Source organism: Pseudomonas parakoreensis (assembly GCF_021602155.1).
GTDB classification, from domain to species: domain Bacteria; phylum Pseudomonadota; class Gammaproteobacteria; order Pseudomonadales; family Pseudomonadaceae; genus Aquipseudomonas; species Aquipseudomonas parakoreensis.
On record NZ_BQHY01000001.1, the window covers coordinates 115,344 to 172,721 of the forward strand.

A 57,378-nucleotide genomic window follows, 5' to 3' on the forward strand; every position below is an offset into this window, starting at 1 on the left:
CCTGTGACCCGCACGGCACGTACCGCCCGACCGCCCTCTACTACAAGATTCTGCAAGGAGCCCGGCCATGATTCCCGGCCAGTACCAGATCCAGCCCGGCGACATCGAACTGAATGTCGGCCGCCGCACCCTCAGCCTGAAAGTCGCCAACAGCGGCGACCGACCGATTCAGGTCGGTTCGCACTATCACTTTTTCGAAACCAACGATGCGCTGACCTTCGACCGCGCCGCCAGCCGTGGCATGCGCCTGAACATCCCCGCCGGCACCGCCGTGCGCTTCGAGCCGGGGCAAAGCCGCGAGGTCGAGCTGGTGGAGTACGCCGGGCATCGGCGGGTGTTCGGCTTTGCCGGGCGGGTCATGGGTGATCTCGACTGACGCTGATTCATCTGTGGTGAGGGAATTTATCTGTGGTGAGGGGATTCATCCCCGATCGACCGCGCAGCGGTCGCCAACCACCACCGGCCCACCACGAAAATCACTTTTGCTGAATGGCGGGTGCTACGCACCCGATCGGGGATAAATCCCCTCGCCACAATAAATTTGTGCAAGGAATTGAAATGAAGATTTCCCGGCAAGCCTACGCCGACATGTTCGGCCCCACCGTCGGCGACAAGGTGCGCCTGGCAGACACCGAGTTGTGGATCGAAGTCGAAAAAGACTTCACCACTTACGGCGAAGAGGTGAAATTCGGCGGCGGCAAAGTCATCCGCGATGGCCAGGGCCAGAGCCAGTTGCTCGCCGCCGAAGTGGTCGACACGTTGATCACCAATGCGCTGATCATCGACCACTGGGGCATCGTCAAAGCCGACGTCGGTCTCAAGGACGGGCGCATCGCCGCGATCGGCAAGGCCGGTAACCCGGACGTACAACCGAACGTGACCATCGCCATCGGCGCCAGCACCGAAGTGATCGCCGGTGAAGGCATGATCCTCACTGCCGGCGGCATCGACACGCACATCCACTTCATCTGCCCTCAGCAGATCGAAGAAGCGCTGATGAGCGGCGTCACCACCATGATCGGCGGCGGCACGGGGCCGGCGACCGGTACCAACGCCACCACCTGCACCTCCGGCCCGTGGCACCTGGCGCGCATGCTTCAGGCCGCCGACGCGTTCCCGATGAACATCGGCCTCACCGGCAAGGGCAACGCCAGCCTGCCGGAGCCGCTGATCGAGCAGGTCAAGGCCGGCGCCATCGGCCTCAAGCTGCACGAAGACTGGGGCACCACCCCGGCGAGCATCGACAATTGCCTGAGTGTCGCCGACCAGTACGACGTACAAGTGGCGATCCACACCGACACCCTCAACGAGTCCGGTTTCGTCGAAACCACCTTGGGCGCGTTCAAGGGCCGCACCATCCACACCTATCACACCGAAGGTGCCGGTGGCGGCCATGCACCGGACATCATCAAGGCCTGCGGTTTCCCTAACGTGCTACCGAGCTCGACCAACCCGACCCGGCCGTTCACCCGCAACACCATCGACGAACACCTCGACATGTTGATGGTCTGCCACCACCTCGACCCGAGCATCGCCGAAGACGTGGCGTTCGCCGAAAGCCGCATCCGCCGCGAGACGATTGCCGCCGAAGACATCCTCCACGACCTCGGCGCGTTCTCGATGATCAGTTCCGACAGCCAGGCCATGGGCCGTGTCGGCGAAGTCATCACGCGTACATGGCAGACCGCCGACAAGATGAAAAAGCAGCGCGGCCCGCTGCCCCAGGACGGCGCAGGCAACGACAACTTCCGCGCCAAGCGCTACATCGCCAAATACACGATCAACCCGGCGATCACCCACGGCATCAGCCATGAGGTGGGCTCGGTGGAGGTCGGCAAATGGGCCGACCTGGTGCTCTGGCGCCCGGCGTTCTTCGGCGTAAAACCGACGCTGATCCTCAAGGGCGGTGCCATTGCCGCCAGTCTGATGGGCGACGCCAACGCGTCGATCCCAACCCCGCAGCCGGTGCACTACCGCCCGATGTTCGCCAGCTACGGCGGCTCGCTGCACGCCACCAGCCTGACCTTCATCAGCCAGGCGGCGCAGGAATCGGGACTGCCCGACGCGTTGGGTTTGAAGAAAAAAATCGCCGTGGTCAAAGGCTGCCGCGATGTGCAGAAAACCGACCTGATCCACAACGATTACCTGCCGAACATCGACGTCGATCCACAGACCTATCAGGTCAAGGCCGACGGTGTGCTGCTGTGGTGTGAACCGGCGGAAACCTTGCCGATGGCTCAGCGTTACTTCCTGTTCTGACACACGGCAAAAGGCCCCCGACCCGCGTCTTGCGCACGGGCCGGGGGCCTTTTTCATGGGGCAGGAAAACCGATGTGCAAACGGTCGTGTATTTCCCGCCAAAGGGGCTAATATTCGATTCGCTCCGCCTATTTTCAGGAACTGCCCATGCGTCTTTCCGAGTTCATCCTGGCCAACATCGAGCCTATCGTCGATGAATGGGAACAGTTCGCCGCGACCATCACGCCGGCGGCCGACCATCTGGATTCCACTGCGCTGCGCGATCACGCCAGCGAGATTCTACGGGCCGCCGCCCGCGACATGAGCAAGCCACAGAGCCCCGCCGAACAGGCTGCCAAAGCCAAGGGCGAAGGCCCGGAAAAGACCCCAAGCCTGGACGAGGCCGGCGCCAGCCATGGCGAACTGCGCCACACCGTCGGTTTCGATCTGGTGCAGATGACCAGCGAATTCCGCCATTTGCGCGCCTGTGTGATCCGTCTGTGGGTCGACAGCCTTGAGTCGCCGGACGTGGCCTATTTCCAGGACATGATCCGCTTCAACGAAGCCATCGACGAAGCCCTCGCCGAATCTACCGCTGCCTACGCCGAGCAGGTCAACCGCTCGCGCGACATTTTCCTCGCCATCCTCGGCCATGACCTGCGCGCGCCGCTGCAGGCGGTGAGCATGTCCACCGAACTGCTGCTGCGTAAATCCAGCCTCGAGGGCGATGCGCTGGCCTGTGCCTTGCACATCAAGCGCGGTGCGCGGCACATGGCGGCGATGGTCAGCGACCTGCTGGAGCTGGTGCGCAGTCGCCTCGGCCGTAGCCTGCCGATCGAGCCGGCAGCGATGGACCTGGCCGTTGCGGCGCGGGCGGCGATTGCCGAAGCCTGCGCCGGTAATCCGCTATCCGATCCGAAGCTCACGGTGCACGGCGACACCCGTGGGGTGTGGGACGCCGGGCGAATCGACCAGCTCCTGCAAAACCTGATCGGCAACGCCTTGCAGCACGGCACCAGCCAACGCGACGTGACCCTTGATCTGCGTGGCGAGGGCGACAACGTGTGCCTGACGGTGCACAACTACGGCACACCGATTTCCGAAGAGGCGATCGGCACGATTTTCGACCCGCTGGTGCGCAGCGCCGACGAAGAACTCGGGCAGCCGTCGACCAGCCTCGGGTTGGGCTTGTTCATCGTCAAGGAAGTGGTGACCGCCCATGGCGGGACGATCGACGTCAGCTCGAGCGAGGCTGACGGGACGCTGTTCAGTGTGGTGTTGCCGAGAAAGGTTTAAGCAGGAAAATCTGCGGTGAATTCATCGCTGGCAAGCCAGCTCCCACAGATCCGGCGTCGAATACAAACTTTGTGTACGACATAGTTCCTTGTGGGAGCTGGCTTGCCAGCGATGAGGCCGGCCAATACCACGGAAAACCTATTCGACCACCAGCCGCCCCAAGCGCTGCCTGAGCATCCGGTTCTCCGCCCGCAACTCATGCACCTCCTCCAGCAGATTCAGGGCCAGCGCGACCCCATCCCACTCCAGCTCCAGCTCGCGCCGCAACTTCGCGGCGCGCTTGGCCAGGCTCAGCTCGTAGTCGGTGAACCGCCATTCCCGGGGCTGCGCGCCCTGAGGTTCGAGGATGCCGTGTTCGACGATTTCGATCACGTAGACGTCCGACAGATCGGCCGCCTCACAGAATTCTGCCATGTCCAGTTGAACGATCAGGGGGCTGCTCATGATGGGCTACTCCGTCGTCGGATTCAGAAGTTCTCGCGTGGGTTGAACGCGGCTTTCTTCGCCAGTTCCTGCCACAGCGCCTTGACCTCGTCGTCCGAGGTTTTCGGCATCACGGCCTTGAGCTGGACGAACAGATAACCGCGCTCACCGGCCTTGTTTTTCAGGCCATGGCCCTTGGCGCGCATGCGCTGGCCATTCTGGCTGCCGGCCGGAACCTTGAGGTTGATCTTGCCGGTCAGGGTCGGCACGGCCACCTCGGTGCCCAGCGCCAGCTCCCACGGTGCCAATGGCAAGGTGATGATCAGGTTTTCGCCTTCGACATCGAATTTCGGGTGCGGCGCAAAGCGAATGGTCAGGTACAGATCGCCATTGGCGCCGCCACCGATGCCCGGCGCGCCCTGCCCCTTGAGGCGGATGCGCTCGCCGTCGGTCACGCCCGCCGGGATCTTCACGTTCAGGCTTTTGCTGGTGTTGCTGACGTGCTGACCGTTGGCGTTGTATTGCGGGACCTGAAAGCTGACCTTCTTCGACTCGTTCGACAGCGTCTCCTCAAGGAAGATCGGCAGTTCCATTTCCACGTCTTGTCCCCGCCGTCCTGCACTGCGTTGTTGCCGACCTTCGCCGCCACCGAAACCGGCGCCGCGATTGCCGAAGATCGAACTGAAGAAGTCCGAGAAGTCGCCGGTGTCACCGCCGCCGCCAAAGCCACCACGGCTCTGCCAGCCCGGCGGGCCCTGGAACGGCTGACCATGCTGACCATAACGGCGCAGGTCGTCGTACTCGGCGCGCTTGTCGGCGCTCTTCAGCGCTTCATAGGCTTCCGAGGCGTCCTTGAACTTGGCCTCGGCGTCTTTTTCCTTGCTGACATCGGGGTGGTATTTGCGCGCCAGCTTGCGATAGGCAGCCTTGATCGCCTTGTCGTCCGCTGTCGGCTCCACGCCGAGTATCTTGTAATAGTCTTTGAAGTCCATCGAAGGAATCACCATCCGTTATCGATTTCGCGCCGAGACCAGCATGCGCTCATTCGCACGTGCCGGGTTGACCGATCTCAACTTTGTGACCGGGTGGCGCAGCAGAAGTTTATCGGCAGTGGACGACGGTTCTTGCGACCGCCGGTATGTCTGCCGGCCCATGCCAGCAAGTTTGGGGCGAAGCTGCGACTTTCAAGAAGCTTAGTCGTGAAATAGCAGATGACCGGCCTTCGAATCTGCCGCGCACTGACATACACTGCGCGGCCGTTTTTTGACCGGAACCCGAAAGACATGAAAAACGCCTCTCCAGCCCGTGCCTGCGGTATCGACTTCGGCACCTCCAACTCCACCGTCGGCTGGCTGCGCCCCGGCATGGAAACGATGATCGCGCTGGAAGACGACAAGATCACCCTGCCGTCGGTGGTCTTCTTCAACATCGAAGAACGCCGCCCTGTGTACGGTCGCCTGGCGCTGCACGAGTACCTCGAAGGCTACGAAGGCCGGCTGATGCGCTCGCTCAAGAGCCTGCTGGGTTCCAAGCTGATCAAGCACGACACCAGCGTGCTCGGCACCGCGATGCCGTTCAAGGATCTGTTGGGGCTGTTCATCGGCCAGCTCAAGAGCCGCGCCGAAACGGCCGCCGGTCGCGAGTTCGAACAAGTGGTGCTGGGGCGTCCGGTGTTTTTCGTCGATGACGACCCGCTGGCTGACCAGGAAGCCGAAGACACCCTGGTCGAAGTGGCACGCAAGCTCGGCTTCAAGGACGTGTCGTTCCAGTACGAACCGATTGCCGCCGCCTTCGACTACGAGTCGACCATCGAAAAAGAAGAGCTGGTGCTGATCGTCGACATCGGCGGTGGTACCTCCGACTTCTCACTGGTGCGCCTGTCGCCCGAGCGTCGCGGCATGGACAACCGTCACGATGACATCCTCGCCACCGGCGGCGTGCACATCGGCGGGACTGATTTCGACAAACAACTGAGCCTGCAAGGCCTGATGCCGCTGTTCGGTTACGGCAGCCGGATGAAGAGCGGCGCCTACATGCCGACCAGTCACCACATGAACCTGGCGACCTGGCACACCATCAACTCGGTGTACTCGCAGAAATCCACCCTGGCGCTGGGCAGCATGCGCTACGACATCGAGGACACTGGCGGCATTGATCGCCTGTTCAAGCTGATCGAACAGCGCGCCGGGCACTGGCTGGCGATGGAAGTGGAAGAAACCAAGATTCAGCTGACCCACACCGACAGCCGCCACGTACCGCTGGATCGCATCGAGCCGGGCCTGAGCGTGGAACTGAGCCGCGCCCTGTTCGAATCGTCGATCGACGCCTTGCTTGAGCGCGTGCGCGGCAGCGTTACGCAGCTGTTGAATGATGCCAACGTCTCGGTGGGTCAGGTCGATACGGTGTTCTTCACTGGCGGCTCCAGCGGCATTCCGGCGCTGCGCAACAGCGTCTCGGCAATGCTGCCGAACGCGCGACATGTGGAAGGGAACATCTTTGGCAGCATTGGCAGCGGTCTGGCGATCGAGGCGATGAAGCGTTACGGCGCCATGAACTGATCCAAGACCGCGTTGCGCCCATCGCTGGCAAGCCAGCTCCCACAGGTTCTGCGCCGCTTTCGAAAGCGGTATCAATCCTGTGGGAGCTGGCTTGCCAGCGATGGCGTCAGCTAAGGCAACACAGTTATCAAATCAAACCATCCCGCCCAGCTTCAACTCACTCTTCAGATACGCGTAATAAATCGGCCCCGCCACCACCCCCGGCAGGCCGAACGCGGCTTCGAACACCAGCATCGCCAGCAGCAGCTCCCACGACTTGGCACTGATCTGCCCGCCGACAATGCGCGCGTTGAGGAAGTATTCGAGCTTGTGGATAAAAATCAGGTAACCCAGCGCCGCCACCGCCACCCAGATCGACAGCGACAGGCCGACGATGGTGATCAGCGTGTTCGACATCAGGTTGCCGATCACCGGCAGCAGACCGAGCAGGAAGGTCAGGACGATCAGGGTTTTGGTCAGCGGCAGCTTGATGCCCAGAAGCGGCAGAATCACCGCAAGGAAAATCGCGGTGAAGAAGGTGTTCAGCAGGGAAATCTTGATCTGCGCGAAGACGATGTTGCGAAAGGCTTGCACCAGCAGGTGCAGGCGATCAAACAGGGCGGCGGCCAGCGGCTTGCGCTTGGTCACATCCGGTATCCGCTGCAGGGCAATGATCGCGCCGAGGACCATGCCGATCAGCAGGGTGACAAACATGTGCGCCGCGTCCTTGCCCACCAGTTGCAGCTCGGACAGGTGCTTGCTCGCCCATTCGCCGATGGCCACGCGAAACTCCGCAGCGCTGGCCGGCAGGTAGGCATCGAGGAACGGCGGCAGTTGCCCGCGCGCGCGATCGACCACGCCCATGAATTTGTCGAGCGAGGCGCCCGGGTTTTCCGCTTCGTGCAGCAGGAAACTGATAGCACCGGCAAAGATCAGCGCCAGCACGCTGACCACCAGGGTGCCCAGCAGCGCCACCGCCAGCCAGCGCGCACGCCGGCCTTCGATCAATCGTTGCAGCTGCGGGGTGAGCATGTTGACCAGCTCGAACACCAGCAGACCGGCCAGCAGGCTGGGCAACAAGCGCAGCGGCAATGCCAGCAGCAAACCGCCAAAAATAATGATGCAACTGACCCAAAACACAACATGACGCTCAGAAAACGTTGGCATACAGCCTCAAAACGAACGGCGTAAAAGGATTGGCAGTCTGCCAGCGATCCGGGGAGAGCACTAGGTATATGCGGTGCTTGAGATTGGCGGAGCCAAGACCGGCCTCTTCGCGAGCAGGCTCGCTTCCACAAGGGTACGCATTTCAATGTGGGAGCGAGCCTGCTCGCGAAGAGGCAAGCCCGCTCACCACCAGACTCGAGTGATTACTTTTTCTTCAGGCAATCACTCATGAAGGTCTTGCGCGCGTCGCCGGTCAGGGCCTTGGTTTTCGCGTCGGCGTTGCAGGTCTTCATTTTTTCCTGCTGCGGGGTCAGCACTTTGGCGTCATTGGCGGCCGGAGCGGCCTTGAGGCAAGTGCTCATGAAAGTCTTGCGCTCATCGCCCTTGAGGTTCTTGGCGGTAGCGTCGGCATTGCAGGTGGTCATTTTGTTCTGTTGCGCCGTGGCGGCGAAACCCTGGGAACACAGGAGCAGACCGATCATCAACAAAGGCACACGCAACATCTTCATGGAGTTTTCTCCTTGTCGCCGCATCGATGGATGCGGCCTCCGCTGAAGTGTAGCCAAATCTTGTTACACCTTCCTGCCTTCCAGGTGGCTGCGCCGATACTGTTCCGGGGTACATCCGGCCTGACGGGCAAACATGGCGATGAAGGCCGAGCCACTGCTGTAACCCAGATCGAAGGCGATCTCCTGCACGCTCTTCGTGCTTTCCAGTGCCTCGATGGCAGCCAGGTAACGCAGGCGCTGACGCCATTCGCCGAAACTCATGCCCAACTCGCGCACGAACTGCCGGGCCAACGTGCGCTCGCTGACGTGTACCTGCGCCGCCCAGTACGCCAGCGGCTGGTTATTGCCGGGATCGGCCTGCAATGCATCGAGAATCGCCAGCAACCCGGGATGGCTCGCGTACGGCAGATAACATTCATGGACCGGCGCCTGTTGCAGTTGATCGACCAGCACCTGGGCCAGACGCTGGTGGGCGTCGAGTTCGGGGATCTTCACGTCGCGGGCGGCGAAGTCCTTGAGTATCGCCTTGAGGATGTCGCTGATCGCCAGCGTGCAGGCGCGCTCCGGCAGATCCGTGCAGACCTTCGGATCGAGGCATACCGCGCGGTAGTTGACCGGTTGATGGCTGTAGAAACTGTGCTCGGTCTGCGGCGGCACCCACACCGCGTACTGCGGCGGCGACATGAAGCGGTTGCCGTCGACGTCCATGTGCAGCACGCCGTGGGCCGCGTACTCCAGCGTGCCCCACGGATGGCGGTGCGGCGCGGCGTATTCATGGGTGTTGAAGTCGGCGTAGCGGAAGTACACCGCTGACGGCAGTTCGCTGAAATCCAGCAGATCGATGTGTTTACTGTTCATGCTGTCCGGTTGCAGAGGCAGGTTGTCCGGTTCGCAGTATAGGGCTGCATCCAGACAGGGGATAATCACGGTTCATCAACGTTCTGGTTTTAACCCATGCAATACGCGTTTCCGCTGCTGGCGATTTTCATCTGGGCCGGCAATACCGTGATCAACAAACTGGCGGTCGGAGCAATCTTCCCCGCCGAGATCGGTTTCTACCGCTGGCTGCTCGCCGGCCTGCTGTTCACCCCGTTCATGCTCAAGGCGGTGATCGCGCACTGGCCGCAGATCCGCCCCAACCTGGGCAAGATCTTCATCCTCGGCGTGCTCGGAATGGCGGTCTATCAAAGCCTCGCCTACTTCGCCGCGACCCTGACCAGCGCGACCAACATGGGCATCATCCTGTCGCTGATGCCGCTGATGTCGCTGGCCATGGCGATCATCAGCCTCGGCCAGCGCCTGACTGCCGGCGCATTGTTCGGCGCGGTGCTGTCGTTCGTCGGCGTGCTGGTAGTGGTGTCGTCCGGCAGCCTCGGCGCCTTGCTGCAGCACGGGGTAAATCTGGGTGACGCGATGATGCTGATCGCCACCCTCGCCTACGCGATCTACAGCACCCTGCTGAAAAAATGGCAGTTACGCCTGCCGCCGCTGGTGTTGTTGTACTTGCAAGTGCTGGTGGCAATTGTGGTGCTGTTTCCGCTGTATGCCGCTTCACCGAAAACCGGCTTCACCGCGCAAAATATTCCGCTGGTGCTGTACGCGTGCCTGCTGGCCTCGATGCTTGCGCCGCTGGCGTGGATGCAGGCGGTGCAGCGTCTGGGGCCGAGCCGGACCACATTGTTCTTTAACTTGCTGCCGCTGATAACTGCGCTGATTGCGGCGGTGGTGTTGAAGGAAGAGTTGGCGATGTATCACCTGGTGGGTGGGGTGTTGACGTTGGGTGGGGTGATTCTGTCGGAGCGCTGGACCACCGTTCTAGGCCGCAAACTCAGCGTCGCCTGACTCGGCGCCATCGCTGGCAAGCCAGCTCCCACAGGGTCGGTGTCGAACGCAACTTTTGTATACGCCACGAAACACTGTGGGAGCTGGCTTGCCAGCGATAAACGAATACGCGGTGTATCTGCTAGACCCCCGCAGCCTTCAGCCGCGCCGCATGCTCGACAAACAACCGCACCGGATCCGCGCCCTTGCCCACCAGTCCCAGCGACTGGTTGACGATATCGAAGTGATCCAGCGGATAGTCGTCGCCAATCACCGTGCCCAGGTGCGAGCTGTAGCGCCCGACCATCCCGTCACACTGCCCTGGTTCGCGCACGAAGGTTTTCGCGAACAACCGGCAGCTGCGGTTGGTGCCGTCGAACAGGTTGCCACCGCGGTCAGTCTTGCCCGGTTGCAACGTGCCCGACCACGAGTAATAGCGCACGCCGTTGACCTCTTCCGGCCCCTGCCCGCCCCAGGTCCCAGGCAGGCCCTGTGGATAACGCTGATTGAACAGCGCCACGCCCTCGCGGGTCAGCGACTGGTGCGAGGCGTGGATATCCACCGGCAGTTTCGGCCCGTGATAACCGGTTTCCAGCCGCGCCATCAACCAGCCGATCAAACGCAGCAGCGCTTCGAGCAGACTGCCCTTGGCAGTGTTCGCCGGGTAGTGTTTCTGCAGATAGTCGGCCAGTTCCGAACCGTGATTGGGCCCGGCCACCGACGTCACCGAGGCGACCAGATCCGGCCGTTTGGCGGCGGCATAACGGGCTGTCAACGAGCCCTGGCTGTGGCCGATCAGATTGACCCTGGCCGCGCCGGTCTCGCGCAAAATCTCGTCGATCCGCGCCAGCAACTGCTCACCGCGCACCTCGGTGGAGTTGAGCGGCGACACCTGTACCGCAATCACTGTGGCCCCGCCACGGCGCAACGCCTTGATGATCCCGTACCAGTACGGATACAGCAGCAACCGGATAAACCCGAGCATGCCCGGCACCAGCACCAGTGGATAACGTGTCGCCGTACTTTGTGACATGGGCAAACATCCTTGTGGTCGTGAGTGGAGGCCTGACGTGCAAAACACCCGCCAAGCCTCCTCCTTGATGATGACAACTGCACCCTCAGCCTACTTCAGGCCCACCACCCCCGCCACAATCAGCCCCACCGACAGCAGCTTGATCAGGGTCAGGCTCTCGCCGAGCAAGACAAAACCGAGAAACACCGTGCCCAGCGAGCCGATCGCCGTCCAGATCGGGTAGGCGATGCTCACCGGCAACTCGCGCAGCGCCAGCGTCAGGAAGTAAACCCCGCCAATCGCCGCGAGCACCGTGATCAGCGACGGCCACAACCGGGTGAAGCCTTCGGCGTACTTCATGCCCATGGCGAACGTCACTTCGAAACCGGCGGCGATCAGCAGGAACAGCCAGGCCACTTAGAATGTCCGGGCGAGGTCGAGCAATCGCTGCTCGGCCTCGGCCACCGACACCGCGAAGGTGCGCTCGGCCGACTCTTCGCCCTCGGCCGCGACCACCGTGACGTCGTTGATACCGATAAAGCCCAGTGCGGTGCGCAACCACGGATCGGCGTGGTTCAGTGCTTCCAGTTCACCGCCGGGGCCAAAGCCGAACCCGCCGCGACTGGTGACAATCAACGCTTTCTTGCCCTGCAGCAGCGGGGTGTACTGGGCCACGCCGTTGTCGAGGGTGTGGTCGAACGTCAGACCCAGGCGCACGATCTGATCGACCCAGGCCTTGAGGCCGCTGGGCACGCTGAAGTTGTACATCGGCGTGGAAATCAGCAGCAGGTCATGCTCGAACAACTCGCCGACCAATTGATCGCTGAGCGCCAGATCGGCTTGCATCGACAGTGGGCGCGCCTCGGGCTCAGGATGAAACGCAGCAGCGACAAACGCTTCATTGACTGGCGGGATCAGCGCGCGCCCGACTTCACGGCGGGTGACCTGCGCCTGCGGATGGCGCAAAAGCCAGGCGCTGAGAAAGCTTTCCGCGAGGCGCCGTGAATGCGAACGGTCACCCCGTGGGCTGGCATGAATTGCAAGAATTTTGCTCATCTGTGTTTCCTCCGGACTAGAATCAAACGGCTTGTGGCTCGCAGCTTGAAGCGCGTGACCGCGTCCATTCAAATGAGCAAAAATCAGTCCGGATGAATTCATTTCATCCATGGAGTTTTCAATGTTCGCCTCGTTGCCGCTGACCGCCCTGCGCGCCTTCGAATCCGCTTCGCGCCTGCTGAGTTTCAAGGCCGCCGCCGAAGAGCTGTCGGTCACGCCCACGGCAATCTCTCATCAGATCCGTACGCTGGAAGACTGGCTCGGCGTGGCCCTGTTCGAACGTTTGCCGCGTCAGGTACGCCTGACCGAAGGTGGCGAGCGGCTGTTTCGCAGCCTGCACGGCGCGCTGCTGGAAGTGGCGCAAAGCGTCGATACCCTGCGCCCGCAACGCAGCGGCAGCAGCCTGACGCTGTCGACCACGGCCGCGTTCGCCGCGCTATGGCTGGTGCCGCGCCTCGGGCGCTTTTATGCGCAGCATCCGAACATCAACGTGCGCCTCGATACCCACTGCGAAGTCATCGACTTGCATCAGGACGCCAGCGTCGATCTGGTGCTGCGCTACAGCCTTGACGACTACCCCAATCTTTACGGCTTGTGCCTGTTCGATGAGTCGTTCGGCGTGTACGGCTCACCGGAGCAGGTGGCGCTGGCACAACTCGAAGCTGTATGCCCACGGCTGGGAAGCGTGGTGCGCCCGCGCAAGTGAGAACTGGCTGAACCAGCATCCCGCAATGCGCGAATACGACGAAGAGCACTACGCGCTCCAAGCGGCGATTGCCGGGCAAGGCTTGGTCCTTGCGAGCAATATTCTGGTCTCGCAAAGCGTCGCCAGCGGGTTGCTGGTGCCGTACAAGGGGCAGGTGCAGGTCGATGGCGCAGGCTACAGCGCATTGTGTGTGCCGGGACGGGAGCGCCATCCGCCGGTGCGGGCGTTTTTTGCCTGGTTGCAGGAGGAGGCCGTGTTGTCCGGACTGACGCCAAGATTGCAGCCTTCGGCAGCGCCTACAGGGGGGACGGCGCAAATCTCGTAAAACTTTTTGCATCGCGCAGGACTCACAACCAGGGTAAGCGATCACGCCTGTAGAGCGTGGCGCCCATTGGATTAGCCTCCTGGAGATCGAAATGAGCGATGACCTGCACTTGTCGGATGTCAAAACCCTGCGCGAACGTGCGCGGCAACACGTCGAGAACGGCGCGGTAACCGAAAGCTACAGTGCCAACCGTGAAGAGGTGCTGCGCCTGCTCAACGAATCGTTGGCCACCGAACTGGTCTGCGTGCTGCGCTACAAGCGCCACTACTTCATGGCCAACGGTCTGAAAGCCAACGTGGCCGCTGACGAATTTCTCGAACACGCCACCCAGGAAGCGCAACACGCCGACCGTCTGGCCGAGCGCATCGTGCAACTGGGCGGCGAGCCGGAATTCAACCCGGACCTGCTGTCGAAAATGTCCCACGCACAATACGTGGCCGGGAACACCTTGAAGGAAATGGTCTATGAGGACCTGGTGGCCGAGCGGATCGCCATCGACAGCTACCGCGAGATCATTCAGTACATCGGCGAAAAAGACCCGACGACTCGGCGCATCTTCGAAGACATCCTCGCGCAGGAAGAAGAGCATGCCGATGATATGGCCGACATTCTGAAAGACTTGTAAGCCTTTCAAAACCGTCTTCGCGAGCAGGCTCGCTCCCACACTGGAATCCATTTCAAATGTGGGAGCGAGCCTGCTCGCGAAGGGGCCGCTACAGAAACAAAAAGATCGCAGCCTGTAATGGTCTTCCTGTAGGAGCTGCCGCAGGCTGCGATCTTTTGCTCTTGCCTTTACTTGGTTGGCTTGACGGTCACGGGCGCCTTGCCCGCCTTCATCTGTTGCAGCAATGGCGCGCACTGATTCGGCTCACCACCGCTCGGCGCCACGAGCGCCAGCAGCCCCGCCGCTGGTGCAGCGATCACGCCCAGTGCAACCATTCCCGCCCCGCGCAGCATCAACGGTACAGCCTTGACCCCGGCGTCCGGCTTGATGAACTTGCCGCGCACGTACAGCGGTGAACGCAGCGAAATCAGACGCCAGCCCTTGGATTCCGGGGTCACGGTCAGGTCCAGTTGCTCGGTGGCCATGTTCGCCGTGCCGTCGATGTAAATAATCGCGTTCTCGGTATCGAACACAAACAGCCGGGTGGTCGCCAGGCCGGTCTTGATGTCGAAGTCCGCCGCCGCGCAGTTGATCTTCACTTCCTTGTCGCCAAAGATCTTGCCGACCACGTAGTTACCGACGTTGAGCCCTGCCAGTTCCATCAGCTCGCGGCTGATCGCCCCGTCGTTGATCAGCATCTTCAACTGGCCATTGGCGCCGCCGAGCAGCTTGGCCACCGAGTTGCCGCGGCCGCTGATATCGGCGTCGCCATTGAGCTCACCGAAACTGGTTTTCATCGGTTCGAAGGTCGGGAACAACTGCTTGAGCTTGAACCCGCGCGCGGTCAGTTTGGCCCGGCCTTCCAGCGGTTCGGCGCGACCGTTGAGGCGAATCTGCGCGTCCAGATTACCGCCGGCCACGCCGAAGCGCAGCGGTTCGAGGCTGAGTTCGCCGTCGTTGAGTTTCAGGTGGGTATAAAGGTCGGTGAACGGCAGTTTTTCGCTGTGCACGATGCGTTTGCCAGTGAACTCGACGTCGGCATCCATCGCGCGCCAGCGGTCGGTCTTGAACTCTTCAACCGGCAGCACTTTGTCGGTCGGCTGCTTGCTCTCGCCGCCGCGGGCCTTTTGCTTGTCATTCGAGTCGGCGCCGATCAGCGGCGCGAGGTCGGCGAACAGCAGCTGATTGGACAGCAGCGCACCACTGAGTTTTGGCCGAGGCTGACTGGCGACGTAGGTCAGATCGCCATGAATGTCACTGCCGCCGATCTTGCCGTTGAACTGCTCGTAGGTGAATTTCGCCCCGGCGGCGTCATGCAATTTGGCAATCAGATGGCCGTCGGTGGAGTACGGCGGCGTGTCCGGCAGAGTCACGCCGGTCAGCGGATAGAGGTTGCCGAGGCTGGCACCGGCCAGTTTCAGCCGCAGATCGAGGGCACCGAGGTTGAGCGGGTCGGTCAACGTACCGGCGAGTTCGAGGCTGGTGGCGCCGATCTTCGCCTGGGCCTGCAGCGGGAACGGTTTGTTCGCGTCCTGCAACGCCAGCAATCCGCCGATTTTGCCCTGGCCGGTGAGATTCTGGCCGTGGTACTGGCCTTTGACCTTCAGCGCGAACGCATAGTCCTGCGGCGCGGTGCCTTTGTCCTGGGCCGTTTTCGCGGCTTTGTCACCGACGATTTCGCTGAACGGAATCGGTTTGCCCAGCGGATCGATCACCACATCGAGATTGCTCTTGAGCGTCTGGTCGTCCAGCGTGACGTGGCCCTTGTCGAAACCGATGGCGCCGATGTCCACCACCCAGTTCGACGGTTCGGCGTTCGGGTCTTTGGGGTCGAACTTGAAGGTCCAGTTGGCGCGGCCATCGGCCAGGCGTTGCAGTTGCGCGTTGGGCTCGGTCAGGTCGATGCGCGGGATCGTCACCCGTTGCGCCAGCAGGGCCAGCGGCGAGATGCGCAGCTCCACGCGTTTGAGGGTGACCATCTGCGGCTGCTTCGACCAGTCCGGGTTGCCCAGTGTCAGGTCTTCAGCCACCACGTGCGGCCACGGCACCCAGGCCCGCCAGCCGCCCTCGTCCGGCTCGCGCTGCCAGATCACTGCGAGGTTGCCATTGATGGCAAACGGTCGATGCAGTTCTTCCGAGACTTTGGCGTTGAGCGGCGGTTTGATCCGGTTCCAATCGAAGAACACGATGATCAGAACGAGTACCGCCAGCAGCAGTACGAGGATGGCGAAGGTCCAACTGAAGATTTTCCCGGTGCGCGTCATGCACAAAACTCCTGATGACGACCGCACGCCGACTTCGCGACGCACAGCTGAAACGGCGGGCCAAAGCGGCCCTCATGAAATCTACGACTGGCAAACAGTGCGCAGGTTTAATCGGAATATAGATTCCGTGGCAAAAAATCGCCCGAATGCTGACTGATTGGTCGAACAGCGTTACCGCTGCCCGCACATTTGCGAGGCGCGAGTGAGTCGAAAATACCCACTGCGGTGCAAAACCACCGCCCGCAAACGCCCGAGCTAGAGCGCCTCGGCAGAACAATCAATTCTGTTGATTATTACCATTGCGTTTATGAACTTTTATATCGACTTATCGAGAGTAGCATTGGCTTCGTACCCACTTTATCGCCCTCCCAAGGAGCAACCCATCATGAAACGCCAATTACTGCTCAGCCTTACCCTGTCGATGCTAGCCAGCACTGCTTTCGCCCTGCCCGCTGCCGATCAGGCTACCCCACAAGTGAAATCCAGCCACTCGGTGTTCAGCCAGACTGTGGCTGCTGATGGCGGCGACCGCACGCCACAAGGCCAGACCCTGGCTGAAAACGGCCGTAATCGTCTGGAAGAGAAAGGCCTGGTACAAGATGGCTACGACAAGACGCCACAAGGCCAAGCTGTAGCAGAAGGTGGCCGTGATCGTCTGGAAGAGAAAGGTCTGGTGCAAGACGGCTATGACAAGACTCCACAAGGTCAGACCCTGGCTTCCGATGGCAGCGACCGCACTCCACAAGGCCAGACCCTCGCTGAAGGTGGTGGTGACCGCACCCCACAAGGCCAGACCCTTGCCGAAGACGGTTTCGACAAAACCCCACTGGGCCAAGCCGTTGCCGAAGGTGGTGGTGACCGTGTGATCGAACGCAACAGCGCTTTGAGCTAAGCCCATGGCGGCCTGGAAAAAAAGCCCAATCACCGGATTGGGCTTTTGACTTTTTCAGCACTGGCAACCTGCACCCCCCCTTTTTACCGCTGACATTCCCCCTGCCGTTCGACGCCAGCAAAGCCGATTTGCTAGAGTGCGGCGCTTGTCCCGCTCAAGAAAACGCCTTTGCGATGCTGCCCCGCGCCGAACAGAAACAACAGACCCGCAATGCCCTGATGGACGCTGCCCGCCATTTGATGGAAAGCGGCCGAGGATTCGGCAGCCTGAGCCTGCGCGAAGTGACCAAGACCGCCGGCATCGTGCCCACCGGTTTCTATCGGCACTTTGCCGACATGGACGAGCTGGGGCTGGTGCTGGTCAGTGAAGTCGGCCAGACCTTCCGCGAGACCATCCGCCTGGTGCGCCACAACGAATTCGTCATGGGCGGCATTATCGATGCGTCGGTGCGGATCTTCCTCGACGTGGTCAGCGCCAACCGCTCGCAATTCCTGTTTCTCGCCCGCGAGCAGTACGGCGGCTCGCTGCCGGTGCGTCAGGCGATCGGTCGTCTGCGCGAGAACATCAGCGCCGACCTCGCGGCCGACCTGACGCTGATGCCCAAGTTGCAACATCTGGATGCGGCCGGCCTGAGCGTGATCGCCGACCTGATCGTCAAATCGGTGTTCGCCACCCTGCCGGACATCATCGACCCGCCCACCGAGGCCCTGCCGGAACATCTGACTGCCCAGGCGAAGATCACCCAGCAACTGCGCTTCATCTTTATCGGCCTCAAGCACTGGCAAGGGCTGGGCAGCACCGAGTAAAGAGCAAAAGATCGCAGCCTTCGGCAGCCCCTACACCAACCCCCTGTAGGAGCTGCCGAAGGCTGCGATCTTTTTTGTTGGCCACAAATTGGTGCATGTAAAAATCTTCACGCACCAAGATCTTCCAAAATCCTGCAACATCTTGAAACATCCTCTACGCTCCGACAGGGATTTCCTACATCTCGGCCGGTTGGCAAGCCCCTTGCTCTAGCCCTCCCTACAGTCCACTGCTGGAAGCTTTCCGATGCTGGTGATTCACCGCAGAATCGACCCTCAACCTGTCTGGTCCGCCGAGTTGCACCTGACGTTCGAAGCGCGGAGCAAAAGCCGTCTGCGCTGTTTCAGTGCCGACGGTGAAGACGTCGGGTTGTTTCTGGAGCGCGGTCAGGCGCCGTTATGCGACGGCGAATGCCTGCAGGCCGAAGACGGCCGCATCGTTCGTGTCTGCGCCCGCCCCGAGCAACTGTTGCACGTCACCTGCGCCAATGCCTTTGAACTGACCCGCGCCGCCTATCACCTGGGCAACCGCCACGTCGCTCTGCAAGTCGGCGATGGCTGGCTGCGTCTGCTCGACGATTACGTGCTCAAGGCCATGCTCGAACAGCTCGGCGCGCAGGTCGAAGCGATTGAAGCGCCCTTCCAGCCGGAGCACGGTGCCTACGGCGGCGGCCATCATCATTCGCGGCATGGCGACGAAGATTTCAACTACGCGCCCAAACTCCATCAGTTCGGCGTTCGCCTGTGAATCCGGCCTGGGCGCTGCTGCGCCTGGCCAGTCCGCAACTGCCGATTGGCGGCTACAGCTATTCGCAAGGCCTGGAAATGGCGGTGGATAACGGCCGCGTGAACAACCCGGACAGCGCCCGGCGCTGGATCAGCGATCAACTGCTGCTCAACCTCGCCCGTTTCGAGGCGCCGCTGCTGCTCGCCCATTGTCAGGCTGCGGCCGAGGAAAACTGGCCCGAGTTGCTGCATCTCTGCGAAACCCACCGCGCCAGCCGCGAGACCCGCGAGTTGCATCTGGAGAGTCGGCAGATGGGTTACTCGCTGCAGCAGTTGCTCAACGGTCTGCCGGAACTCGACGCGCCGGCCCGCCGCTTTCTTGAGCAATGCGCGGAACCGCATCTGGCTCTTGGCTGGGCACTGGCGGCCCGCGCCTGGGGCATCAACCCGCAGGATGCACTCGCCGCGTGGCTGTGGAGCTGGCTGGAAAACCAGCTCGCGGTATTGATGAAAACCCTGCCGCTGGGCCAGCAAGCCGCCCAGCGCCTGACCAGCGAACTGCTGCCACTGCTGCAACAGGCGCAGCAGGACGCCACCCGCATTAATCCCGAACACATCGGCAGCGCCGCGTTCGGCCTGTCTCTGGCGTGCATGGCGCATGAGCGCCAGTACAGCCGACTGTTTCGCTCTTAGGAGAACAAACCATGAACACACAACCCCTGCGCGTCGGCATCGGCGGCCCGGTCGGTTCCGGCAAAACCGCATTGACCCTGGCCCTGTGCCTGGCGCTGCGTGATCGCTACAACCTGGCCGTCGTCACCAACGACATCTACACCCGCGAAGACGCCGACTTTCTGGTGCGCAACGAAGCGCTGGCACCGGAGCGGATCATCGGCGTGGAAACCGGCGGCTGCCCGCACACGGCAATCCGCGAGGACGCCTCGATCAACCTCGAAGCCGTCGATCAACTGAACCGACGCTTTCCGGGGCTGGACCTGATTCTGGTGGAATCCGGTGGCGACAACCTGTCGGCAACCTTCAGCCCGGAGCTGTCAGACCTGACCATTTACGTGATCGACGTCTCCGCCGGCGACAAGCTGCCGCGCAAGGGCGGGCCGGGGATCTGCAAGTCCGATCTGCTGGTGATCAACAAGATCGATCTGGCGCCGCTGGTCGGCGCGTCGCTGGAAATGATGAACAGCGACACCCAGCGCATGCGCAACGGAAAGCCGTTCGTCTTCAGCAACCAGAAAACCGGACAGGGCCTGGACGACATCATTGCCTTCATCGAACGCCAAGGCCTGCTGAACGCCGCCTGATTCATTGACCAACAAGGAAGCTTCTCCATGACACTCAAACGCATTCTCGGCGCCGTGGCGCTGCTGCTGACCCCGGCCCTCGCCTTCGCCCACCCGGGCCACGGCGACAGTGGGCTGGTCGCCGGTATCAGCCACCCGATCGGCGGCCTCGACCACTTGCTGGCGATGATTGCGGTCGGCCTGTGGGCGGCGCAGCAACAAGGTGCGGCGCGTTGGGCGCTGCCGTGCACCTTCGTCGGCACCATGCTGATCGGCGGCATGCTCGGTTTTGAAGGGCTGGAGCTGCCGGCGCTGGAAAGCGGGATCGCCGCCTCGGTGCTGGCGCTGGGTCTGGCGGTGGCACTGGCGGTGCGTCCACCGCTGGTAATGGCGGTGGCGGCGACGGCACTGTTTGCGTTGTTCCATGGCGTGGCGCACGGCCTGGAGCTGCCGGACATGAGCAGTCCGTGGGCGTATGCCGCCGGTTTTGTCGCGGCGACGGCGGCGTTGCATGCGGCGGGTTATGCCGTGGTTCGTGTTCTGCCGCAGGCTGCTGCGCCGTTGGTGCGAGTGGCAGGTGCTGCTTCGGCGGTGACTGGCGCCTGGTTGCTGGCCGGCTGATCTATACCGCCTGAACCGGCCTCATCGCTGGCAAGCCAACTCCCACAGGTTTGTGGTTGATAACAATCCTTGTGGGAGCTGGCTTGCCAGCGATGACGGCCGATCAGACACCGAGACTCTAACAGCAGTCTCTCTGCTACCATGTCGCGCAATCGCCCCAGCCGTGACGACGTCCGCCAATGCCCCATGCTTGCCGCTCCACCTCCCTGCCCGAATTGACCGCCCTGTTCAGCGATGTGCAACAGCACTTTCTGAACGTGATCGTGCCGCTCTGGCAAGGCCCGGGCTGGAACGCCGACATGGCGCTGCCTTACGAGGCACTCGACGCGACGCATCAACCCTTGCCACCGCAACGCTACCGGGCGATGGCCTGCGCACGGCAGCTGTACCTGTTTTCCAGCCTGATCGGGGTTGTGGATAATGCCGAGGTGCGCGCCGCCGCGCTGTTCCGCTCGCTGCAACGGTACTTCCATGATGCCGAGCACGGCGGCTGGTTCTACAGCATCGACGCGCAAGGCCAGCCGCTGGATCAGCGCAAAGACCTCTACACCCACGCCTTCATCCTGTTCGCCTGCGCCCATTACTGGGCCAAGTCCCGCGAGCCGCTGGTGGAATCCACGCTCAACGCTGCGCTGGAAGTGATCGGCCAGCGCTTCGCCACTGGCGATGGCTTGTACGAAGCGTACCTGGACCGCGACTGGAGCAACCTGCAAAGCGGTCCGCTGCAAAACCCGCTGATGCACCTGGCCGAAGCGTTCCTCGCCACCCTCGCCGTGCGCGAGGATGCGCCAACGCAGCACGCGCTCGTCGAGTTATGCACAGGCATGCAGCAACACTTCGTCGATCCACAGCACGGCGTACTGATGGAGAAACCGCTGGGAGCTGTGGATAACTGGTACGAGCCAGGGCATCAGTTCGAATGGTATTTCCTGCTGGAGTCGTCATCACTGCTGCGCGGCTCGAAACTGCACGCGGCGCTGGACCGGGCGTTCGCTTTCACCGAGCAATTTGGCGTTGAACACGCTTCAGGCGCGGTGCGGGCGATGCTCGATCTGCAACTGGATGGACGACCGAAAGATTCGACCCAGCGCATCTGGGCACAGGCAGAATATTTGCGCGCCCTGACCTTGCGTCCGGACAGCGAAGCCGCGGTGCTGCGCCAGTTGCAGGCGCTGCAGCAGCGTTTTCTGCATGCGGGCGGGTGGCATGAGTGCCGGGATGAGCTGGGCGAGGTCAGCCGCAAGGACATGCCGTCGACCACGCCTTATCACTTGGCGACATGCTATAGCGGGCTGGCTGAATACCTGAACTGAACGACTGAACTTATCCTGTGGCGAGGGAGCTTGCTCCCGCTTGAGTGCGCAGCACTCACAAAAATCCGGGGCCGCTTCGCAGCCCAGCGCGAGCAAGCTCGCTCGCCACAGGCGATTCAGCAGCTCTGAATCAGGCAATCCACTTCTTGTCGCCGGTAAAGCTGATGGTCAACCAGCGCGCCGCATCCGGCTCGCCCAACTGTGCCGAGATATCCTCGCGCAACGCATCCAGTTGTCCCACGCTGCGCAGCGCATAATCCGCCGGCAACACCACATGAATCTCGATGAACCGCGCCCGTCCGTGCTTCTGCACGTAGGTCACGTAATCGTCGAAACCATGCTCGATCTTTGCCGCTTCCATGACCTGACGCACCTGGTCATCCAGGGTATCCGGGGCAATACCCAGCACATCGCGCAGCGCCGGGCCGAGGATCTTGAACGCCGGCGGCAACATGGTCAGCGCCAGGACGATCAGGATCAGCGGGTCAACAAACTTCGCCCATTCCTCAAAGCCTTGGGCCTTGAGCAGCAGCGCGGCGAGAAAACTGATCAACAGGCCGACCGAGAGCATCGCGTCCACCAGCCAGCTGATGTTGTCGAACTGGATCAGGCTGGACTTGAGTTTGCGATTGCGCCGACGTACGTAGAAGAAGTAAGCGAACTCAACGACGGTAAATACCGCCGCATAAATGATCACCAGCCCCAACTCGATGTCGCGGCCGCCGTTGATGATGCCGAACACACCGTTAAGAAACGCATAGATAGCGATCAACAGCAGGAAACTGCCTTCGATCAGCAGCACCATCGGCTCCAGATGCCAGAAACCGAACTGGAAGCGATGATTGCTTTCTTTGGCGATCAACCTGGCGGTGATCAACATCAGTACTTTGATGAACGTTGCGATCAGCGAGAAAAAACCATCGAAAAGGATGGATTGCGAACCTGAAACAAAACCGGTGACGATCCCGGCAATCGACACCGCAAACATCAGGATGGTCGATTGTTTGAGCAGCGACTGCTCACCTCGGTTACTCACTTTAACTCCTCGAAAACCTTGAAAACCGCGGGGTGCGGTGGGGTTGTTGAGGAGAGAGTTTACCTTATCGCCATGTTTTGCCTGTTACGGCCTCATCGCTGGCAAGCCAGCTCCCACAGGTACCGAGTCGATTACAAGATTTATGTATATCGACGATCCTGTGGGAGCTGGCTTGCCAGCGATGGCCATCATGCGGTCTTACGCCTTGTTACGCTCGATGGCAAACCCCGCCCAGGTCTGGCTCACCGGCATCAGCTCCAGGCTGTTGATGTTGATGTGTGCTGGCGCGTTGAGCACCCAGAAAATCGTTTCGGCGATGTCCTGCGGCTGGATCGGCTCGGCACCGGCGTAGGTGGCGTTGTAGCGTTCCTGGTCACCGGCAAAACGCACCAGCGAGAACTCGCTTTCGCACAGGCCCGGCTCGATGTTGCTGACACGCACGCCAGTGCCCTGCAGGTCGCAGCGCAGGTTCAGCGAGAATTGCTTGACGAACGCCTTGGTCGCGCCATACACGTGGCTGCCCGGGTACGGATAGTTACCGGCGATGGAGCCGAGGTTGACGATGCCGGCGCCACGGCCGTGAGCGATCAACCGTGGCAACAGCAGGCGGGTGCTGTACATCAGGCCTTTGACGTTGGTGTCGACCATGGTGTCCCAGTCGTCGAGGTCGCATTTCGGTGCAGGATCGACGCCCAGCGCCAGCCCGGCGTTGTTGATCAAGCCACGCAGCTTGGCGAACGACGGCGGCAGATTGGCAATTGCCTCTTCCATCGCCTTGCGGTCACGTACATCGAGTACCAGGCCATGCACTTCAGTCTGCTCCGACAGTTCGGCGCACAGGGCATTCAGACGCTCTGCACGACGACCGGTCAACACCAGTTTCCAGCCAGCCTCGGCGAAACGACGGGCACAGGCTTCACCAAATCCGGAGGTTGCGCCGGTAATAAACAGGGTGTTGGACATCGTGTTCTCCTTGCGTCGGCCGCCAGCGCAGCCATTGGAATAGAAAATCAGCAGCCAGCATGCCCGGCCCGGCATTTACGAGCAACACCCGCACCGGGACATATTCCGATCAAATTTTGATCAACCGTCGCTACGCCATACCTGCCGTGGCCTGTAGCCATGTGCACGCACGTTATCCACAATCCCTTCCACAGTTTCCGGGGGCAAGTAGAAACGCGCAAAGCCGCGCCACACAAGGCTTTGCGCGGGAAATAGAAAGTTTTTTGCTTGACCCTGAAGCCGCGGTTGTGCCGGAGATGGCATTTTGCACGACCGGCCGGTCAGCGCGGTGATTGCGCGAGGCCAGTAATTACGGCCCTCAGCGCGGTCTTTCCAGAGTTTAGTCACAGACTTATCCACAGGCTTGTTCACATGGATTTGCCTCTACTGCGCGGCCCAGAAAAAGGTTGACAACAGCGTCTTCGGCTCCCGCAAAAACGTCTGATCAAAAAGCGATCACCAGCCTGCAAGCCACGTCAAACAAGGGCTTCAGCCAGCTACTCCCACGTTATTCACAGCCAGCTCCACAGCAAACGGGGACAAGTCAAAACTGTGGAAAAACAGCCATTTGCAGCGTCTATATGTCGCGCTTTGACAGCGATGGGAATTTGTTTTCCACAATTTCAGAATCGACTTGATCTTGAAGACGAATTCTGTAGGAGCTGCCGAAGGCTGCGATCTTTTGATGTTGTTTTTAGGATCAAAAGATCGCAGCCTTCGGCAGCTCCTACAGGGGATATGTGTGAACTTGAGATGTAAAAAGCCCCGGGACTCGCGTCGCCGGGGCTGTGCATAACAACGATTGGGTCAGTGCCCGCCCAGATAAGCGTTACGCACCTCCTCGTTCACCAGCAGCTCTTTACCGCTACCGGTCAGGCGAATTTCGCCATTGACCATCACATACGCGCGGTCCGACAGCTTCAACGCATGGTTGGCGTTCTGCTCGACGAGGAAAATGGTCATGCCGGTTTTCGCCAGTTCACGCAGGGTGGCGAAGATCTGTTTCACCACGATCGGCGCCAGGCCCAGGCTCGGTTCATCAAGCAACAACAGCTTCGGCCGACTCATCAAGGCGCGGGCAATGGCGAGCATTTGCTGTTCGCCGCCGGACATGGTCATCGCCCGCTGAGTGCGGCGCTCTTCGAGCCGCGGGAACAGTTCGAACATGCGCTGCATGTCCTCTTTGGCGTACTTGTCGCCAATCGGGATGGTGCCCATCAGCAGGTTTTCCTCGACGGTCATGTCGGGGAACACCCGCCGCCCTTCCGGCGACTGCGCGATGCCATTGGAGGCGATGTAGTGCGAGGACTTGTGGGTGATGTCGATGCCTTGATAGAGGATCTGTCCGCCCGCCGCCCGTGGCTGGCCGAAGATCGACATCAGCAGCGTCGATTTGCCCGCGCCGTTGGAGCCGATCAGGCTGACCGTCTCGCCTTCGTTGATCTCAAGCGACACGCCTTTGAGGGCCTGGATCGGGCCATAGAACACGTCCAGGTCTTTGAGTTCGAGGATCGGTTTGCTCATACCAGTTCCTCTTCGTCGGCGCCCAGATAGGCGGCAATCACTTTCGGATCGTTGCGAATCGCATCGGGCCCGCCTTCGGCGATGACCACGCCGTGATCCAGCACCACGATGTGGTCGGAAATGCTCATGACCATGCCCATGTCGTGTTCGATCAGCACCACGGTCAGATCATGCTCGTCGCGCAGCAGCCGGATCATCGCGCTCAGCGCTTCGGTTTCCTGAGGGTTGAGGCCGGCGGCCGGTTCGTCGAGGCAGATGATCTGCGGTCGCGTGCACATGGCCCGGGCGATCTCCAGACGACGTTGCTGACCGTAGGACAGTTCACCGGCCAGGCGGTTGGCGCAGTCCACCAGATCGACCACTTCCAGCCAGTAGAACGCGCAGTCCAGCGCGTCGCTTTCCGCTTTGCGGTAGCCCTTGGTGTTGAGGATGCCGGCGAGCATATTGCGGTTGACCCACATGTGCTGCGCCACCAGCAGGTTTTCCAGCACCGACATTTCCTTGAACAGGCGAATGTTCTGGAAGGTCCGGGCCAGGCCGGCGCGGTTCACCAAGTGCGTGCCACCAAACATCTTGTAATACAGGCGACTGAGGAAGCTTTTCGGCGAGACGAAGTCGGTCGGTTTGAACGACTCGCCCAGCAACTGGATGACGTTGGTCTGCTTGCCGCGCACGTTGAGTTCGATCTTGCCGCCGGAGGCCTTGTAGAACCCGGTCAGGCAGTTGAATACCGTGGTCTTGCCGGCACCGTTCGGCCCGATCAGGGCAAAAATCGAGTTGCGTTTGACCTTGAGGCTGACATCGCTCAAGGCCTTGATGCCACCGAAGTGCATCATCAGTTTTTCCACAGAGAGTACGACTTCACTCATGGCGCAGTCCTCTCATAGTGAATGGCACCTTTGCGTGGAGTGACCCCGGTACGGCTGATGCGGATCAGCCCTCGAGGTCGCCAGATCATCATCAACACCATCAGGATGCCGAACAGCAGCACGCGATATTCAGCGAAGCCGCGCAGCAGTTCCGGAGCAACCGTGAGCACGAACGCTGCGATCACCACGCCGATGGTCGAGCCCATGCCGCCGAGCACGACGATGGCGAGGATCAGCGCCGATTCAAAGAAGGTGAACGAGGTCGGGTTGACGAAGCCTTGATAGGTGGCGAAGAACACCCCGGCCAGACCTGCGGTCGACGCACCGATGGTGAATGCCGAGAGCTTGACCAGTACGTGGTTCAGGCCCATCGAGCGGCAGGCGATTTCATCCTCGCGCAAGGCTTCCCAGGCGCGACCCACCGGCATTTTCACCAGTCGATGCTTGATGTACAGCACGGCCAGCACCACCAGGAACAACACCGTATAGATGAAGTAATACTTCACGTCCGGGTTGTAGGCGATGCCGAAAAACTCATGGAACGGTACCCCGCCATCCTTGGCCCGCTTGCCGAATTCCAGGCCGAAGAACGTCGGCAATGGCGCCGGCATGCCGTTCGGCCCGCCGGTCAGCGACAACCAGTTGTTGAGGATCAGGCGGATGATTTCACCGAAGCCCAGGGTCACGATGGCCAGATAGTCACCGTGCAGACGCAGCACCGGAAAACCGAGGATGCAGCCGGCCAGGCCCGCGGTGATCGCCGCCAGCGGCAGCACAGTCCAGAAGCCCAGCCCGAGGTATTGATAACCGAGCGCCAGACCGTAGGCACCGATGGCGTAGAACGCCACGTAACCGAGGTCGAGCAGACCGGCGAGGCCAACCACGATGTTCAGCCCCAGCCCCAACAGCACGTAGATCAGCCCGAGGATGACCACGCCCAGCAGGTACGAGTTGGAGACAAACGGCACAATCACCGCCAGCACAATCAGCAGTGGAATGATCCAGCGCAGGCGTGATTTGTGATCGGCAGGCAGCACATGCACACCGGAACCGGTGCTCTCGAATCCGTCGAGGATCTTCAGGCCCTTGGGCGTCTGCAGAAACAGGCTCAAGGCAAAGCGGCCGATCATGACAATGCCGATGATCCAGGCCACGCGGGTTGGTTCGAGGTTGAAGCTGTAGCCGTCGAGCACGACACCGACAATCGGGCCGAACACGATCAAGGCAATAAGGCCGGCCAGAATCGCCTCAACCAGGCTTTTTTTGATATCGATGTTTTTTTGAGTGGTTGAAGACATCGCTTACACCTTCGACACAAGAGGACGGCCCAACAGGCCCTGAGGCCGGAAGACCAGAACAAGTACGAGCAGCGAGAAGCTGAACACGTCTTTGTAGTCGGAGTTGACCAGGCCCGAGAACAGCGACTCGGAGATCCCGAGAATGATCCCGCCGAGCATCGCGCCGGGCAGTGAGCCGATCCCGCCGAGCACTGCGGCGGTGAACGCCTTGATGCCGATGACGAAGCCTGCGTAGAAGTCGAACGTGCCGTAGTTCATGGTGATCAGCACGCCGGCCAGAGCCGCCATCGCTGCACCGATGATGAACACGTAGGAAATCACCCGGTCGGTGTTGATTCCCAGGATCGAGGCCATCTTGCGGTCTTGCTGGGTGGCGCGGCACATGCGGCCGAGCTTGGTGTACTTGATCACGTAGGTCAGCAGGCCCATGCCGACGAACGCGGCCACCAGAATGAAGATCTTGGTGTAGGTCAACTGAACGAAACCGCTGCCCACGTCGATGCGCCAGGCACCGGTGAGCAACGTTGGAACACCCTGTTGGCGGGCGCCCTGGCTGATCTGGGCATAGTTCTGCAGGATCAGGGAGATACCGATGGCGCTGATCAGCGGTGCCAGTCGGGTGGAGTTGCGCAGAGGTTTGTAGGCGACGCGTTCGATTACCCAGCCATAGACGCCAGTGACGACGATGGTGAACACCAGCGTGCCGAGCATCAACAGCGGGAAGGATTCGATACCGAAGTAAGCCAGCAGAGCCAGACTGATTGCCGCCAGGTAAGCGGAAATCATGTAAACCTCGCCGTGGGCGAAGTTGATCATGCCGATGATGCCGTAGACCATTGTGTAGCCGATGGCGATCAGGCCATAGACCGACCCGAGGGTCAGGCCGTTGACCAGTTGCTGCAGGAAAATACCATCCATAACGCAATCTCACGCAATGAGAACCTGCCCGCCGGGGCGGGCGGTTCTTCTAGGAAAAATACAGATTTACGTCGGAGCAATGTCAGAGCGCGATAAGCCCAGACCCACCGATCTCCTGTGGGAGCTGGCTTGCCAGCGATAGCGGCGGATCAGCCAACCTGTGTGTCGACTGATCTGACGCCATCGCGGGCAAGCCCGCTCCCACAGGTATTGGTGGGGGTCAAGCTGATCGCGTCAGCCCTTACTTCTGTTTTTCCAGCTGATGGTATTTGCCACTCGCGTCCCACTGGTAAACCACGTAGTCGGACACTTTCAGGTCGCCTTTCTTGTCCCAGGCCTTCTCACCCATCACGGTTTTCACCGGGTTGGCCTTGAGCCATTCGGCGGCTTTTTCGCCACTGTTGGATTTGGCGCCGTTGAAGGCGGCCGCCAGGGTCTGAACCGACGCGTAGGCGTAAAGGGTGTAGCCTTCAGGTTCGGTGCCGGCCTTGCGGAACGCATCGACCACGGTCTTGCTGTCTGGCAGCAGACGTGGGTCGGCGCCGAAGGTCATCAGCACACCGTCAACGTATTGCGGGCCACCGGCGGTGGTCACCAGTTCGTCGGTGACGATGCCGTCGTCAGACATGAACTTCACGTCTTTCAGGCCTTCGGTGCGCAGTTGCTTGACCAGCGGCCCGGCTTCCGGGTGCAGGCCGCCGAAGTAGACCACGTCGGCACCGGCCGCACGGATCTTGGTGACCACGGCGCTGAAGTCTTTCTCGCCACGGGTCAGGCCTTCATACAGCACCGGCTTCACGCCACGCTTTTCCAGTTGAGCCTTGGTCGCATCGGCCAGGCCCTGACCGTAGGTGTCCTTGTCGTGCAGTACGGCGACTTTCTTGCCCTTGAGCACATCGACAATGTAATCGCCCGCGACGATGCCTTGCTGGTCATCACGCCCGCACATACGGAACATGGCGCTCAGGCCGCGCTCGGTCACTTGCGGGTTGGTGGAACCCGGGGTGATCGCGATAACGCCGGCTTCGTCGTAGATTTCCGACGCTGGAATGGTGGAGGAAGAGCAGAAGTGACCGACCACACCGGCCACCTTCTGGTTGACCAGATCCTTCGCAACCGTTACTGCCTGTTTCGGTTCGCAGGCATCATCGCCCTTGACCAGTACGATTTTCTCGCCGTTGACGCCACCCGCCGCGTTGACCGCGTCCGCCGCCGCCTGTGCACCCTTCATGTACTGCTCGCCAAATGCCGCGTTGGCGCCAGTCATTGGACCCGCTACACCGATTTTCACATCAGCTTGAGCAAACGCAGAAACACCCAGCGCAGTAGCCACTGCGAGGGCCAGAAAGCCTTTCTTGTAAAACGTCTGGGACATGAGGTGGTGCTCCAAGGTTTTTTTTAGTTGGCACTGCGACTTCACTTCACTGAATGCTCTGAGCAAGCGCCGTGCCATCGGTTTTTTATTCTTCAAAAAGTCGCTGCTTTCTTGTTATTTCGACTGTTTCGTTCCCATTTTCATTGGGCGTGCAACCGTCTAAACCGCGGAAGGTGAAACCTTTTTAAATCTCAGGCGCAACCCGCTTGCGCCATCATTGCAACCGCGGCACCAAACGACGTGCAACCAGCCTGTAACAGCTCGCGTCACCGAACTGCACACTGCTGGTGCGGGACTGCTACAACCCGCACCATTACAGGCTAGTCGCTACGCGCAAAAGCGCCGTGTTAAGCAACATATTTCAACACTCAGATGACGATGCGCAGGCACTGGCCCGCGTGATACAGCGAGAACCCGGCCTCGTACAGGCAACTGCGCAGGCCGACACCGGCCAGGGGCTGCATCGGTGCGAAGGGGATCGGCAAGGCTTGAGGATTTCCGTTACACAGATAGTCGGCGAAGGCTTTGCCGACCACAGTGCCAGTGGTCACGCCGCGACCGTTGTAACCGGTGACGGCCACCAGTCCCGGCGCCGGCTCGAACAGCCGCATCAGGTGATCGGGGGTAAAGGCGATGCGCCCGGTCCAGGTGCACTCCCACTCCACCGGATTCAGGTTGGGGAAGTAATGCTGCTGCACCCGATCGGCCCAGGCCTTGAGGAACCACGCCGGTTTCTGGTTGCCGTTGCCCAGACTGCCGAGCAACAACCGGCCATCCTTGTCGCGGCGAATGCTGCTCAATACCTGCCGCGTGTCCCACGAGCCTTGCCCGCCGGGGAGGATGTCATGGGCGGCGTCTTCGGTCAGCGGCACCGAGGCGACCTGATAGTAGTAACCGGGGAAGAAGTTGCGCTTGAGTTCGGTCCAGTCGCCCTCGGTGTAGGCGTTGGAGGCGATCACCACTTGCTCGGCGAGCACCGAACCGTGCTCGGTCTGCACTGACCATTGCTGGCCCACGCGCTCGAGACGGCTCACCGGCGAATGATCGAACATCTGCCCGCCCAGCCCTTTCACCGCGTTGGCCAGTCCGGTGACATAGGCCATCGGGTTGAGCGTGCCGGCGCGGCGGTCGAGCAGCGCGGCAGCGATCTTTTGCGTACCGGTGGCTTGCTCGCAGGCCTTGCCGGTGAGCAACTCGACGGGCGCCCCGCGACGCTTCCATTGTTGCTCGCGACTGCGCAGATCCGCTTCGCCCTTGGCGTTGTGCGCCATGTGCAGGGTGCCTTCGCGGCGCAACTGGCAATCGATGTTGTATCTATCCACAAGGCTGAACACCAGCGCCGGCGCCGCCCCGAGCATGCGGTTGAGCTGACTGCCGACCGCTTCGCCGAACCCGGCCTCGATCTCGTCCGGCGGGATCCACATGCCGGCGTTGACCAGCCCGACGTTGCGCCCGGAGCCGCCGTGACCTGCGCGATGCGCTTCCAGCACGCAGACGCTTTTGCCTTTTTCCAACAGATGCAGCGCCGCCGACAACCCGGTAAACCCGGCGCCGATCACGCAGACATCGACTTTGACCTCGCCCCGCAGCGCGGCGTTATCCGGGCGCTGCGGCGTGAGTTTTTCCCACAGACATTCTTCGCGTAACGGCATTGCCAGACTCCAACAGAAACCTGCCAAACACACTGCTGATCCTGTGGGATAAAGCCCTGTGGCGAGGGGATTTATCCCCGATCGGTTGCATAGCAACCGTAAAACCAGTGCATGCGGTGTATCTGAAACTCCGCGATTGCATGTTTTGGGGCCGCTGCGCAGCCCATCGGGGATAAATCCCCTCTCCACAAAAGCCCGCTCCCAGGATCTGCGTCATTCCAAACTCAGTCGAAGGTAATCCCCTGCGCCAGCGGCAACTCCAGCGAGTAGTTCACGGTATTGGTCTGCCGACGCATGTACGCGCGCCAGGCGTCGGAACCCGATTCACGACCGCCACCGGTCTCTTTCTCGCCACCGAATGCGCCGCCGATTTCCGCGCCGCTCGGGCCGATGTTGACGTTGGCGATGCCGCAGTCACTGCCGACCGCCGACATGAACTGCTCGGCCTCGCGCACGTCGGTGGTGAAGATGCACGACGACAGGCCTTGCGGTACCGCGTTGTTCAGGCGTAGCGCTTCCTGGAAGTCGCTGTAGCCGACCACATAGAGAATCGGCGCGAAGGTTTCGCTGCAGACCACGTCGCTCTGTTCCGGCATTTCGACAATGGCCGGCGACACGTAGTAGGCGTTGGGGAACTGCTCCTCGAGCTGACGCTTGCCGCCGAATACCCGCCCGCCCTCGCTCAGTGCCTGTTCCAGCGCGTCTTGCATGTTTTCGTAGCTGTGTTTGTCGATCAGCGGGCCGACCAGATTGCCTTCCAGCGGATGGCCGATGCGCACCTTGGCGTACGCGGCTTTGAGGCGGGTGACGATTTCTTCCTTCACCGACTCATGGGCAATCAGGCGACGCAGGGTGGTGCAACGCTGACCGGCGGTGCCGACCGCGCTGAACAGGATGGCGCGCACGGCCATGTCCAGATCGGCGCTCGGGCCGAGGATCATCGCATTGTTGCCGCCCAGCTCAAGAATGCTGCGGGCGAAACGCGCGGCGACTTTCGGCGCCACTTCGCGGCCCATGCGGGTGCTGCCGGTGGCGCTGATCAGCGCGACACGCGGGTCATCCACCAGTGCTTCGCCAGCGTCACGACCACCGATGATCACCTGGCACAGGTGCGCCGGCGCATCGGTGAAATTCTTCACCACACGATCGAACAATGCCTGGCAAGCCAGTGCGGTCAGCGGCGTCTTCTCCGACGGTTTCCACACCACCGGGTTGCCGCAGACCAGCGCCAGCGTGGTGTTCCACGCCCACACTGCGACCGGGAAGTTGAACGCACTGATCACGCCGACCACGCCCAGCGGATGCCAGGTTTCACGCATGTGGTGGCCCGGGCGCTCCGAGGCGATGGTCAAGCCGTACAGTTGACGCGACAGGCCGACGGCGAAGTCGCAGATGTCGATCATCTCCTGCACTTCACCGAGGCCTTCCTGGGTGATCTTGCCCGCTTCCCACGACACCAGCTCGCCGAGGTCGGCCTTGTATTCGCGCAGCACTTCGCCGAATTGACGCACCAGCTCACCGCGACGCGGGGCCGGCACCTTGCGCCACTGCTCGAACGCATGATCTGCGCGACTGATGTGCTGCTCGACTTCGGCCGGGCCTTCCCAATTCACGGCGGCGATGCGGCTGCCGTCGATGGGCGAATGCACCGGCACTTTGCCGTTCTGGTACAGGGCCGGGTTCACACCAAGACGATCAAGCAATGCGGCAACCATGGGTCACTCCTCAAGCGAAAAACTGAATGTGTGCGGCCGAATGTTCACGACCGGGCAGGCCTTTAGTTGTAGCTTCCCGAAGGCAAGGCAACAAACGACCTTTACGCGAGATATCATTCCGTTTATTCATGCTGCGCATAGAAAGACAAGAAAAAGGATCACCCATGCTGAACAAACGCCACCTGCCGTCGATCACCGCGCTGCAGTGCTTCGAGGCCGTGACCCGGCACCTGAGCTTCACCCGGGCCGCCGAAGAGCTGAACCTGACCCAGAGCGCTGTCAGCAAGCAAGTGGCACAGCTTGAGGAATTGTTGCAGCACTTGCTTTTCCGCCGGGTGCGTCGGCGTTTGCAGATGACCCCAGCCGGGGATTTGTACCTGGTGGAAGTCCGAAAAATCCTCACTCAGGTGGAAATGTCCACGCATTACCTGCGTTCCTACGGCGGCGAGACCGAAGTCCTGCGCGTTTCTACGCCTTCGACCTTCGGCGCGCGCTGGCTGGTTCCGCGTCTGAAAGGCTGGCGTCTGCGCCATCCGTCGATCCATCTCGACCTGTGCAACGAGCAGGAGGCAGATGACTTGCTGCAGGGGCGCAGCGATCTGGCGTTCTATTTCGGCCAGGGTTCGCGCCCCGGCACCGAATGCCTGAAGCTGTTCGGCGAAGAGCTGGTGCCGGTCTGCGCGCCCGGCAGCCTGCCGGATCAGCCCTTCACCGACCCGACGCAACTGACCGATCTGGTGCTGTTGCAAAACGCCTCGCGGCCACAGGCCTGGCATGATTGGTTCGACAGTCAGGGTTACCACACCGAACACAGCTATCACGGGCCACGTTTCGAAACCTTTTACATGTGCATCCGCGCCGCCCAGGTCGGCTGCGGCGTGGCGCTGCTGCCACGGTTTCTGGTGGAAGAGGAATTGGCCGACGGCAAACTGGTCATTCCCTGGCAGCATGCCATGCCCAGTTCCGACGCCTATTACCTGGCCTATCCGGAGCATGCGGCGGAAGTGCCGAAGGTGCGCGATTTTGTGAAGTGGATGCTGGAGCAGATCGATAGCCCCGACGACCACTGATTCTCCAGTAGGAGCTGCCGAAGGCTCGGGCCGCGATCGGACGATCTTTTGATCTTGTTTTTCAGGATCAAAAGATCGCAGCCTTCGGCAGCTCCTACATTAAGCAAAATCCACTACAGGCCAAAAATTGCTGGCAATCCCCACTGCTGATATGCGCCACTAGCGTCATTGATTGATCCCGCGCCTTGCGCGGTGCACCTGGAGACCCCGTTTATGAGCGAGAGTGTGTTTGCCGATCGCATCGTGCAGAACCTGCTCGACACCGACTTCTACAAACTGACGATGATGCAGGCGGTGCTGCACAACTACCCCAACGTCGAAGTCGAATGGGAGTTTCGTTGCCGTAACAGTGAGGATCTGCGGCCGTATCTGGCCGAAATCCGCTACCAGATCGAGCGTCTGGCCGAGCTGAGCCTGAGCGCCGACCAGTTGAGCTTTCTCGAGCGCATCACCTTTCTGAAACCGGATTTCCTGCGCTTTCTCGGTCTGTTCCGTTTCAACCTGCGCTATTTGCACACCGGCATCGAGAACGGCGAGTTGTTCATTCGTCTGCGCGGCCCGTGGCTGCATGTGATCCTGTACGAAGTGCCGCTGCTGGCGATCGTCAGCGAAGTGCGCAACCGCTATCGCTACCGTGAAATCGAACTGGTGCAGGCGCGTGAGCAGCTGTATCGCAAGTTCGACTGGCTCAGCGCCAACGCCTCGGCCGACGAACTGGCGCAATTGCAGGTCGCCGATTTCGGCACCCGTCGGCGTTTTTCGTATCGCGTGCAGGAAGAAGTGGTGAACGTGCTCAAGCACGATTTCCCCGGGCGCTTCGTCGGCACCAGCAACGTGCACTTGTCCCGCGAACTGGACATGAAACCGCTGGGCACCATGGCCCATGAATGGATCATGGCCCACCAGCAACTCGGCCCGCGGCTGATCGACAGCCAGATCGCCGCCCTCGACTGCTGGGTGCGTGAGTACCGTGGTTTGCTCGGGATTGCGCTCACCGACTGCATCACCACCGACGCCTTCCTCGGCGACTTCGACCTGTTCTTTGCCAAGCTCTTCGATGGTCTGCGCCACGACTCCGGGGATCCGGTGCAGTGGGGCGAAAAATGCATCGCTCACTACCACAAGCTCGGCATCGACCCGATGAGCAAGACTCTGGTGTTCTCCGACAGCCTGACCCTGCCCAAGTCGCTGGAGATCTTTCGCGCGCTGCACGGGCGGATCAACGTCAGCTTTGGCATCGGCACCAACCTGACCTGTGACATTCCGGGTGTCGAACCGATGAGCATCGTGCTTAAAATGACCGCCTGTAACGGCCAGCCGGTGGCGAAGATCTCCGACGAGCCCGGCAAGACTCACTGTAAAGACCCGAATTTCGTCGCCTATTTGCGACATGTGTTCCAGGTTCCTGCCGTTTCCAGCCTATCTAGCAAGGAGTGAATTCATGCAAGCCGTACAGCGTGAGATTGCTGAACAGCTCAAGGTGCAACCGCCATTCGCCGGGCATCAGGCCCTCGAAGCGGAAGTCGCCCGACGCATCACCTTTATCCAGGATTGCCTGGTCAATTCCGGCCTCAAGACCCTGGTGCTGGGCATCAGCGGCGGTGTCGACTCGCTGACCGCCGGTCTCTTGGCCCAGCGTGCCATGCGTGAGCTGCGCGAGCGCACTGGCGACAACGCCTACAAGTTCATTGCCGTGCGCCTGCCGTACGAAACCCAGTTCGATGAACACGACGCCCAGGCTTCGGTGGATTTCATCGCCCCGGACGAGCGCCACACGGTCAACATCGGCCCGGCAGTGAAGTCGCTGGCCAGTGAAGTGGCGGCGTTCGAAGGCAAACACGCGGTGTCGGTGGATTTCGTGCTCGGCAACACCAAGGCGCGGATGCGCATGGTCGCCCAGTACACCATCGCCGGCGCGGCCCACGGGCTGGTGATCGGCACCGACCACGCGGCGGAAGCGGTGATGGGCTTCTTCACCAAGTTCGGCGACGGCGCCTGCGACCTGGCCCCGCTCAGCGGTCTGGTGAAAAACCAGGTCCGGGCGATTGCCCGCAGCTTCGGCGCGCCTGAATCGCTGGTGGAAAAAGTGCCGACCGCGGATCTGGAAGACCTGTCGCCGGGCAAACCGGACGAAGCGTCCCACGGCGTGACCTACGCCGAGATCGACGCCTTCCTGCACGGCGAGCCGGTACGTCAGGAAGCGTTCGACATCATCGTCAACACCTACAACAAGACCCATCACAAACGGGTCATGCCGTTTGCGCCGTAAGTTGAAAACCCCTGTAGGAGCTGTCGAGTGAAACGAGGCTGCGATCTTTTGATCATCAAAAACAACCTCAAAAGATCGCAGCCTGCGGCAGCTCCTACAGAAAACAAAAAAAGCGTCCCGAGGGACGCTTTTTTTGTGCCTGCAGCCATTACTTCACGGCAATGGTGCCTTTCATCATCGAGATGTGGCCCGGGAACGAGCAGAAGAAGCCGTAGTCAGTGCCTGCGGTCAGCTTCGATACGTCGATGGTCAGCGAGTCTTTCTCGCCGGCACCGATGATCTTGGTGTGAGCGATAACGCGCTCGTCGCCGTCTTTCAGATAGTTCTTATCGATGCCAGCGGCCAGGCCGTCGGTGGCGATCGGCTGCATGTCAGCGGTTTTGCTGACCACCAGGTTATGACCCATGACGTTCTTCGGCAGGCTGCCGGAGTGGGTCAGTTCAACGGTGAACGTCTTGCAGCTCTTGTCGATCACGATCGACTGGGTGTTGAAGGACATCTGATCGGTGGAATCAACGGTGGTTTTGCACTCGGCAGCCATCAATTGGCTGCTGGCCAGCGCCAGCAGGGATACCGCAACAACTTTGGAAAACATGGTGAATCTCCAAGGCAGGGTTAACAAAAACACGAATGATGGAAAGACTGCCTGAAATCTTCGCAAGTTCCTATGACTTGAGTCAAAAATTGTATACAACTTTCAGGCTATGACACTCATCGAAACAATCTACCGGCCAGATTTTCCGGCCGGGCCTATGATCGGCGCATCTACTGAAACGGAGTGCCTGTCATGTTCTTTAACGGTCTGTTGTGCAGTTTGCTCGCCGCCTACGCCTGTGGCGCCAGCGGTACCTTTGAATCACCGGAACGCGAAGTTTAGTCCTTGGATCAAGGCGTGCCAGCCATTACCCTGTGACGGATTGACCCAGGAGGAAGGCATGTCTCTCACATCCGTTTGTGTTTTTTGCGGTGCCAACGCCGGCACTGATCCGGCTTACACCGAAGCCGCCAAGGCCCTTGGCCGCGCGCTGGCCGAGCGTCATCTGACGCTGGTTTACGGCGGTGGCGCCGTGGGCCTGATGGGCCTGGTGGCGGACGCCGCGCTGGCCGCTGGCGGCGAAGTGATCGGGATCATTCCGCAAAGCCTGATGGACAAGGAAATCGGCCACAAAAGCCTGACCCGTCTCGAAGTGGTCGATGGCATGCACGCGCGCAAGGCGCGCATGGCCGAGCTGAGCGATGCGTTCATCGCGTTGCCCGGCGGCCTCGGCACGCTGGAAGAGCTGTTCGAAGTCTGGACCTGGGGTCAGCTCGGCTACCACGGCAAACCGCTGGGGCTGCTGGAAGTGAACGGTTTTTACAGCAAACTCACGGCTTTTCTCGACCATATCGTCGGCGAAGGCTTCGTTCGCGCGCCACACCGTGACATGCTGCAAGTGAGCGAATCGCCCCAAACCCTGCTCGACGCCCTCGATCAGTGGAAGCCGACCGTCACGCCCAAGTGGGTCGACCAAAAACCCGGCTAACCGCCAGGCACCGATACAGGGCAGAATACGCGCCGCTCAACCTCACCTTCGACCCCAGAGGATCGCCCATGGCCAAACCCAATTACTCCTTCGCCAAACGTCAACGAGACCTGGCAAAGGAACAGAAGAAAGAGGAAAAGCTTCAGCGCAAGAAACAGATGGCTGAAGAAGCGGCACTGAACCCTGACGGGGAAGTGGCGACTGACAACGATGATGATGTTGATGCACCGAAAGACCAGGCGCCCGACGCCTGAGCTGATTGCTGATTCGCTCCCGGAGGGAGCGATCTGTGGTGAGGGAGCTTGCTCCCGCTGGGTTGCGCAGCGACCCCAAATTGTTTTGCGACTGCTTCGCAGTCGAGCGGGAGCAAGCTCCCTCGCCACATTGGCTCCCGCCAGTGAAATTCCCTACTCCAATGGCATCACCGTGACCCGCACTTCCGGATCATGCGAACCGCCCCCCAGAATCACCCCGCGCAACGGCGACACATCGGAAAAATCCCGGCCCCACGCCAGGGTGATGTGCTCCAGCGCCGGCTGCACGTTGTTGGTCGGATCGAAATCCACCCAGCCCGATACCGGACAGAACACCGACACCCACGCATGTGAAGCATCAGCGCCGATCAGCCGTGGCTGGCCCGGCGGCGGCTGGGTCAGCAGATAACCACTGATGTAGCGCGCTGCCAGCCCTCGCGAGCGCACGCAAGCGAGCATCAGATGCGCGAAGTCCTGACAAACGCCACGCCGGCGCTCCAGCACCTCGACCAGCGGTGTCGCCACTTGCGTCGCCTCGGCGTCGAAAGTGAACTCGCTGAAAATCTTCTGCATCAAAGCCTGCACGCCCAGCAACAAGGGTTTGCCCGGAGGAAAACAGCTTTCGGAGAATTCGACGAAGCTGCGCTTCAAATGCACGTAGGGCGACTGAAAGCGATAGCGACAAGCCTCCAGCATTTCGGCGGACAACGGCTGGCTGCTGTAGGTCAGCGCGTTGCGCGTCTGCTCCCACGCCGGGGACAGACTGAAATCCGCCAGTGGCCGCGCCAGCACCTCAACCGTGAGCCGGGCGTTGACCTGCAACTCGTCGTGCGGGCGCTCGAAGGCCAGCCGGGTCAGCGGATTGCCGAACACATCCAGCTCATCCCGCCGCGTGGTCGGCTGCGGGCTGATCAGCAATTGCTGCTCGGTGCAGCGCTGCCATGCGCACTCACGCGGCCACAGGTGCGCCAATTGCTGCGCCAGCGACACCGGGCTGTCGTAGTGGTAACAGGTGTCGTGGAGGATCTGGTAAAGGGCGCTCATCAGACGGACACCGTGCGCTGGCTGACATCATCGACATGGGCAAAGTGGCGCAGCGCCAGACGATCGGACACCTGAGCGCTGGCCTCGGCAATCGCTTGCAGCAGATCCGCCAGACCGTCGAGTGCCGCACGCACGCTGTTCTCCCCGAACAGCGGGTTCTCCAGACAGCCCAGATCGAACCGCGCCAGACGCTCGACCAATTGCGCCAGCCCGGCCTCACGAGGCACACCGAAATCATCGTTCAGGCGTTTTAACGTGCGGGTCACCAGTTTCAACTGAAACAGCACCGCATGCGGGTTCTGCTCATCCAGCAGCAACAGGTCGAGCACCGGAATCAACTGCGCCACCGCCAGGTACCGCGAACGGTAGGTGATACTGCTGTTGCCCAGTTCCAGCAGCCATTCCAGCCCGGCCTGATCGAACGCCCCGGCACCGCGCAGAAACGCCGCCAGACTGCTGCTGAGAAACTGCAAACGTTCGATGCGCCGGCCGATCATCAGAAAGCGCCAACCTTCGTCGCGGGTCATGTCGTCGAGGGCAAACCCGGACAACGCCGCCAGTGACATCACCAGCCGGTTGAGGAAATCCAGCAACTCGCCGAAGTCCGGCTCCTCGGTGTCCAGTTCCAGCGCCTCGCGCTGCAACTCGACCAACGCCTGCCAGTTCTCCCGCGAAAGCTTGCCGCGCACCTGCGAGGCCGCCCACTGCAAGCGCTGCAGGTTGGAGCGCAGGCTGAACGACCAGTCCTCGCCGAGCAGCGCCGCCAGCAGGCGCTCCGGCAACTCGCCCTCCTCCGGCAGCAACATCAGACGCTCGCCCAGCGCCACGGCGGCCTGCAAGGCTTGCGGATCATCACCATCGACATACCGCGCGAGCATGATCCGCAGCAGTCGCGCACTGTCGTCACAACGCTCGCAGTAACGGCCGAACCAGAACAGGTTCTCCACCACCCGCGAGGGCAGGTACGGATCGCGGCGCACCAGATCGTGTACGCCGACGTTGCGCTGGGTCTTCCATTGTTCGCCACTCGGCGCACGCTCGCCCAGCACCCAGGTGTCCTTGCTCGCCCCGCCGCGCTGCATCGACACCACTTCGGCATCGGCCTCGGCGGCGACCCGGGTCAGGCCACCGGGCAGCACGCGATAGCCATCGCGACTGGCCACGGCGTACATGCGCATGCCGATGGCTCGCGGTTGCAACTGGCCGTCTTCGGCTTGCCAGATCGGCGCCTGGGACAGCTGCGCCAACTCTTGCGCGACGTAGGCGTATGGCCGCGCCTGCATGCGCTCGGCGAGCGCCTGACGCTGTGGTTCACTCAGATCGCGGCCGAATACCGGCGCGAAGCTTTGTGAGGGAAATGCCGGTTTGATCAGCAGCCCCGGCAGTTTTTCCAGCGCCTGCGCCAGCACCGGCGCTTCGCCGCACCACCAGGTGGCGATGGACGGCAGCAGCAGTTCTTTGCCGAACAGGTACTGATTGATCTTCGGCAGAAATCCGAGTAATCCCGGCGACTCCAGCACGCCGCTGCCCAACGCATTGGCCACCAGCACCCGGCCCTGACGCACCGCTTCCAGCAACCCGGGCACCCCGAGCGCCGAGTCGGTGCGCAGCTCCAGCGGGTCGCAGAAGTCATCGTCGAGCCGGCGCATGATCGCGTGCACCCGGCGCAGACCGCTGAGGGTTTTCAGGTACACCGTGGCGTCGCGCACCGTCAGGTCGCCGCCCTCCACCAGCGGATAACCGAGCTGACGCGCCAGATAAAGATGTTCGAAGTAGCTTTCGTTGAAGCGCCCTGGCGTGAGCAACACCACCAGCGGCGCGTCGTCAGCACACGGCGCCTGACGCGCGAGGGTTTCCTGCAGGGTGCGAAAGAATCCGGCCAGGTGCTGCACTTTCAGATCGCGGTACAGCTCGGGAAACGCCCGCGAAACGATGGTGCGGTTTTCCAGCGCATAACCGGCGCCCGAGGGGGCCTGGGTACGATCCGCCGTAACCCACCAGCGCCCGTCCGGCGTGCGCGCCAGGTCCACGGCATACAGATGCAGAAACGCCTCTTCCGGTGGCGCGATGCCCTGACAGGGCCAGAGAAAATTGTTGTGGCCGAACACCAGCTCCGCCGGCAACAGCCCTTCGCGGATCAGCCGCTGCGGCCCGTACAGATCCGCCAGTACCGCGTTGAGCAAACGCGCACGCTGGGCAATCCCTGCCGACAGGTGCTGCCATTCATCAGCAGCGATCACATGCGGCAGCAGGTCCAGCTCCCACGGTCGGTCAGCGCCCTTCGGATCGGCGTAGACGTTATAAGTGACCCCGTTTTCCTGAATCTGTCGGGCGAGCAACGCCTGCCGCTGCACCAGTTGCGCCGGGGTGCTGCGCTGCAATTGATCGAACAGCCGCCGCCAGTGCGGGCGCACTTCCCCGCTGTCATCCAGCAGTTCGTGATAAGTGCCCGCAGTGCGCGGGTAGCGGTCTAGCAGGTCAGGCATGGAAAGCTCGGCAGACAGCAGGGAACGGTCAGACTAACGCAGGCACATGACGTGCGGATATACGAAAAATCCGCATGTCGTGCAGGACTTAGAAACGTCGCAAATCGAGTGTCATCGGCAACTCGTCGGAGATTGTCAGGTTGGGTATCGGAAGTTTCCCCGGCGTGTGTCCGATGCGGAAAAATCGCGCCATGCGCCGGCTCTCCGCCTCGTTGGCGTTGACCGGCAACGTTTCGTAATTGCGCCCGCCCGGGTGCGCCACGTGGTACTGACAGCCCCCCAGCGAACGCTGCATCCAGGTGTCGAGCAGATCGAACACCAGCGGCGCGTGCACCGGGATGGTCGGTTGCAGACAGTTGGCCGGTTGCCAGGCCCGGAAGCGCACACCGGCGACGAACTCGCCGATGCGCCCGGTCGGTTGCAGCGGCACCGGGACGCCGTTGCAGGTCAGCAGATAACGCTGCGGCGGCAGGCCGTTGAGTTTGATCTGCAAACGCTCCAGCGACGAGTCGACATAGCGCACCGTGCCGCCCGCCGTACCTTCCTCGCCCAGCACATGCCAAGGCTCCAGCGCCTGACGCAGCTCCAGTTCGATGCCGTTGACGGCGTAATCGCCGACCTTGGGAAAACGGAATTCCAGGTGCGCGGCGAACCATTCGGCGCGCAGTGGGTAACCGGCATTGTTCAGTTCGACGATGACGTCGGCGAAATCCTGCTCGATAAAGTGCGGCAGCATGAAACGGTCGTGCAGCTCGGTGCCCCAGCGCGCCAGTTTCGGCGGTGCATACGGCTCGCGCCAGAAGCGTGCGACCAGCGCGCGCAGCAACAACTGCTGGGCCAGGCTCATGCGCGCGTGGGGCGGCATCTCGAACGCGCGCAGCTCCAGCAGACCAAGACGCCCGGTCGCGCCATCCGGCGAATACAATTTGTCGATACAGAACTCGGCGCGGTGAGTATTGCCGGTGACGTCAATCAGCAGATTACGCAGCAGGCGATCCACCAGCCACGGCGCGCACTCTTGGCCCGGTTCAGGCATCTGCGCGAAGGCGATTTCCAGTTCGTACAAGGCGTCGTTGCGGGCCTCATCAACACGCGGCGCCTGCGAGGTGGGGCCGATGAACAAACCGGAAAACAGGTAGGACAGCGACGGGTGGTTGTGCCAGTAGCTGATCAGACTGCGCAACAAGTCCGGACGGCGCAGGAACGGTGAGTCCGCCGGGGTCGCGCCGCCGAGGACGAAATGGTTGCCACCGCCGGTGCCGGTGTGGCGGCCGTCGATCATGAATTTTTCGGTGGTCAGCCGCGTCTGTCGCGCCTGTTCATAGAGAAACTCGGTGCGTTCGACCAGTTCGTCCCACGTCGCGGACGGCTGCACGTTGACCTCGATCACCCCCGGGTCCGGGGTGATACGGAAGTTGCTCAGGCGCGGGTCACTCGGCGGCTCGTAACCTTCCAGCAGCACTGGGCAATGCAGCTCTTCGGCGGTAGCCTCGATGGCCGCCACCAGCTCCAGATAATCCTCGAGCCGCTCCAGCGGCGGCAGGAACAGATACAGACGCCCTTCACGCGCCTCGGCGCAGAAGGCGGTGCGGGTCAGCCAGTCGGCGGACTCGTCGATTGTCGGCGCACGCTCGTCGGCTGCGGCCGGTTCGGCATGACTGTTGAGCTGAGCGGTGTCCGGCAGCTCGGGGAAGGCCTGATTCGGATCGTTGGGATAAATGAACGGATACTCGGCGGCCTTCACCCACGGTTGCGAACCGAGCGGCAGACGGTAACCCAGCGGCGAGTCCCCGGGCACCAGCCGGCAATGCTCGTCGCGCAGGTACCAGCGCCCGCTCTGCCATTGATCACCCTTGGCGGTGCGCGCCAGCGGCAGCACCTGACCGATCACTTTATCCAGACCCTGATTGAAGACCTTGCGCAGACGTGCGCGCTCCAGCGGCTCTTCAAGTCGCGAATCTTCAGCGCTGACATTGCTCGGCAATGCGCCCTCGCGCCAGAGGTAATAGAAATTGTCTTCGTAGGCCGGAAACACGAAACGTGCAGGCAGTTTCAGACGTTCGGCAACACTCGCGAGAAAGCGTCCCGCCAGTTCACCATCGGCGCCGTAGTCGTGTTGCTCATCGGCGATCAGTGCGCTGTTGTGCCAGATCGGCACGCCATCGCGGCGCCAGTAGCAGTTGAGCGACCAACGCGGCAATTGCTCGCCCGGGTACCACTTGCCCTGACCGAAATGCACCAGACCTTTCGGCGCGTAGTGCTGGCGCATGCGCTGGAACAGTTCGGCGGAGAGGCGACGCTTGTCCGGCCCCAGCGCTGCTGTGTTCCATTCGGCACCGTCCGGGTCGTCGATGGAGACGAAGGTCGGCTCGCCACCCATGGTCAGGCGCACATCACCTTCCAGCAGGTCGGCATCAATCTGCCGCCCCAACGCCTGAATCGCCAGCCACTGCTCATCGGTGTAGGGCTTGGTCACCCGTGGCGCTTCCCAGATCCGCTCGACCGACATTTCGTGGCTGAACTGGCATTCGCACGGCTCGACCAGACCACTGATCGGCGCAGCTGAGGAAGGATCGGGACTGCAAGCCAGCGGGATATGCCCTTCACCGGCGAACAGCCCGGACGTGGCATCCAGACCAATCCAGCCAGCGCCCGGCAGGTAAACCTCGCACCACGCGTGCAGGTCGGTGAAATCGACGTCGGTGCCGGACGGGCCGTCGAGGCTTTTCACGTCGGCGGTCAGTTGAATCAGGTAGCCGGAGACAAACCGCGCGGCCAGCCCGAGGTTGCGCAACAACTGCACCAACAGCCACGCTGAGTCGCGGCAAGAGCCGGACGCCTGTTCGAGGGTGTGTTCCGGGGTTTGCACGCCCGGTTCCATGCGGATCAGATAGCGGATGTCTTCGCTGAGACGCTGGTTGAGCATCACCAGGAAATCCACCGCCGGCAGCGGCGTGCGATCAATGCTCTCCAGATAGGTTTTGAAGGCTGGGGTCAGCGGCAGGGTTTCGAGGTACGGCGCCAATTCCTTGCGCTCATCTGCGGCGTAACTGAAGGGGATTTTCTCGGCGTAAGGTTCGAGGAAGAAGTCGAACGGATTGAACACTGCCATCTCGGCCAGCAGATCGACTTCGATGCGCAATTCGTTGGTTTTCTCGGGGAACACCAGACGCGCGAGGTAGTTGCCCTGCGGGTCCTGCTGCCAGTTGATGAAGTGCTGCTCGGGCGAGACCTTCAGCGCATACGACAAGATCCGCGTGCGGCTGTGAGCGGCCGGACGCAGGCGGACGATCTGCGGGCCGAGTTCGACAGCGCGGTCGTAGCGGTAATGCGTGACGTGATGCAATGCGACATGAATCGACACGGCGTGCCTCCTGCGAGCCTAAGCGTATTCGAAAGCGCGCAAGACTTATGCCATGCAGAAGCTTGGGCGCTTTCCCGGAATGCTCAAGGCAGTACAGCACCAAAATCGGGCGATGCGGGGAAATGGATTGAGGAAGTTGCGCCTAAATGTGGCGAAGATCAAAAGATCGCAGCCTGCGGCAGCTCCTACAGGGAAACGCATGACCCGATGTAGGAGCTGCCGCAGGCTGCGATCTTTTGATCTTAAAAAAAACGCCAACCCGAAGGTTGGCGTTTTCTGTTTTAACGAGGAACGACGGGCTTGCGCGCCGGTTTCGGCCCCTTGCCCTTGGCCGCTTCCTTGCGCTCCTTGGCCGCCTGCTGGTTGCGGGCAAACGCCGCAGCCTTGGCTTGTTCACGCTTGTCCCAAGGGTTGCCACCGTCACTGGCACGCGGCGGCAGGCCGGTGTGCTGGGTCAGAATCTTGGTGGTCTTCTCTTTCGCGACCTTGTGGCTGCCGGCCGGCGTCGAGTTCTTGCGACGGGCGCTCTGGTAGCTGTCGGTGGCCGGCTGGTGCAGCGGGATCAACTGGTTCTTGCCCGGCCCGATCAGGTCGGCGCGGCCCATGCGGGTCAGCGCTTCGCGCAGCATCGGCCAGCCTTTCGGGTCGTGATAACGCAAGAACGCCTTGTGCAGACGACGCTGCTCCTCGCTCTTGACGATAGTCACACCGTCGCTCTTGTAGGTGACCTTGCGCAACGGGTTCTTGCCCGAGTGGTACATCGCGGTGGCGGTGGCCATCGGCGACGGGTAGAACGCCTGCACCTGGTCGGCACGGAAACCGTTGCCCTTGAGCCACAGCGCCAGGTTCATCATGTCTTCATCGGTGGTGCCCGGGTGCGCAGCGATGAAGTACGGGATCAGGTACTGCTCTTTGCCTGCTTCCTTGGTGTACTTCTCGAACATGCGCTTGAAGCGGTCGTAAGTACCGATCCCTGGCTTCATCATTTGGTTGAGCGGACCTTCCTCGGTGTGTTCCGGGGCGATCTTCAGGTAACCACCTACGTGGTGGGTCACCAGCTCTTTGACGTACTCCGGCGACTCGACCGCGAGGTCGTAACGCAGGCCGGAGGCAATCAGGATCTTCTTCACACCCGGCAAGGCACGGGCACTGCGGTACAGCTGAATCAGCGACGAGTGGTCGGTATTCAGGTTCGGGCAAATGCCCGGGAACACGCAGGACGGCTTGCGGCACGCGGATTCGATTTCCGGGCTCTTGCAGGCAATGCGGTACATGTTCGCGGTCGGGCCGCCGAGGTCGGAGATGACGCCGGTGAAACCCGGGACCTTGTCGCGGATCTCTTCGATTTCGCGAATGATCGACTCTTCGGAACGGTTCTGGATGATCCGGCCTTCGTGCTCGGTAATCGAGCAGAACGTGCAGCCGCCGAAGCAGCCACGCATGATGTTCACCGAGAAACGGATCATGTCGTAGGCCGGGATCTTTTCCTTGCCGTACGCCGGGTGCGGAACACGGGCGTAAGGCATGCCGAACACGTAGTCCATTTCTTCAGTGGTCATCGGAATCGGCGGCGGGTTGAACCAGACGTCAATCTCGCCATGCTTCTGCACCAGCGCGCGGGCGTTGCCCGGGTTGGTTTCCAGGTGCAGCACGCGGTTGGCGTGGGCGTACAGGACCGGATCGTTACGCACCTTTTCCATCGAAGGCAGGCGGATCACGGTCTTGTCGCGGGTCATCTTCGGGCTGGCCAGGATCTGCACGACCTTGGCTTCCTCGGGATCATCCACCGGCCCCTTTTCTTGCTCGATGGCGCAGGCCTGGGTGTCCTGGGTGTTGACGTACGGGTTGATGATCTTGTCGATCTTGCCCGGACGGTCGATGCGCGTGGAATCGACTTCGTACCAGCCTTGCGGCGTGTCACGGCGGATGAACGCGGTGCCGCGCACATCGGTGATGTCTTCGATCTTGTGCCCGTAGGACAGGCGCTGGGCCACTTCGACAATGGCCCGCTCGGCGTTGCCGTACAGCAGAATGTCAGCGCTGGCGTCGATCAGGATCGAGTTGCGCACGCGATCCTGCCAGTAGTCGTAGTGGGCGATGCGACGCAGGGACGCCTCGATGCCGCCGAGAACGATCGGCACATGCTTGTACGCCTCTTTGCAGCGCTGGCTGTAGACCAGGCTCGCGCGGTCCGGACGTTTGCCCGCCATGCCACCCGGCGTGTAGGCGTCGTCGGAACGGATTTTCTTGTCCGCGGTGTAGCGGTTGATCATCGAGTCCATGTTGCCGGCCGCGACGCCGAAGAACAGGTTCGGCTCGCCGAGCTTCATGAAATCGTCTTTGGACTGCCAGTTCGGCTGGGCAATGATCCCGACGCGGAAGCCCTGGGACTCCAGCAGCCGGCCGATGATCGCCATGCCGAACGACGGGTGATCGACGTAGGCATCACCGGTGACGATGATGATGTCGCAGGAATCCCAGCCGAGCTGATCCATCTCCTCCCTGCTCATCGGCAGGAATGGCGCTGGCCCGAAACATTCGGCCCAGTACTTTGGATAGTCAAATAACGGCTTGGCTGCTTGCATGTCGATAACCGGTGTTGGCTTTCATTGAATTTCGCGGGCGCGGAATATAGCACAAACTTTGACCAATTCCGACGGCTATGGTCGGAAATTGTGCTTTACCTGTGGCGAGGGAGCTTGCTCCCGCCGGGTTGCGAAGCAGCCCCCAGAATTCGACTGCTGCGCAGCCGATCGGGAGCAAGCTCCCTCGCCACAGGTGCTCGACGTTACTCGTCGTCGTCGAAGTTGTAACTGCCCGGCGCGAGGTTTTCGAAGCGGGTGTACTTACCGATAAACGCCAGGCGAATAAAGCCGATCGGGCCGTTCCGCTGCTTGCCGATGATGATTTCGGCGATGCCCTTGTGCTCGGTTTCCGGGTGATACACCTCGTCCCGGTACACGAACATGATGACGTCGGCGTCCTGCTCGATCGCTCCGGATTCCCGCAAGTCGGAGTTCACCGGACGCTTGTTGGGACGTTGCTCCAGGGAACGGTTGAGCTGCGACAACGCCACCACCGGGCAGTTGAATTCCTTGGCCAGGGCTTTCAGAGATCGCGAGATTTCGGAAATTTCGTTGGTCCGGTTGTCGCCGCTGGAACCGGGAATCTGCATCAGCTGCAGGTAGTCGATCATGATCAGACCGATGTCGCCATGTTCGCGAACCAGGCGCCGGGTCCGCGCACGCATTTCCGACGGACTGATGCCGGCGGTATCGTCGATGAACAGCTTGCGGTCGTTGAGCAGATTGACCGCCGAGGTCAGGCGCGGCCAGTCGTCGTCTTCCAGCTGGCCGGAACGCACCTTGGTCTGATCGATACGCCCCAGGGACGAAAGCATACGCATGATCAGCGATTCGCCTGGCATCTCGAGGGAGTACACCAGCACCGCCTTGTCGCTGCGCAGTACGGCGTTTTCCACCAGGTTCATGGCGAAGGTGGTCTTACCCATCGACGGACGGCCGGCGACGATGATCAGGTCGGCCGGTTGCAGGCCGCTGGTCTTCTCGTCAAGGTCGGTATAACCGGTGGACAGGCCAGTGATCGAGTCGGCGGTGTTGAACAGGGTGTCGATGCGATCGATGGCCTTGGTCAACAGTTCGTTGACGCCCACCGGCCCGCCAGTCTTGGGACGCGCCTCGGCGATCTGGAAGATCTGCCGTTCGGCCTCGTCGAGGATCTCTTCGGCGGTACGACCTTCGGGGTTGAAGGCGGCGTCGGCAATTTCAGTGCTGATGCCGATCAACTGGCGCAACGTCGCCCGCTGGCGAACGATCTGCGCATAGGCCTTGATGTTGGCGACGGACGGCGTGTTTTTCGCCAGCTCGCCAAGGTAACCGAGGCCGCCAACCTGGGACGTCTGACCTTCCTTGTCCAGTTGCTCGGCAAGGGTCACGACGTCGATCGGCATGTTCTGATCGGCCAGTTTGGCGATCGCACGGAAGATCAGGCGGTGGTCATGCCGGTAGAAATCGCCGTCGGAGACTTGATCGAGCACGCGTTCCCAGGCGTTGTTGTCCAGCATCAGACCACCGAGTACAGCCTGTTCGGCCTCGATGGAATGCGGCGGCACTTTCAGCGCGGCGGTTTGCAGATCGTATTGCTCGGGAGCGGTGATTTCGTTCATGGCCACTTGGAGTCAGGGTTGAAAACGGGAGTACCAGAAAGACAAAGGGCACGACCTGTAAACAGGATCGTGCCCGATGTTACCGGCTAGCACCCGAGGGTGCCAGCCGACAAGTATTGCTTAAGCTGCTACCACGACAACGCGTACGGTGGCTTCAACTTCGGCGTGCAGGTGCACAGCCACGTCGAATTCACCCACGTTGCGGATGGTGCCGTTCGGCAGACGAACTTCGCTTTTCGCCACTTCAACGCCGGAGGCGGTCAGTGCGTCAGCGATGTCGTGAGTACCGATCGAACCGAACAGCTTGCCTTCGTCGCCAGCGGTGGCAGTGATGGTCACTTCCAGCTCGGCCAGTTGGGCAGCACGGCTTTCAGCCGATGCTTTACGGTCTGCGGCGGCTTTTTCCAGCTCAGCGCGACGCTCTTCGAACGCAGCCAGGTTGGCAGCGGTCGCAGCGGTAGCTTTGCCGAAAGGCAGCAGGTAGTTACGGCCGTAACCGGCCTTAACGTTTACTTTGTCGCCCAGGTTGCCCAGGTTGGCGATTTTTTCCAGAAGGATCAGTTGCATGTGGAAATCCTCTTAACTTTTAACCTTCACCGTTCGCGTTATCGGTGCCTTTCGACACGTGACGACCGCGAAAATCAATCAGGCTGTCGACAATGGCCAGAACCACGAGCAACGGATAGAGCAGCTGCATGAACAACAGCAGCGTGACGTACAACCCCACCAGCCAGAAACCGGCCAGTCGCTTCTGCCCGACCAGCCCGTGAATCAGGGCCAGTCCGGCGAACACCAGCGGTACGCTGCACAACGGCGTCAACATGGCCATCTGTGCACCGAGATTCGGGCCCAGAAGCATCAACGCCAGCAGCAACATCGCCGGCCCCAGCGGGATCCGGATGGCGCGAAACTCGCGACCAAAACCACCCGGGTTGTACAACAACGCCTGCCAATGACGCCCGATAATCAGGCTCAGCACGCTGACGATCTGCAACAACGCCGCAATCAGTCCGGTCAGGACCGGTGCAATCAGGGACGCGAAACGCGCTTGCTCATCGACCGACAATTGCTTGTAGGTTTCACCAAGAAGCGCCGGCATGACCTTTATCAAGGCCTGCGCGAGCATCTCGATCTGGGCCGCAAACGCTGCCCCGAGCACCACAGAAAACACCACTCCAATCACTACGCTGACCAGCAGCGTGCGGACCCAGGATTCGCTTGCGCGCAACACCAACGCAAGCCCCGAAGACCCCAGCAGCACCAGAAGTGCTCGCGGATCATCGGCATACAGCCACCAGATCAATGCCGGCAGCAGCCCCAGGGACAGGACGCCAATGGCGTCCGTCAGTCCGCGCCGCAGAAGCACCAGGCTCCCGGCGGCAGCACCCAACCAATACAACAACGGCAATGTTGCACACCCGGCCACTACGAGAGTGGCCTGCATGCGGCCGCGCATGATGAACTCAGCTAAGGCACGCATGCATTCAATCCTTTGCTACTTGTCGACTGCCCGGTCTCAGCGGCCGTGGCTGTCGGTGTAGGCCAGCAGGGCCAGGAAGCGGGCGCGCTTGATAGCGGTGGCCAGCTGACGCTGATAACGAGCTTTGGTACCGGTGATGCGGCTTGGAACGATTTTGCCGGTCTCGGATACGTAGGCTTTCAGAGTGTTGAGATCTTTGTAATCGATCTCTTTCACGTCTTCAGCGGTGAAGCGGCAGAATTTACGACGACGGAAGAAACGTGCCATTTGATAGGCTCCTTAAAAGGTCCGTGGATTACTCGTCAGCGTTATCGCTGTTGTCGCTGTCATCACCCTCAACGCCATCAGCGTCGGAGTGCTCAGGACGGTCGCGACGCTCACGGCGCTCACTGCGGTTTTCTTCAGCCTTGAGCATCTCGGACTGGCCGGTAACGGCTTCGTCGCGACGGATGACCAGGTTACGGATCACAGCATCGTTGTAGCGGAAGTTGTCTTCCAGCTCGGCCAGGGCCTTGCCAGTGCACTCAACGTTCAGCATCACGTAGTGAGCCTTGTGAACATTGTTGATTGCGTAGGCCAGTTGACGACGGCCCCAGTCTTCCAGACGGTGGATTTTGCCGCCGTCTTCTTCGATCAGCTTGGTGTAACGCTCAACCATGCCGCCGACTTGCTCGCTCTGGTCAGGGTGGACCAGAAAGATGATTTCGTAATGACGCATGAATGCTCCTTACGGGTTGTAGCCTGCCGCTCAAAAACGGTCAGACAAGGAGTGAATGACACTTATGGACTTGCTGGCGCGGGGCACATGCGTGCCTGCCGTCACAGCAAGGGGCGCAATTGTAGAGAAGGGACTGCAGAGGTGCAAGGCAATTGGTGATTATTTGAACAATCACCGATCTTCGGCCTGACACAAAACACTGTGGGAGCGCGCCTGCTCGCGAATGCGATCTATCAGGCAACATTATTGTCGTCTGACACACCCCTTTCGCGAGCAGGCTCGCTCCCACATTTGAACCGATTTCAGCTCAAGATTACTTCTTCGCGGCAACTTTGGCCTTGGCGCCGCGTTGACGCTGCGCTTCGAACAGGCACACGCCGGTCGCCACGGACACATTAAGGCTGCTGACGCTGCCAGCCATCGGCAGGTTCACCAGATAGTCACAGTGCTCGCGGGTCAGGCGACGCATGCCTTTGCCTTCGGCACCCATGATCAGGATGGTCGGGCCGGTCAGGTCCTGGTCATAAATGCTGACCTCGGCCTCCCCCGCCGTGCCGACCACCCACAGACCGCGCTGCTGGAGCTTTTCCAGAGTACGCGCCAGATTGGTCACCGCCACCAGCGGAATCACTTCTGCCGCGCCGCAGGCCACTTTGCGCACCACGGGCGTCAGGGTTGCCGACTTGTCCTTGGGCACGATCACCGCCAGCGCTCCCGCAGCATCCGCCGAACGCAGGCAGGCGCCGAGGTTGTGCGGGTCGGTCACGCCGTCGAGCACCAGCAACAACGGTGCGCCTTCGGTGCGGTCGAGCAGTTCGTCGAGCATCGCCTCGCCCCAGACCTGGCTCGGGCTGACCTCCGCCACTACGCCCTGGTGCACGCCTTCAACCCAGGCGTCCATTTCGCGGCGCTCGGCCTGACCGATCTGCACACGATTTTCGTTGGCCAGTTCGATCAGGGTCTGCACGCGCGGATCATTGCGGCTTTCGGCCAGCCAGATCTGCTTGACGCGTTTCGGGTGGTGACGCAGCAACGCTTCTACCGCGTGAACGCCGTAGATTTTTTCCAACTGACTCATGACTTCGCCTTCGGTTTACGCGACCCGCCACTTTTGGCTGGAGCCGAACCCGCTTTTGGCGGGCCTTTACGGTGTTTGCTCGGTTTGGCTGGCTTGCCGCCGACGGCCTTGTCAGGCGTCGACCGTCCGGTCTTTCCCCCAGACGCCGCTTTACCACCGCTTTTGGCTTCGGCCAGCAAGGCCTTCTTCAACTCACGGCTTTTGCGCAGCTCGGCGTTTTTCGCCACGGCATCGCTCGGGCGATAGGCCTCGACAGCCTTTTCCTTGGCCGGACGACGGCTGGCGGTTTTCGCCGGAGCCTTGTCCTCCACAGCCTTGGTCGCAGGCGCTGCGGTATCGGCGCCACGTTTCTTACGACCAATCGGCGCGCTGATGGTTTTTTCGGCCATCTCGAAGTCGATCTTGCGCTCGTCGAGGTCGACGCGCATCACGCGCACTTCAACGGTATCGCCGAGGCGGAAGCTGCGGCCGGTGCGCTCGCCCGCGAGACGGTGATGCACAGGATCGAAGTGGTAGTAATCGCCCGGCAGCGCGGTGACGTGCACCAAGCCTTCGACATAGATGTCAGTCAGCTCGACGAACAGACCAAAACCGGTCACCGCCGTGATCACGCCCGGGAACGATTCGCCGACGCGATCCTTCATGAACTCGCACTTGAGCCAGTTCACCACGTCGCGGGTGGCCTCGTCGGCACGGCGCTCGCTCATCGAGCACTGCTCGCCGAGCTGTTCCAGTGCGGCTTCGTCGTATGGGTAGATACGCGCCTTCGGAATGGTCATCGCCCCGGCACGGCGAACGTGCGGCGTGTCCTGCTTCGAATGGATCACGCTGCGGATCGCGCGGTGCGTGAGCAGGTCCGGGTAACGACGGATCGGCGAGGTGAAGTGGGTGTAGGCCTCGTAATTCAGGCCGAAGTGCCCTTCGTTCTGGGCGCTGTACACCGCCTGACTCAGGGAGCGCAGCATCACGGTCTGGATCAGATGAAAGTCCGGACGGTCCTTGATGCTCGCCAACAGGGCCTGATAGTCCTTCGGCGACGGTCCTTCCTTGCCTTTGTGCAGGGACAGGCCCAGCTCGCCGAGGAAGGCGCGCAGTTTTTCCAGACGCTCCGGTGGCGGGCCGTCGTGGACGCGGTACAGCGCAGGGATTTCGTGCTTCTTGAGGAATTCGGCAGTGGCCACGTTGGCCGCCAGCATGCATTCCTCGATCAGCTTGTGCGCATCGTTGCGGGTGGTCGGACGGATTTCGGCGATCTTGCGCTCGGAACCGAAGATGATCCGGGTTTCCTGCGTTTCGAAATCGATCGCGCCGCGCACGTGACGGGCAGCCAGCAACACTTTGTACAGCGCATAGAGCTGCTTGAGGTGCGGCACCACGTCGGTGTATTCGCCGCGAAGCTTGCGTGCTTCGGTGGCTTTCGGGGTTTCCAGCATCGCGCTGACCTTGTTGTAGGTCAGGCGGGCGTGGGAATGGATCACCGCTTCGTAGAAGCAGTAGTCGGTCATTTCGCCGGACTTGGAGATGGTCATCTCGCAAACCATGGCCAGACGGTCGACATGCGGGTTCAGCGAGCACAGGCCGTTGGACAGCTGCTCAGGCAGCATCGGCACCACGCGCTCGGGGAAGTACACCGAGTTGCCGCGCACCTGGGCTTCGTTGTCCAGCGCCGAACCGATCTTCACGTAGCTGGAAACGTCGGCAATCGCCACGTACAACTTCCAGCCACCGGAGAACAGACGCAGTTTGCCCGGTTTGGCTTCGCAGTAGACCGCGTCGTCGAAGTCGCGGGCATCTTCGCCGTCGATGGTGACGAACGGCAGATGGCGCAGATCGACACGCTTCTCTTTGTCTTTTTCTTCGACTTCAGGCTTGAGCTTGGCGGCTTCTTTCAGCACCGCTTCAGGCCAGACGTGCGGAATGTCGTAGGTACGCAGCGCGACATCGATTTCCATGCCCGGCGCCATGTAGTTGCCGACCACTTCGATCACATCGCCTTGCGGCTGGAAGCGCGGCGTCGGCCAGTGGGTGATTTTCACCTCGACGAACTGACCGATTTGCGCGTTGGCGTTGCGACCCGGAGTCACCAGCACTTCCTGCTGAATCTTCGGATTGTCGGCCACGACGAAACCGATGCCGCCTTCTTCGAAGTAGCGACCTACGATGCTCTCGTGGGCACGGGACACCACTTCGACGATCACGCCTTCCCGGCGACCGCGACGGTCGAGACCGGAAACCCGAGCCAGGGCACGGTCACCGTCGAACACCAGACGCATTTGCGCCGGGCTCATGAACAAATCGTCGCTGCCGTCGTCCGGCACCAGGAAGCCGAAGCCGTCACGGTGACCGCTGATGCGACCGAGGATCAGATCGAGCTTGTCTACCGGCGCATAGGTGCCACGGCGGGTGTAGATCAGTTGAGCGTCGCGCTCCATGGCGCGCAGGCGGCGGCGCAGGGCTTCGATCTGGTCTTCGGTGGTCAGACCAAACTCTTCGACCAGTTGCTCGCGGGCAGCAGGCGAACCCCGATCAGCAAGGTGCTGAAGGATCAGTTCGCGGCTGGGAATAGGGTTTTCATATTTTTCCGCTTCACGAGCGGCCTCGGGATCGAGGGACTGCCAATCGGCCATTAGAGAGTTTTCACCTTGTCTATATGCGGGTTAGTTTGGCATAGGCGTCATCAAACGGGAAATTTCCGACTCTATAAGGCCCTTCTGAAGCCTTGTATCGACGCCTGAAAGCCCTTTTGAACACCGCCGGTAAAAAAAATCATTTTTTTTGCTGCCGGGGGTTTACAGTTAAAAAGGCGCTCCGTATAGTGCGCGCCATCGACGACGTACACACGTTGACGAGATGCCCAGGTGGTGAAATTGGTAGACACGCCAGCTTCAGGTGCTGGTGACCTTACGGTCGTGGAAGTTCGAGTCTTCTCCTGGGCACCAATTTCGAGTTTGAGACTAGAACAGTTTCAAGACTCACACAAAAACCCGCGAAAGCGGGTTTTTTGCATTCCGGGGAACGGTTTTGTCAAACCCGATTAATTAAAATTAAATCAGGGGTTTACAGATCAAAAAGCGCTCCGTATAGTGCGCCACATCAACAGCGGCAACGCTCGCGATGAATGCCCAGATGGTGAAATTGGTAGACACGCCAGCTTCAGGTGCTGGTGACCTTACGGTCGTGGAAGTTCGAGTCTTCTTCTGGGCACCAATTCAAACTCAAGGTTACGACGTTGAGTTTCCAAAAAACCCGCGAAAGCGGGTTTTTGCGTTTCTGGCATTTGAAAACTTGCGCCCCGACCCTGTAGGAGCTGCCGAAGGCTGCGATCTTTTGATCTTTTTTTAAAAGCAAAGATCGCAGCCTTCGGCAGCTCCTACATTTCTGCGAATGCGCCGTACCAGAGCTGGCAGCAGCCCGCAAGGCGCACTTGAGAAACAATATCGTTTATCATTGTTGCAAGTTTTTGCAATGCGACAGTGAGGAACCCTGCGAATGATGTTTCGAAATACCCTGCGCCGCGGCTTGACCTTCACCCTGCTCGGCCTGGCACTCGCCACTCCCCTCACCCAGGCAGCCGATGCGGTTTCCCTGACACTCTACAACGGTCAACACAAGGAAGTCGGCGATGCGATCGCCAAGGCTTTCGAAGCCAAGACCGGCATTCACGTCAATGTACGCAAAGGCAGCAGCAACCAGCTCGCCAGCCAGGTCATCGAAGAAGGCGACCGCTCCCCCGCCGACGTGATCTACACCGAAGAATCCCCACCACTGAACAACCTCGGCGAGCAAGGCCTGCTGGCCAAGACCGATGACGCCACGCTGGCCGTGCTGCCGAAAGAATACGTTGCCGGCAACGGCACCTGGATCGGTGTCACCGCGCGGGTTCGCGTGGTTGCCTACAACCCGAAACTGGTCGCCGAAAAAGACCTGCCGAAGTCGGTGATGGAATTCTCCGATCCGAAGTGGCAAGGCAAAGTCGGCTTCGTCCCGACCAGCGGCGCCTTTCAGGAACAGGCCGTGGCAATCATCAAGATGCACGGTCGCGACGCCGCCGAAGAATGGCTGACCGGCCTGCGCGCTTTCGGCAAGACCTACAGCAACAACATGGTAGCCCTCAAAGCCGTGGAAAATGGTGAGGTCGCCACCGTATTGGTGAACAACTACTACTGGTTCGCCCTGCAGCGCGAGAAAGGCAAACTCGACTCGAAACTGCATTACTTCACCGGCGGCGATGTCGGCGGGCTGATCACCGTGTCCAGTGCTGCCGTGCTGAAATCCAGCAAACATCCAAAAGAAGCTCAGCAATTCCTTGCCTACATGGCCAGCGAAGAAGGTCAGCGCGTGATCACCCAGACCACCGCCGAATACCCGCTGCACAAGGGCATGGAATCGGATCGCGGGCTCAAGCCATTCAGCGAACTGCAAGCGCCGAACGTGACCCCGGCCGATTTGGGCAACGCTGAGGAAGCCCTTGAGCTGGAACGTGAAGTTGGCCTGAACTGATGGCCGCATCGTTATCCGCCCCCGCCGCGCGCGGGGGTTACGTGCCACGCCGCAAGCGGCCATCGATCTGGCTGGTGCTGCCGGTTTTACTACTGGTGGTGCTGAGCCTGTTGCCGCTGGCCTATGTCGGGCTGAAAGCCTGGCAGGCCGGCTGGGCCGAGGCACTGCACTTGCTGTGGCGCCCGTATGTGTTTGGCCTGCTGCGCAACACGCTGGCGTTGATGGTTGGCGTGACGCTGACGTGCGGCGTGATCGGCCTGTCACTGGCGTGGCTGCTGGAGCGCAGCAATCTGCCGGGACGACGCCTGTGGGGCGTGATTCTGTGCCTGCCGTTCGCGGTACCGGCGTTCGTCAGCAGCTTTACCTGGGTATCGTTGAGCGCGCAGTTCGAAGGCCTCGGCGGGGC

At 61.1% G+C, this 57,378-nt stretch carries 51 protein-coding genes, 2 tRNA genes and 1 pseudogene (2 of these 54 running past the window's edge); 24 read left to right on the top strand and 30 right to left on the bottom strand.

The genetic code is table 11. The features are described from left to right. The 4 genes from L6D63_RS00470 to L6D63_RS00485 form a co-directional block, all read left to right on the top strand. Positions 1–71 carry the 3' portion of a GNAT family N-acetyltransferase gene (locus L6D63_RS00470; RefSeq protein WP_047291019.1) on the top strand. The gene continues 466 nt to the left of window position 1, outside the view, so 71 of the gene's 537 nt are visible here — the last part of the coding sequence; its start codon lies off the left edge, out of view; the stop codon is at positions 69–71. Further along, positions 68–376 (top strand): urease subunit beta, encoded by a 309-nt coding sequence (locus L6D63_RS00475; RefSeq protein WP_007966984.1) that lies wholly within the window; start codon positions 68–70, stop codon positions 374–376. Before L6D63_RS00470 ends, L6D63_RS00475 begins: the two co-directional genes overlap by 4 nt. Before the next feature lie 182 nt (positions 377–558). Beyond that, on the top strand, positions 559–2,259 hold the full coding sequence (gene ureC / locus L6D63_RS00480; RefSeq protein WP_131670998.1) for an urease subunit alpha: 1,701 nt from the start codon (positions 559–561) through the stop codon (positions 2,257–2,259). A gap of 147 nt (positions 2,260–2,406) precedes the next feature. Then, a complete protein-coding gene (locus tag L6D63_RS00485; protein ID WP_121183461.1) occupies positions 2,407–3,534 on the top strand; it encodes a sensor histidine kinase in 1,128 nt (375 codons plus the stop codon). A 138-nt stretch (positions 3,535–3,672) separates the two neighbouring features. On the opposite strand, the gene L6D63_RS00490 is transcribed toward L6D63_RS00485, so the two are convergent. Beyond that, a complete protein-coding gene (locus L6D63_RS00490) occupies positions 3,673–3,978 on the bottom strand; it encodes a chaperone modulator CbpM (protein WP_047600625.1) in 306 nt (101 codons plus the stop codon). 23 nt (positions 3,979–4,001) lie between these two features. Beyond that, positions 4,002–4,949 (bottom strand): DnaJ C-terminal domain-containing protein, encoded by a 948-nt coding sequence (locus L6D63_RS00495; protein ID WP_131670997.1) that lies wholly within the window; start codon positions 4,947–4,949, stop codon positions 4,002–4,004. A 291-nt stretch (positions 4,950–5,240) separates the two neighbouring features. Here L6D63_RS00495 and L6D63_RS00500 point away from each other — a divergent pair, with 291 nt between their 5' ends. Then, positions 5,241–6,515 carry an Hsp70 family protein gene (locus L6D63_RS00500; protein ID WP_131670996.1) on the top strand — a complete coding sequence of 425 codons (1,275 nt, stop codon included), beginning with the start codon at positions 5,241–5,243 and terminating at the stop codon, positions 6,513–6,515. A 132-nt stretch (positions 6,516–6,647) separates the two neighbouring features. Here L6D63_RS00500 and L6D63_RS00505 read toward each other — a convergent pair whose 3' ends face one another. The 3 genes from L6D63_RS00505 to L6D63_RS00515 all read right to left on the bottom strand — a co-directional run bounded on the left by L6D63_RS00505 (position 6,648) and on the right by L6D63_RS00515 (position 9,028). Further along, positions 6,648–7,661, bottom strand: a complete 1,014-nt coding sequence (locus L6D63_RS00505) for an AI-2E family transporter (RefSeq protein ID WP_131670995.1) — start codon at positions 7,659–7,661, stop codon at positions 6,648–6,650. A 203-nt stretch (positions 7,662–7,864) separates the two neighbouring features. After that, a complete protein-coding gene (locus L6D63_RS00510; protein ID WP_041065573.1) occupies positions 7,865–8,170 on the bottom strand; it encodes a PsiF family protein in 306 nt (101 codons plus the stop codon). A gap of 63 nt (positions 8,171–8,233) precedes the next feature. Then, the gene (locus L6D63_RS00515; RefSeq protein WP_236170259.1) at positions 8,234–9,028 is read right to left on the bottom strand and encodes an AraC family transcriptional regulator; all 795 of its coding nucleotides are present in this window, start codon (positions 9,026–9,028) and stop codon (positions 8,234–8,236) included. 96 nt (positions 9,029–9,124) lie between these two features. Here L6D63_RS00515 and L6D63_RS00520 point away from each other — a divergent pair, with 96 nt between their 5' ends. Continuing rightward, positions 9,125–10,012, top strand: a complete 888-nt coding sequence (locus L6D63_RS00520) for a DMT family transporter (RefSeq protein ID WP_131670993.1) — start codon at positions 9,125–9,127, stop codon at positions 10,010–10,012. 121 nt (positions 10,013–10,133) lie between these two features. Here the strand turns inward: L6D63_RS00520 and L6D63_RS00525 are convergent, their stop codons facing one another. From L6D63_RS00525 to L6D63_RS00535, 3 genes are all read right to left on the bottom strand, one after another. Next, positions 10,134–11,024 (bottom strand): esterase/lipase family protein, encoded by an 891-nt coding sequence (locus tag L6D63_RS00525; protein ID WP_131670992.1) that lies wholly within the window; start codon positions 11,022–11,024, stop codon positions 10,134–10,136. A gap of 90 nt (positions 11,025–11,114) precedes the next feature. Further along, positions 11,115–11,420: a DMT family transporter gene (locus L6D63_RS00530; RefSeq protein ID WP_047291010.1), complete on the bottom strand. Its 306-nt coding sequence runs from the start codon at positions 11,418–11,420 to the stop codon at positions 11,115–11,117. Next, positions 11,421–12,059, bottom strand: coding sequence for an FMN-dependent NADH-azoreductase (locus tag L6D63_RS00535; protein WP_095667672.1), 639 nt, complete (start codon positions 12,057–12,059; stop codon positions 11,421–11,423). A 109-nt stretch (positions 12,060–12,168) separates the two neighbouring features. Between L6D63_RS00535 and L6D63_RS28595 the strand changes: the two are divergent. Both L6D63_RS28595 and L6D63_RS00550 read left to right on the top strand, forming a co-directional pair. Beyond that, positions 12,169–13,090: pseudogene (locus L6D63_RS28595) on the top strand (LysR substrate-binding domain-containing protein). Positions 13,091–13,181: 91 nt separating this feature from the next. Then, on the top strand, positions 13,182–13,715 hold the full coding sequence (locus tag L6D63_RS00550; RefSeq protein WP_003221186.1) for a ferritin-like domain-containing protein: 534 nt from the start codon (positions 13,182–13,184) through the stop codon (positions 13,713–13,715). Between the two features lie 167 nt (positions 13,716–13,882). Here the strand turns inward: L6D63_RS00550 and L6D63_RS00555 are convergent, their stop codons facing one another. Next, complete coding sequence (locus tag L6D63_RS00555) at positions 13,883–15,958, bottom strand: AsmA family protein (RefSeq protein ID WP_131670991.1); 2,076 nt, start codon at positions 15,956–15,958, stop codon at positions 13,883–13,885. Positions 15,959–16,343: 385 nt separating this feature from the next. On the opposite strand from L6D63_RS00555, the gene L6D63_RS00560 reads away from it, so the two are divergent. The 7 genes from L6D63_RS00560 (at position 16,344) to L6D63_RS00590 (ending at position 21,611) form a co-directional block, all read left to right on the top strand. After that, on the top strand, positions 16,344–16,850 hold the full coding sequence (locus tag L6D63_RS00560; protein WP_041065594.1) for a hypothetical protein: 507 nt from the start codon (positions 16,344–16,346) through the stop codon (positions 16,848–16,850). Between the two features lie 173 nt (positions 16,851–17,023). After that, on the top strand, positions 17,024–17,656 hold the full coding sequence (locus L6D63_RS00565) for a TetR family transcriptional regulator (protein WP_131670990.1): 633 nt from the start codon (positions 17,024–17,026) through the stop codon (positions 17,654–17,656). Positions 17,657–17,900: 244 nt separating this feature from the next. Beyond that, on the top strand, positions 17,901–18,401 hold the full coding sequence (gene ureE / locus L6D63_RS00570; RefSeq protein ID WP_047291006.1) for an urease accessory protein UreE: 501 nt from the start codon (positions 17,901–17,903) through the stop codon (positions 18,399–18,401). Then, the gene (locus L6D63_RS00575; protein WP_047291005.1) at positions 18,398–19,072 is read left to right on the top strand and encodes an urease accessory protein UreF; all 675 of its coding nucleotides are present in this window, start codon (positions 18,398–18,400) and stop codon (positions 19,070–19,072) included. Before ureE ends, L6D63_RS00575 begins: the two co-directional genes overlap by 4 nt. An 11-nt stretch (positions 19,073–19,083) precedes the next feature. Further along, the gene (gene ureG, locus L6D63_RS00580; RefSeq protein WP_047291004.1) at positions 19,084–19,698 is read left to right on the top strand and encodes an urease accessory protein UreG; all 615 of its coding nucleotides are present in this window, start codon (positions 19,084–19,086) and stop codon (positions 19,696–19,698) included. Between the two features lie 27 nt (positions 19,699–19,725). Then, entirely contained in the window at positions 19,726–20,298 is a 573-nt protein-coding gene (locus L6D63_RS00585; RefSeq protein WP_047291003.1) for a HupE/UreJ family protein, read from the top strand. A gap of 179 nt (positions 20,299–20,477) precedes the next feature. Next, positions 20,478–21,611, top strand: coding sequence for an AGE family epimerase/isomerase (locus L6D63_RS00590; RefSeq protein ID WP_131670989.1), 1,134 nt, complete (start codon positions 20,478–20,480; stop codon positions 21,609–21,611). Positions 21,612–21,741: 130 nt separating this feature from the next. On the opposite strand, the gene L6D63_RS00595 is transcribed toward L6D63_RS00590, so the two are convergent. From L6D63_RS00595 to amaB, 9 genes are all read right to left on the bottom strand, one after another. Next, on the bottom strand, positions 21,742–22,647 hold the full coding sequence (locus tag L6D63_RS00595; protein ID WP_131670988.1) for a cation diffusion facilitator family transporter: 906 nt from the start codon (positions 22,645–22,647) through the stop codon (positions 21,742–21,744). A gap of 198 nt (positions 22,648–22,845) precedes the next feature. Beyond that, on the bottom strand, positions 22,846–23,610 hold the full coding sequence (locus L6D63_RS00600) for an SDR family oxidoreductase (RefSeq protein WP_047291000.1): 765 nt from the start codon (positions 23,608–23,610) through the stop codon (positions 22,846–22,848). Positions 23,611–24,456: 846 nt separating this feature from the next. Then, positions 24,457–25,173 carry an ABC transporter ATP-binding protein gene (locus L6D63_RS00605; protein WP_131670987.1) on the bottom strand — a complete coding sequence of 239 codons (717 nt, stop codon included), beginning with the start codon at positions 25,171–25,173 and terminating at the stop codon, positions 24,457–24,459. Then, complete coding sequence (locus tag L6D63_RS00610) at positions 25,170–26,042, bottom strand: ABC transporter ATP-binding protein (protein ID WP_041065624.1); 873 nt, start codon at positions 26,040–26,042, stop codon at positions 25,170–25,172. The genes L6D63_RS00605 and L6D63_RS00610 overlap by 4 nt, the downstream gene beginning before the upstream one ends. After that, a complete protein-coding gene (gene livM / locus L6D63_RS00615; RefSeq protein ID WP_041065627.1) occupies positions 26,039–27,340 on the bottom strand; it encodes a high-affinity branched-chain amino acid ABC transporter permease LivM in 1,302 nt (433 codons plus the stop codon). Before livM ends, L6D63_RS00610 begins: the two co-directional genes overlap by 4 nt. A gap of 3 nt (positions 27,341–27,343) precedes the next feature. Further along, a complete protein-coding gene (locus L6D63_RS00620; RefSeq protein ID WP_027613532.1) occupies positions 27,344–28,258 on the bottom strand; it encodes an ABC transporter permease subunit in 915 nt (304 codons plus the stop codon). A gap of 241 nt (positions 28,259–28,499) precedes the next feature. Further along, on the bottom strand, positions 28,500–29,633 hold the full coding sequence (locus L6D63_RS00625) for an ABC transporter substrate-binding protein (protein WP_041065631.1): 1,134 nt from the start codon (positions 29,631–29,633) through the stop codon (positions 28,500–28,502). Positions 29,634–30,001: 368 nt separating this feature from the next. Continuing rightward, entirely contained in the window at positions 30,002–31,285 is a 1,284-nt protein-coding gene (gene amaA / locus L6D63_RS00630; protein ID WP_131670986.1) for an L-pipecolate oxidase, read from the bottom strand. Between the two features lie 224 nt (positions 31,286–31,509). Next, positions 31,510–33,000, bottom strand: coding sequence for an L-piperidine-6-carboxylate dehydrogenase (gene amaB, locus L6D63_RS00635; RefSeq protein ID WP_095667679.1), 1,491 nt, complete (start codon positions 32,998–33,000; stop codon positions 31,510–31,512). A gap of 164 nt (positions 33,001–33,164) precedes the next feature. On the opposite strand from amaB, the gene L6D63_RS00640 reads away from it, so the two are divergent. The 3 genes from L6D63_RS00640 (at position 33,165) to nadE (ending at position 36,339) form a co-directional block, all read left to right on the top strand. Beyond that, on the top strand, positions 33,165–34,070 hold the full coding sequence (locus L6D63_RS00640; RefSeq protein ID WP_041065642.1) for a LysR family transcriptional regulator: 906 nt from the start codon (positions 33,165–33,167) through the stop codon (positions 34,068–34,070). Between the two features lie 213 nt (positions 34,071–34,283). Beyond that, on the top strand, positions 34,284–35,507 hold the full coding sequence (gene pncB / locus L6D63_RS00645; RefSeq protein WP_041065644.1) for a nicotinate phosphoribosyltransferase: 1,224 nt from the start codon (positions 34,284–34,286) through the stop codon (positions 35,505–35,507). Positions 35,508–35,511: 4 nt separating this feature from the next. Further along, positions 35,512–36,339 carry an ammonia-dependent NAD(+) synthetase gene (nadE, locus tag L6D63_RS00650; RefSeq protein WP_047290995.1) on the top strand — a complete coding sequence of 276 codons (828 nt, stop codon included), beginning with the start codon at positions 35,512–35,514 and terminating at the stop codon, positions 36,337–36,339. A gap of 148 nt (positions 36,340–36,487) precedes the next feature. Here the strand turns inward: nadE and azu are convergent, their stop codons facing one another. After that, a complete protein-coding gene (gene azu / locus L6D63_RS00655) occupies positions 36,488–36,934 on the bottom strand; it encodes an azurin (RefSeq protein ID WP_047290994.1) in 447 nt (148 codons plus the stop codon). Between the two features lie 340 nt (positions 36,935–37,274). Here azu and L6D63_RS00660 point away from each other — a divergent pair, with 340 nt between their 5' ends. Then, positions 37,275–37,862 (top strand): LOG family protein, encoded by a 588-nt coding sequence (locus L6D63_RS00660; protein ID WP_047290993.1) that lies wholly within the window; start codon positions 37,275–37,277, stop codon positions 37,860–37,862. Between the two features lie 68 nt (positions 37,863–37,930). Then, the gene (locus L6D63_RS00665) at positions 37,931–38,116 is read left to right on the top strand and encodes a hypothetical protein (RefSeq protein ID WP_025111839.1); all 186 of its coding nucleotides are present in this window, start codon (positions 37,931–37,933) and stop codon (positions 38,114–38,116) included. Positions 38,117–38,269: 153 nt separating this feature from the next. Here L6D63_RS00665 and L6D63_RS00670 read toward each other — a convergent pair whose 3' ends face one another. The 11 genes from L6D63_RS00670 to rnr form a co-directional block, all read right to left on the bottom strand. Then, positions 38,270–39,160, bottom strand: a complete 891-nt coding sequence (locus L6D63_RS00670; RefSeq protein WP_047290992.1) for a transglutaminase family protein — start codon at positions 39,158–39,160, stop codon at positions 38,270–38,272. Beyond that, entirely contained in the window at positions 39,160–41,646 is a 2,487-nt protein-coding gene (locus tag L6D63_RS00675) for a circularly permuted type 2 ATP-grasp protein (protein WP_131670985.1), read from the bottom strand. The genes L6D63_RS00670 and L6D63_RS00675 overlap by 1 nt, the downstream gene beginning before the upstream one ends. Positions 41,647–41,734: 88 nt before the next feature. Beyond that, on the bottom strand, positions 41,735–45,010 hold the full coding sequence (locus tag L6D63_RS00680; protein ID WP_131670984.1) for a transglutaminase family protein: 3,276 nt from the start codon (positions 45,008–45,010) through the stop codon (positions 41,735–41,737). 281 nt (positions 45,011–45,291) lie between these two features. Next, on the bottom strand, positions 45,292–47,595 hold the full coding sequence (locus tag L6D63_RS00685) for a YgiQ family radical SAM protein (protein WP_041065663.1): 2,304 nt from the start codon (positions 47,593–47,595) through the stop codon (positions 45,292–45,294). A gap of 203 nt (positions 47,596–47,798) precedes the next feature. Beyond that, positions 47,799–49,196, bottom strand: coding sequence for a replicative DNA helicase (gene dnaB, locus L6D63_RS00690; RefSeq protein ID WP_041065665.1), 1,398 nt, complete (start codon positions 49,194–49,196; stop codon positions 47,799–47,801). A gap of 120 nt (positions 49,197–49,316) precedes the next feature. Continuing rightward, positions 49,317–49,763 (bottom strand): 50S ribosomal protein L9, encoded by a 447-nt coding sequence (gene rplI / locus L6D63_RS00695; protein ID WP_003186385.1) that lies wholly within the window; start codon positions 49,761–49,763, stop codon positions 49,317–49,319. 19 nt (positions 49,764–49,782) lie between these two features. After that, the gene (locus L6D63_RS00700; protein WP_047290989.1) at positions 49,783–50,676 is read right to left on the bottom strand and encodes a hypothetical protein; all 894 of its coding nucleotides are present in this window, start codon (positions 50,674–50,676) and stop codon (positions 49,783–49,785) included. 36 nt (positions 50,677–50,712) lie between these two features. Continuing rightward, entirely contained in the window at positions 50,713–50,943 is a 231-nt protein-coding gene (rpsR, locus tag L6D63_RS00705) for a 30S ribosomal protein S18 (RefSeq protein ID WP_002551829.1), read from the bottom strand. A gap of 28 nt (positions 50,944–50,971) precedes the next feature. Continuing rightward, on the bottom strand, positions 50,972–51,394 hold the full coding sequence (gene rpsF, locus L6D63_RS00710) for a 30S ribosomal protein S6 (protein ID WP_003221133.1): 423 nt from the start codon (positions 51,392–51,394) through the stop codon (positions 50,972–50,974). Between the two features lie 313 nt (positions 51,395–51,707). Next, positions 51,708–52,472 (bottom strand): 23S rRNA (guanosine(2251)-2'-O)-methyltransferase RlmB, encoded by a 765-nt coding sequence (gene rlmB / locus L6D63_RS00715; RefSeq protein WP_047290988.1) that lies wholly within the window; start codon positions 52,470–52,472, stop codon positions 51,708–51,710. Next, positions 52,469–55,099: a ribonuclease R gene (gene rnr / locus L6D63_RS00720; protein ID WP_047290987.1), complete on the bottom strand. Its 2,631-nt coding sequence runs from the start codon at positions 55,097–55,099 to the stop codon at positions 52,469–52,471. The genes rlmB and rnr overlap by 4 nt, the downstream gene beginning before the upstream one ends. Before the next feature lie 225 nt (positions 55,100–55,324). On the opposite strand from rnr, the gene L6D63_RS00725 reads away from it, so the two are divergent. The 4 genes from L6D63_RS00725 to L6D63_RS00740 form a co-directional block, all read left to right on the top strand. Continuing rightward, positions 55,325–55,411: transfer RNA gene (locus tag L6D63_RS00725), tRNA-Leu, on the top strand. A gap of 181 nt (positions 55,412–55,592) precedes the next feature. After that, positions 55,593–55,679: transfer RNA gene (locus L6D63_RS00730), tRNA-Leu, on the top strand. 282 nt (positions 55,680–55,961) lie between these two features. Beyond that, entirely contained in the window at positions 55,962–56,972 is a 1,011-nt protein-coding gene (locus tag L6D63_RS00735) for an extracellular solute-binding protein (RefSeq protein WP_047290985.1), read from the top strand. Continuing rightward, on the top strand, positions 56,972–57,378 hold the 5' portion of the coding sequence (locus tag L6D63_RS00740) for an ABC transporter permease (RefSeq protein ID WP_095667686.1). Its footprint extends 1,159 nt past the window's final position; only the first 407 of its 1,566 coding nucleotides appear in the window; its start codon is at positions 56,972–56,974; the stop codon falls past the right edge of the window. Before L6D63_RS00735 ends, L6D63_RS00740 begins: the two co-directional genes overlap by 1 nt.

Excerpts from the sequence above, each read along its gene's own strand:
- rnr (WP_047290987.1), bottom strand. The coding sequence starts at position 55,099 with ATGGCCGATTGGCAGTCCCTCGATCCCGAGGCCGCTCGTGAAGCGGAA.
- amaB (WP_095667679.1), bottom strand. The coding sequence starts at position 33,000 with ATGGTTGCCGCATTGCTTGATCGTCTTGGTGTGAACCCGGCCCTGTAC.
- L6D63_RS00485 (WP_121183461.1), top strand. The coding sequence starts at position 2,407 with ATGCGTCTTTCCGAGTTCATCCTGGCCAACATCGAGCCTATCGTCGAT.
- L6D63_RS00560 (WP_041065594.1), top strand. The coding sequence starts at position 16,344 with ATGAAACGCCAATTACTGCTCAGCCTTACCCTGTCGATGCTAGCCAGC.
- nadE (WP_047290995.1), top strand. The coding sequence starts at position 35,512 with ATGCAAGCCGTACAGCGTGAGATTGCTGAACAGCTCAAGGTGCAACCG.
- L6D63_RS00535 (WP_095667672.1), bottom strand. The coding sequence starts at position 12,059 with ATGAGCAAAATTCTTGCAATTCATGCCAGCCCACGGGGTGACCGTTCG.
- L6D63_RS00675 (WP_131670985.1), bottom strand. The coding sequence starts at position 41,646 with ATGCCTGACCTGCTAGACCGCTACCCGCGCACTGCGGGCACTTATCAC.
- L6D63_RS00510 (WP_041065573.1), bottom strand. The coding sequence starts at position 8,170 with ATGAAGATGTTGCGTGTGCCTTTGTTGATGATCGGTCTGCTCCTGTGT.
- azu (WP_047290994.1), bottom strand. The coding sequence starts at position 36,934 with ATGTTTTCCAAAGTTGTTGCGGTATCCCTGCTGGCGCTGGCCAGCAGC.
- L6D63_RS00590 (WP_131670989.1), top strand. The coding sequence starts at position 20,478 with ATGCCCCATGCTTGCCGCTCCACCTCCCTGCCCGAATTGACCGCCCTG.
- L6D63_RS00640 (WP_041065642.1), top strand. The coding sequence starts at position 33,165 with ATGCTGAACAAACGCCACCTGCCGTCGATCACCGCGCTGCAGTGCTTC.
- ureG (WP_047291004.1), top strand. The coding sequence starts at position 19,084 with ATGAACACACAACCCCTGCGCGTCGGCATCGGCGGCCCGGTCGGTTCC.
- pncB (WP_041065644.1), top strand. The coding sequence starts at position 34,284 with ATGAGCGAGAGTGTGTTTGCCGATCGCATCGTGCAGAACCTGCTCGAC.
- rplI (WP_003186385.1), bottom strand. The coding sequence starts at position 49,763 with ATGCAACTGATCCTTCTGGAAAAAATCGCCAACCTGGGCAACCTGGGC.
- L6D63_RS00665 (WP_025111839.1), top strand. The coding sequence starts at position 37,931 with ATGGCCAAACCCAATTACTCCTTCGCCAAACGTCAACGAGACCTGGCA.
- L6D63_RS00685 (WP_041065663.1), bottom strand. The coding sequence starts at position 47,595 with ATGCAAGCAGCCAAGCCGTTATTTGACTATCCAAAGTACTGGGCCGAA.
- L6D63_RS00605 (WP_131670987.1), bottom strand. The coding sequence starts at position 25,173 with ATGAGCAAACCGATCCTCGAACTCAAAGACCTGGACGTGTTCTATGGC.
- L6D63_RS00490 (WP_047600625.1), bottom strand. The coding sequence starts at position 3,978 with ATGAGCAGCCCCCTGATCGTTCAACTGGACATGGCAGAATTCTGTGAG.
- L6D63_RS00550 (WP_003221186.1), top strand. The coding sequence starts at position 13,182 with ATGAGCGATGACCTGCACTTGTCGGATGTCAAAACCCTGCGCGAACGT.
- livM (WP_041065627.1), bottom strand. The coding sequence starts at position 27,340 with ATGTCTTCAACCACTCAAAAAAACATCGATATCAAAAAAAGCCTGGTT.
- L6D63_RS00520 (WP_131670993.1), top strand. The coding sequence starts at position 9,125 with ATGCAATACGCGTTTCCGCTGCTGGCGATTTTCATCTGGGCCGGCAAT.
- ureE (WP_047291006.1), top strand. The coding sequence starts at position 17,901 with ATGCTGGTGATTCACCGCAGAATCGACCCTCAACCTGTCTGGTCCGCC.
- L6D63_RS00585 (WP_047291003.1), top strand. The coding sequence starts at position 19,726 with ATGACACTCAAACGCATTCTCGGCGCCGTGGCGCTGCTGCTGACCCCG.
- rpsF (WP_003221133.1), bottom strand. The coding sequence starts at position 51,394 with ATGCGTCATTACGAAATCATCTTTCTGGTCCACCCTGACCAGAGCGAG.
- L6D63_RS00735 (WP_047290985.1), top strand. The coding sequence starts at position 55,962 with ATGATGTTTCGAAATACCCTGCGCCGCGGCTTGACCTTCACCCTGCTC.
- L6D63_RS00660 (WP_047290993.1), top strand. The coding sequence starts at position 37,275 with ATGTCTCTCACATCCGTTTGTGTTTTTTGCGGTGCCAACGCCGGCACT.
- L6D63_RS00625 (WP_041065631.1), bottom strand. The coding sequence starts at position 29,633 with ATGTCCCAGACGTTTTACAAGAAAGGCTTTCTGGCCCTCGCAGTGGCT.
- rpsR (WP_002551829.1), bottom strand. The coding sequence starts at position 50,943 with ATGGCACGTTTCTTCCGTCGTCGTAAATTCTGCCGCTTCACCGCTGAA.
- L6D63_RS00555 (WP_131670991.1), bottom strand. The coding sequence starts at position 15,958 with ATGACGCGCACCGGGAAAATCTTCAGTTGGACCTTCGCCATCCTCGTA.
- L6D63_RS00500 (WP_131670996.1), top strand. The coding sequence starts at position 5,241 with ATGAAAAACGCCTCTCCAGCCCGTGCCTGCGGTATCGACTTCGGCACC.
- L6D63_RS00610 (WP_041065624.1), bottom strand. The coding sequence starts at position 26,042 with ATGAGTGAAGTCGTACTCTCTGTGGAAAAACTGATGATGCACTTCGGT.
- L6D63_RS00565 (WP_131670990.1), top strand. The coding sequence starts at position 17,024 with ATGCTGCCCCGCGCCGAACAGAAACAACAGACCCGCAATGCCCTGATG.
- L6D63_RS00620 (WP_027613532.1), bottom strand. The coding sequence starts at position 28,258 with ATGGATGGTATTTTCCTGCAGCAACTGGTCAACGGCCTGACCCTCGGG.
- L6D63_RS00505 (WP_131670995.1), bottom strand. The coding sequence starts at position 7,661 with ATGCCAACGTTTTCTGAGCGTCATGTTGTGTTTTGGGTCAGTTGCATC.
- dnaB (WP_041065665.1), bottom strand. The coding sequence starts at position 49,196 with ATGAACGAAATCACCGCTCCCGAGCAATACGATCTGCAAACCGCCGCG.
- rlmB (WP_047290988.1), bottom strand. The coding sequence starts at position 52,472 with ATGAGTCAGTTGGAAAAAATCTACGGCGTTCACGCGGTAGAAGCGTTG.
- L6D63_RS00670 (WP_047290992.1), bottom strand. The coding sequence starts at position 39,160 with ATGAGCGCCCTTTACCAGATCCTCCACGACACCTGTTACCACTACGAC.
- L6D63_RS00475 (WP_007966984.1), top strand. The coding sequence starts at position 68 with ATGATTCCCGGCCAGTACCAGATCCAGCCCGGCGACATCGAACTGAAT.
- L6D63_RS00600 (WP_047291000.1), bottom strand. The coding sequence starts at position 23,610 with ATGTCCAACACCCTGTTTATTACCGGCGCAACCTCCGGATTTGGTGAA.
- amaA (WP_131670986.1), bottom strand. The coding sequence starts at position 31,285 with ATGCCGTTACGCGAAGAATGTCTGTGGGAAAAACTCACGCCGCAGCGC.
- L6D63_RS00515 (WP_236170259.1), bottom strand. The coding sequence starts at position 9,028 with ATGAACAGTAAACACATCGATCTGCTGGATTTCAGCGAACTGCCGTCA.
- L6D63_RS00525 (WP_131670992.1), bottom strand. The coding sequence starts at position 11,024 with ATGTCACAAAGTACGGCGACACGTTATCCACTGGTGCTGGTGCCGGGC.
- L6D63_RS00495 (WP_131670997.1), bottom strand. The coding sequence starts at position 4,949 with ATGGACTTCAAAGACTATTACAAGATACTCGGCGTGGAGCCGACAGCG.
- L6D63_RS00700 (WP_047290989.1), bottom strand. The coding sequence starts at position 50,676 with ATGCGTGCCTTAGCTGAGTTCATCATGCGCGGCCGCATGCAGGCCACT.
- ureC (WP_131670998.1), top strand. The coding sequence starts at position 559 with ATGAAGATTTCCCGGCAAGCCTACGCCGACATGTTCGGCCCCACCGTC.